Annotated in this window: 59 protein-coding genes, 3 tRNA genes and 1 pseudogene (1 of these 63 running past the window's edge); 34 read left to right on the top strand and 29 right to left on the bottom strand. The window is 36.2% G+C overall.

The features are described 5' to 3' along the window. On the bottom strand, window positions 1-309 hold the 5' portion of the coding sequence (locus tag KO464_00875; GenBank protein ID MCC7571925.1) for a KH domain-containing protein. Its footprint begins 198 nt before the window's first position; only the first 309 of its 507 coding nucleotides appear in the window; it begins with the start codon at window positions 307-309; the stop codon falls past the left edge of the window. Window positions 310-474: 165 nt separating this feature from the next. Here KO464_00875 and KO464_00870 point away from each other — a divergent pair, with 165 nt between their 5' ends. The 6 genes from KO464_00870 to KO464_00845 are packed head-to-tail and all read left to right on the top strand — an operon-like array spanning window position 475 to window position 6,593. Next, window positions 475-1,491, top strand: a complete 1,017-nt coding sequence (locus KO464_00870; protein ID MCC7571924.1) for a homoserine dehydrogenase — start codon at window positions 475-477, stop codon at window positions 1,489-1,491. Window positions 1,492-1,502: 11 nt separating this feature from the next. Next, complete coding sequence (locus KO464_00865) at window positions 1,503-2,255, top strand: fumarylacetoacetate hydrolase family protein (protein ID MCC7571923.1); 753 nt, start codon at window positions 1,503-1,505, stop codon at window positions 2,253-2,255. Between the two features lie 13 nt (window positions 2,256-2,268). Continuing rightward, window positions 2,269-3,351: an aspartate-semialdehyde dehydrogenase gene (gene asd, locus KO464_00860; protein MCC7571922.1), complete on the top strand. Its 1,083-nt coding sequence runs from the start codon at window positions 2,269-2,271 to the stop codon at window positions 3,349-3,351. Between the two features lie 8 nt (window positions 3,352-3,359). Beyond that, complete coding sequence (locus KO464_00855) at window positions 3,360-3,905, top strand: hypothetical protein (GenBank protein MCC7571921.1); 546 nt, start codon at window positions 3,360-3,362, stop codon at window positions 3,903-3,905. A 33-nt stretch (window positions 3,906-3,938) separates the two neighbouring features. Then, a complete protein-coding gene (locus KO464_00850) occupies window positions 3,939-4,730 on the top strand; it encodes an energy-coupling factor transporter transmembrane protein EcfT (protein MCC7571920.1) in 792 nt (263 codons plus the stop codon). 57 nt (window positions 4,731-4,787) lie between these two features. Next, a complete protein-coding gene (locus tag KO464_00845) occupies window positions 4,788-6,593 on the top strand; it encodes an AAA family ATPase (GenBank protein ID MCC7571919.1) in 1,806 nt (601 codons plus the stop codon). Here KO464_00845 and KO464_00840 read toward each other — a convergent pair. Next, entirely contained in the window at window positions 6,584-7,258 is a 675-nt protein-coding gene (locus KO464_00840; protein MCC7571918.1) for a metallophosphoesterase, read from the bottom strand. The two genes, KO464_00845 and KO464_00840, sit on opposite strands and share 10 nt — an antisense overlap. Before the next feature lie 60 nt (window positions 7,259-7,318). Between KO464_00840 and KO464_00835 the strand changes: the two genes are divergently transcribed. Then, window positions 7,319-10,093, top strand: coding sequence for a DEAD/DEAH box helicase (locus KO464_00835; GenBank protein MCC7571917.1), 2,775 nt, complete (start codon window positions 7,319-7,321; stop codon window positions 10,091-10,093). On the opposite strand, the gene KO464_00830 is transcribed toward KO464_00835, so the two are convergent. The 9 genes from KO464_00830 to KO464_00790 all read right to left on the bottom strand — a co-directional run bounded on the left by KO464_00830 (window position 10,079) and on the right by KO464_00790 (window position 19,601). After that, window positions 10,079-12,019: a hypothetical protein gene (locus KO464_00830; GenBank protein ID MCC7571916.1), complete on the bottom strand. Its 1,941-nt coding sequence runs from the start codon at window positions 12,017-12,019 to the stop codon at window positions 10,079-10,081. The two genes, KO464_00835 and KO464_00830, sit on opposite strands and share 15 nt — an antisense overlap. 21 nt (window positions 12,020-12,040) lie before the next feature. Then, entirely contained in the window at window positions 12,041-13,501 is a 1,461-nt protein-coding gene (locus tag KO464_00825; protein ID MCC7571915.1) for a hypothetical protein, read from the bottom strand. 25 nt (window positions 13,502-13,526) lie between these two features. Further along, complete coding sequence (locus KO464_00820) at window positions 13,527-14,606, bottom strand: MMPL family transporter (protein MCC7571914.1); 1,080 nt, start codon at window positions 14,604-14,606, stop codon at window positions 13,527-13,529. A gap of 1 nt (window position 14,607) precedes the next feature. Further along, window positions 14,608-15,690, bottom strand: coding sequence for an MMPL family transporter (locus KO464_00815; GenBank protein MCC7571913.1), 1,083 nt, complete (start codon window positions 15,688-15,690; stop codon window positions 14,608-14,610). Further along, window positions 15,687-16,034 (bottom strand): PadR family transcriptional regulator, encoded by a 348-nt coding sequence (locus KO464_00810; protein ID MCC7571912.1) that lies wholly within the window; start codon window positions 16,032-16,034, stop codon window positions 15,687-15,689. The genes KO464_00815 and KO464_00810 overlap by 4 nt, the downstream gene beginning before the upstream one ends. A gap of 74 nt (window positions 16,035-16,108) precedes the next feature. Further along, window positions 16,109-17,419, bottom strand: coding sequence for a 3-hexulose-6-phosphate synthase (gene hxlA / locus KO464_00805; GenBank protein ID MCC7571911.1), 1,311 nt, complete (start codon window positions 17,417-17,419; stop codon window positions 16,109-16,111). Further along, entirely contained in the window at window positions 17,409-18,167 is a 759-nt protein-coding gene (locus KO464_00800) for a phosphopantothenate/pantothenate synthetase (protein ID MCC7571910.1), read from the bottom strand. The genes hxlA and KO464_00800 overlap by 11 nt, the downstream gene beginning before the upstream one ends. Before the next feature lie 9 nt (window positions 18,168-18,176). After that, the gene (locus KO464_00795) at window positions 18,177-19,058 is read right to left on the bottom strand and encodes a hypothetical protein (GenBank protein ID MCC7571909.1); all 882 of its coding nucleotides are present in this window, start codon (window positions 19,056-19,058) and stop codon (window positions 18,177-18,179) included. A 9-nt stretch (window positions 19,059-19,067) separates the two neighbouring features. Continuing rightward, window positions 19,068-19,601, bottom strand: a complete 534-nt coding sequence (locus tag KO464_00790) for a flavodoxin domain-containing protein (protein ID MCC7571908.1) — start codon at window positions 19,599-19,601, stop codon at window positions 19,068-19,070. A 57-nt stretch (window positions 19,602-19,658) separates the two neighbouring features. On the opposite strand from KO464_00790, the gene coaBC reads away from it, so the two are divergent. Further along, entirely contained in the window at window positions 19,659-20,873 is a 1,215-nt protein-coding gene (gene coaBC, locus KO464_00785; GenBank protein MCC7571907.1) for a bifunctional phosphopantothenoylcysteine decarboxylase/phosphopantothenate--cysteine ligase CoaBC, read from the top strand. Between the two features lie 8 nt (window positions 20,874-20,881). Here coaBC and KO464_00780 read toward each other — a convergent pair whose 3' ends face one another. The 3 genes from KO464_00780 to KO464_00770 form a co-directional block, all read right to left on the bottom strand. After that, the gene (locus KO464_00780) at window positions 20,882-21,844 is read right to left on the bottom strand and encodes a transglutaminase-like domain-containing protein (GenBank protein MCC7571906.1); all 963 of its coding nucleotides are present in this window, start codon (window positions 21,842-21,844) and stop codon (window positions 20,882-20,884) included. Between the two features lie 54 nt (window positions 21,845-21,898). Further along, on the bottom strand, window positions 21,899-23,290 hold the full coding sequence (locus tag KO464_00775) for a radical SAM protein (protein MCC7571905.1): 1,392 nt from the start codon (window positions 23,288-23,290) through the stop codon (window positions 21,899-21,901). Window positions 23,291-23,426: 136 nt separating this feature from the next. Further along, a complete protein-coding gene (locus KO464_00770) occupies window positions 23,427-24,338 on the bottom strand; it encodes a hypothetical protein (GenBank protein MCC7571904.1) in 912 nt (303 codons plus the stop codon). Between the two features lie 124 nt (window positions 24,339-24,462). Here KO464_00770 and KO464_00765 point away from each other — a divergent pair, with 124 nt between their 5' ends. Both KO464_00765 and KO464_00760 read left to right on the top strand, forming a co-directional pair. Beyond that, window positions 24,463-24,720, top strand: a complete 258-nt coding sequence (locus KO464_00765) for a hypothetical protein (protein ID MCC7571903.1) — start codon at window positions 24,463-24,465, stop codon at window positions 24,718-24,720. Window positions 24,721-24,748: 28 nt separating this feature from the next. Beyond that, complete coding sequence (locus KO464_00760) at window positions 24,749-26,521, top strand: ribosome biogenesis/translation initiation ATPase RLI (protein MCC7571902.1); 1,773 nt, start codon at window positions 24,749-24,751, stop codon at window positions 26,519-26,521. Window positions 26,522-26,524: 3 nt separating this feature from the next. Here the strand turns inward: KO464_00760 and KO464_00755 are convergent, their stop codons facing one another. Further along, complete coding sequence (locus tag KO464_00755; protein MCC7571901.1) at window positions 26,525-26,917, bottom strand: DUF126 domain-containing protein; 393 nt, start codon at window positions 26,915-26,917, stop codon at window positions 26,525-26,527. Between the two features lie 4 nt (window positions 26,918-26,921). Beyond that, window positions 26,922-29,777, bottom strand: a complete 2,856-nt coding sequence (locus KO464_00750; protein MCC7571900.1) for a UPF0182 family protein — start codon at window positions 29,775-29,777, stop codon at window positions 26,922-26,924. Between the two features lie 105 nt (window positions 29,778-29,882). Here KO464_00750 and KO464_00745 point away from each other — a divergent pair, with 105 nt between their 5' ends. Then, complete coding sequence (locus tag KO464_00745; protein ID MCC7571899.1) at window positions 29,883-30,074, top strand: DUF2281 domain-containing protein; 192 nt, start codon at window positions 29,883-29,885, stop codon at window positions 30,072-30,074. Further along, window positions 30,059-30,396 (top strand): annotated as a pseudogene (locus KO464_00740) (type II toxin-antitoxin system PemK/MazF family toxin). Before KO464_00745 ends, KO464_00740 begins: the two are co-directional and overlap by 16 nt. A gap of 24 nt (window positions 30,397-30,420) precedes the next feature. Here the strand turns inward: KO464_00740 and KO464_00735 are convergent. The 4 genes from KO464_00735 to KO464_00720 form a co-directional block, all read right to left on the bottom strand. After that, window positions 30,421-31,368 (bottom strand): biotin--[acetyl-CoA-carboxylase] ligase, encoded by a 948-nt coding sequence (locus KO464_00735; protein ID MCC7571898.1) that lies wholly within the window; start codon window positions 31,366-31,368, stop codon window positions 30,421-30,423. Then, the gene (locus KO464_00730) at window positions 31,365-31,922 is read right to left on the bottom strand and encodes a hypothetical protein (protein ID MCC7571897.1); all 558 of its coding nucleotides are present in this window, start codon (window positions 31,920-31,922) and stop codon (window positions 31,365-31,367) included. The genes KO464_00735 and KO464_00730 overlap by 4 nt, the downstream gene beginning before the upstream one ends. Beyond that, window positions 31,915-32,721 (bottom strand): hypothetical protein, encoded by an 807-nt coding sequence (locus KO464_00725; GenBank protein ID MCC7571896.1) that lies wholly within the window; start codon window positions 32,719-32,721, stop codon window positions 31,915-31,917. The genes KO464_00730 and KO464_00725 overlap by 8 nt, the downstream gene beginning before the upstream one ends. A gap of 94 nt (window positions 32,722-32,815) precedes the next feature. After that, window positions 32,816-33,274, bottom strand: a complete 459-nt coding sequence (locus KO464_00720) for a hypothetical protein (GenBank protein ID MCC7571895.1) — start codon at window positions 33,272-33,274, stop codon at window positions 32,816-32,818. A gap of 170 nt (window positions 33,275-33,444) precedes the next feature. Here KO464_00720 and KO464_00715 point away from each other — a divergent pair, with 170 nt between their 5' ends. The 7 genes from KO464_00715 (at window position 33,445) to KO464_00685 (ending at window position 37,852) form a co-directional block, all read left to right on the top strand. Continuing rightward, window positions 33,445-33,888 carry a winged helix-turn-helix transcriptional regulator gene (locus KO464_00715; GenBank protein MCC7571894.1) on the top strand — a complete coding sequence of 148 codons (444 nt, stop codon included), beginning with the start codon at window positions 33,445-33,447 and terminating at the stop codon, window positions 33,886-33,888. Then, window positions 33,873-34,478 (top strand): hypothetical protein, encoded by a 606-nt coding sequence (locus KO464_00710; protein ID MCC7571893.1) that lies wholly within the window; start codon window positions 33,873-33,875, stop codon window positions 34,476-34,478. Before KO464_00715 ends, KO464_00710 begins: the two co-directional genes overlap by 16 nt. A gap of 8 nt (window positions 34,479-34,486) precedes the next feature. Continuing rightward, window positions 34,487-34,897 (top strand): hypothetical protein, encoded by a 411-nt coding sequence (locus KO464_00705; GenBank protein ID MCC7571892.1) that lies wholly within the window; start codon window positions 34,487-34,489, stop codon window positions 34,895-34,897. Next, window positions 34,897-35,190, top strand: coding sequence for a hypothetical protein (locus KO464_00700; protein MCC7571891.1), 294 nt, complete (start codon window positions 34,897-34,899; stop codon window positions 35,188-35,190). The genes KO464_00705 and KO464_00700 overlap by 1 nt, the downstream gene beginning before the upstream one ends. A gap of 8 nt (window positions 35,191-35,198) precedes the next feature. Continuing rightward, window positions 35,199-35,942 carry an AAA family ATPase gene (locus KO464_00695; GenBank protein ID MCC7571890.1) on the top strand — a complete coding sequence of 248 codons (744 nt, stop codon included), beginning with the start codon at window positions 35,199-35,201 and terminating at the stop codon, window positions 35,940-35,942. Between the two features lie 14 nt (window positions 35,943-35,956). Next, window positions 35,957-37,768 (top strand): PINc/VapC family ATPase, encoded by a 1,812-nt coding sequence (locus KO464_00690; protein MCC7571889.1) that lies wholly within the window; start codon window positions 35,957-35,959, stop codon window positions 37,766-37,768. Window positions 37,769-37,779: 11 nt separating this feature from the next. Further along, window positions 37,780-37,852 (top strand) — tRNA-Arg (locus KO464_00685). Between the two features lie 10 nt (window positions 37,853-37,862). Here KO464_00685 and KO464_00680 read toward each other — a convergent pair. Together KO464_00680 and KO464_00675 are read right to left on the bottom strand one after the other, a co-directional pair. Next, complete coding sequence (locus tag KO464_00680) at window positions 37,863-38,117, bottom strand: type II toxin-antitoxin system RelE/ParE family toxin (protein MCC7571888.1); 255 nt, start codon at window positions 38,115-38,117, stop codon at window positions 37,863-37,865. After that, entirely contained in the window at window positions 38,110-38,319 is a 210-nt protein-coding gene (locus KO464_00675) for a hypothetical protein (protein MCC7571887.1), read from the bottom strand. Before KO464_00675 ends, KO464_00680 begins: the two co-directional genes overlap by 8 nt. Before the next feature lie 289 nt (window positions 38,320-38,608). On the opposite strand from KO464_00675, the gene KO464_00670 reads away from it, so the two are divergent. From KO464_00670 to KO464_00660, 3 genes are read left to right on the top strand one after another with little or no spacing between them, the layout of a single operon-like run. Beyond that, window positions 38,609-39,658, top strand: a complete 1,050-nt coding sequence (locus KO464_00670) for a site-2 protease family protein (protein ID MCC7571886.1) — start codon at window positions 38,609-38,611, stop codon at window positions 39,656-39,658. After that, on the top strand, window positions 39,659-40,312 hold the full coding sequence (locus KO464_00665; protein ID MCC7571885.1) for a TraB domain-containing protein: 654 nt from the start codon (window positions 39,659-39,661) through the stop codon (window positions 40,310-40,312). Continuing rightward, on the top strand, window positions 40,305-40,889 hold the full coding sequence (locus tag KO464_00660; protein MCC7571884.1) for a site-2 protease family protein: 585 nt from the start codon (window positions 40,305-40,307) through the stop codon (window positions 40,887-40,889). The genes KO464_00665 and KO464_00660 overlap by 8 nt, the downstream gene beginning before the upstream one ends. Here the strand turns inward: KO464_00660 and KO464_00655 are convergent. The 3 genes from KO464_00655 to KO464_00645 are packed head-to-tail and all read right to left on the bottom strand — an operon-like array spanning window position 40,873 to window position 43,902. Next, a complete protein-coding gene (locus KO464_00655; protein MCC7571883.1) occupies window positions 40,873-42,075 on the bottom strand; it encodes a diaminopropionate ammonia-lyase in 1,203 nt (400 codons plus the stop codon). The genes KO464_00660 and KO464_00655 overlap by 17 nt on opposite strands. Beyond that, complete coding sequence (gene mvk, locus KO464_00650; protein ID MCC7571882.1) at window positions 42,068-43,045, bottom strand: mevalonate kinase; 978 nt, start codon at window positions 43,043-43,045, stop codon at window positions 42,068-42,070. Before mvk ends, KO464_00655 begins: the two co-directional genes overlap by 8 nt. Further along, entirely contained in the window at window positions 43,039-43,902 is an 864-nt protein-coding gene (locus KO464_00645; protein ID MCC7571881.1) for an MEMO1 family protein, read from the bottom strand. The genes mvk and KO464_00645 overlap by 7 nt, the downstream gene beginning before the upstream one ends. A 197-nt stretch (window positions 43,903-44,099) precedes the next feature. Between KO464_00645 and KO464_00640 the strand changes: the two genes are divergently transcribed. Together KO464_00640 and KO464_00635 are read left to right on the top strand one after the other, a co-directional pair. After that, window positions 44,100-44,172, top strand: a tRNA-Arg gene (locus KO464_00640). A gap of 14 nt (window positions 44,173-44,186) precedes the next feature. After that, a tRNA-Met gene (locus KO464_00635) sits at window positions 44,187-44,264 on the top strand. 19 nt (window positions 44,265-44,283) lie between these two features. Here the strand turns inward: KO464_00635 and KO464_00630 are convergent. Then, window positions 44,284-44,523: a hypothetical protein gene (locus tag KO464_00630; protein ID MCC7571880.1), complete on the bottom strand. Its 240-nt coding sequence runs from the start codon at window positions 44,521-44,523 to the stop codon at window positions 44,284-44,286. Window positions 44,524-44,776: 253 nt separating this feature from the next. Here KO464_00630 and KO464_00625 point away from each other — a divergent pair, with 253 nt between their 5' ends. The 4 genes from KO464_00625 to KO464_00610 all read left to right on the top strand — a co-directional run bounded on the left by KO464_00625 (window position 44,777) and on the right by KO464_00610 (window position 48,340). After that, window positions 44,777-46,423 (top strand): cytosine permease, encoded by a 1,647-nt coding sequence (locus KO464_00625; protein ID MCC7571879.1) that lies wholly within the window; start codon window positions 44,777-44,779, stop codon window positions 46,421-46,423. An 80-nt stretch (window positions 46,424-46,503) separates the two neighbouring features. Next, window positions 46,504-47,118: a hypothetical protein gene (locus KO464_00620; protein MCC7571878.1), complete on the top strand. Its 615-nt coding sequence runs from the start codon at window positions 46,504-46,506 to the stop codon at window positions 47,116-47,118. A 34-nt stretch (window positions 47,119-47,152) separates the two neighbouring features. Further along, window positions 47,153-47,824, top strand: coding sequence for a queuosine precursor transporter (locus KO464_00615; protein MCC7571877.1), 672 nt, complete (start codon window positions 47,153-47,155; stop codon window positions 47,822-47,824). A 183-nt stretch (window positions 47,825-48,007) separates the two neighbouring features. Next, entirely contained in the window at window positions 48,008-48,340 is a 333-nt protein-coding gene (locus tag KO464_00610; protein ID MCC7571876.1) for a LysR family transcriptional regulator, read from the top strand. Here KO464_00610 and mobB read toward each other — a convergent pair. Beyond that, the gene (gene mobB, locus KO464_00605; protein ID MCC7571875.1) at window positions 48,335-48,808 is read right to left on the bottom strand and encodes a molybdopterin-guanine dinucleotide biosynthesis protein B; all 474 of its coding nucleotides are present in this window, start codon (window positions 48,806-48,808) and stop codon (window positions 48,335-48,337) included. The genes KO464_00610 and mobB overlap by 6 nt on opposite strands. A gap of 74 nt (window positions 48,809-48,882) precedes the next feature. Between mobB and KO464_00600 the strand changes: the two genes are divergently transcribed. Continuing rightward, window positions 48,883-49,668 carry an ABC transporter ATP-binding protein gene (locus tag KO464_00600; GenBank protein ID MCC7571874.1) on the top strand — a complete coding sequence of 262 codons (786 nt, stop codon included), beginning with the start codon at window positions 48,883-48,885 and terminating at the stop codon, window positions 49,666-49,668. Here KO464_00600 and KO464_00595 read toward each other — a convergent pair. Both KO464_00595 and KO464_00590 read right to left on the bottom strand, forming a co-directional pair. Beyond that, window positions 49,640-50,428, bottom strand: coding sequence for an ABC transporter permease (locus tag KO464_00595; GenBank protein ID MCC7571873.1), 789 nt, complete (start codon window positions 50,426-50,428; stop codon window positions 49,640-49,642). The two genes, KO464_00600 and KO464_00595, sit on opposite strands and share 29 nt — an antisense overlap. Before the next feature lie 39 nt (window positions 50,429-50,467). Beyond that, window positions 50,468-51,460, bottom strand: coding sequence for an ABC transporter substrate-binding protein (locus KO464_00590; GenBank protein MCC7571872.1), 993 nt, complete (start codon window positions 51,458-51,460; stop codon window positions 50,468-50,470). 115 nt (window positions 51,461-51,575) lie between these two features. On the opposite strand from KO464_00590, the gene KO464_00585 reads away from it, so the two are divergent. The 5 genes from KO464_00585 to KO464_00565 all read left to right on the top strand — a co-directional run bounded on the left by KO464_00585 (window position 51,576) and on the right by KO464_00565 (window position 57,576). After that, window positions 51,576-52,100 (top strand): helix-turn-helix domain-containing protein, encoded by a 525-nt coding sequence (locus tag KO464_00585; GenBank protein ID MCC7571871.1) that lies wholly within the window; start codon window positions 51,576-51,578, stop codon window positions 52,098-52,100. A gap of 66 nt (window positions 52,101-52,166) precedes the next feature. Then, entirely contained in the window at window positions 52,167-53,756 is a 1,590-nt protein-coding gene (locus tag KO464_00580; protein ID MCC7571870.1) for a PKD domain-containing protein, read from the top strand. 71 nt (window positions 53,757-53,827) lie between these two features. Then, complete coding sequence (locus KO464_00575) at window positions 53,828-55,981, top strand: hypothetical protein (GenBank protein ID MCC7571869.1); 2,154 nt, start codon at window positions 53,828-53,830, stop codon at window positions 55,979-55,981. A gap of 11 nt (window positions 55,982-55,992) precedes the next feature. Continuing rightward, complete coding sequence (locus KO464_00570; protein MCC7571868.1) at window positions 55,993-56,946, top strand: UDP-N-acetylglucosamine-1-phosphate transferase; 954 nt, start codon at window positions 55,993-55,995, stop codon at window positions 56,944-56,946. Window positions 56,947-56,988: 42 nt separating this feature from the next. After that, window positions 56,989-57,576: an N-acetyltransferase gene (locus KO464_00565; protein MCC7571867.1), complete on the top strand. Its 588-nt coding sequence runs from the start codon at window positions 56,989-56,991 to the stop codon at window positions 57,574-57,576. Window positions 57,577-57,671: the final 95 nt, after the last annotated feature.

Below are 57,671 nucleotides of genomic sequence, written 5' to 3'. Positions count from 1 at the left end.
ATCTTTGCTTTCTTCAATAACTCTTATCTTTTTATTTAATTTTTTACTTAATCCCCTTATTACATTGCCACCTTTGCCAATAATACTTCCTATCTCTCCTGCTTCGATGAGAATAATTATAAGACTGCCAACCTTAATACTTCTCTTGAACTTTACATCTTTAAGTCCTTTGTTTTCTTGAGAAAGCCTGTAAAGTTCTTTGGCTATTTCAAGGTCGTTGTCATTAAGTTCGCCATCTTTAATCTTTGCAGTACAACCTGGGCAGAGCATTCCGGTCTTCAAACAGATCTCACAAAAAGGTAGCTCCAAATCTTTTTCACCCTCTATAATATAGCTTTATCTCCCTATCTTAAGCCTTTTTAAAAAGGTTTCGGTATTCTTTTTTATTTCAAAAAATAAAATAATAACTTTCCCGAAACTTTTAAATAAAGAATAAGAATAGAGTATTCACTATATTTAAGAGGATGATTCATTATGAAGAAAGTACGTTTAGGAGTCGTTGGTTTCGGTATAGTTGGTAAAGGAGTTTGCAAAGTAATTAGAGACAGAGCGGAGCAATACAAAAAGAAATACGGCGTTGACGTCAGAATAGTTTGTGTTGCTGATATGATGAATTCTATCTACGATGAAAATGGAATTGATCTTGCCAAGCTAATGGACCATAATCAAGAAAGATCACTTATGATAAATTACCCTGATTCTTCAAAAGATAAAAAATGGAACGGGGAAGCTGCTGTAGAAAATATGGAAGCAGATATTGTCGTTGAAGTTACTCCAACAAATATCAAAGATGCCCAACCGGGATTAAATCATCTCCTTAAAGCCTTTGATAGAGGAATGCATGTAGTCACTTCAAACAAGGGACCTCTAGCACTTCACTATGATAAAGTAATCAAGGCTAAAGAGAAAAGTGGAAAGGAATTAAGATTCGAGGCAACTGTTGGAGGCACAATGCCCGTTTTAAACCTTGCCCAAGAAGCACTCAAAGGAAATGAAATTATCTCTGTAAAAGGTATACTAAACGGTACTACAAATTACATTCTTTCCAATATGGCATTTGAAGGGAAAAAGTTTGGTGATGCATTAAAGGAAGCACAAGAAAAGGGTTATGCCGAAGCAAATCCTGGCCAGGACATTGAAGGATGGGACGCAGCATGTAAAGCAACAATACTTTCAAACGCTCTAATGGGGAAATCAATGACTTTAAGTGATGTTAAAGTCAAGGGAATCACTGGCATAATGATGAAAGATGTTTTAGAGGCAAAGAAGAGCGGGAACATCATAAAACTACTGGTAGAGGTTACAGAGAAAGGTGCAAAAGTTGAGCCGACACCTGTTCCTCTAAACTCGCCATTAGCTGTAACAGGGACATTGAACGTTGCCGTCTTTGAAACAGATTTATCCCAAGATATAACAGTAATGGGGAGAGGCGCAGGACAAATAGAAACAGCCGCTGCAATAATGAGTGACGTGTTTGCTATTGTTAAGTAAAAGGTGAAATAATGAAGCTTCTGAGATACAGCTACAAAGATAAGGTAGAACAAGGAATTCTTGAGGACAATGTAATAAAAAAAATAAAAGGGGATTTCTTTTCCGGATTTGAAATAACTGAAAATGAAATTGATCCAAATTCTGTCAAGTTACTCTCTCCAACGATGCCTTCAAAGATTGTGGCTGTAGGTCTAAATTATGTTGACCATGCAAAGGAGCTTAAAATGGAAATTCCCAAAAATCCAATAATATTCATTAAGCCCGCAAGCACTGTCGTTGGACCTGAAGACCCGATAATATATCCTGAAACTTCAAATCAAGTCGATTACGAAGTTGAACTCGGGATAGTCATAGGCAGGAGAGCAAAGAATGTTGAAAAAGATGAAGCTGGGGATTATATATTAGGATACACAGTATTCAACGATGTCACTGCAAGAGATTTACAGAGGAAAGATATACAATGGACACGAGCGAAATCATATGATACATTTGCCCCAATAGGACCTCTTATTGAGACCAACATAGATCCATTTGACCTCCCAATATCACTTAAACTAAATGGAACTACAAAACAAAATTCTTCCACGAAGAACATGATATTCAATTGTTATGAATTACTCGAATTTATATCTGAGATAATGCCCCTTGAACCTGGAGATGTCATTGCAACTGGCACACCACCTGGAGTTGGTCCAATGAATAGGGGGGATACCGTAGAAGCTAAAATAGAAGGAATAGGAGTATTAAAAAATTACTTAATATGATAAGATGATAATCATGGAAAAGATAAACGTAGGCGTAATTGGAGCTACTGGAATGGTAGGCCAAAATTACATAATATTATTGGATAATCATCCTTGGTTTAATGTGACATATGTCGCAGCGTCACCCAAAAGTGCGGGCAAAAGCTACGAAGAGGCGGTAATGGGAAAATGGCAGATGGTTACAGACCCTCCAGAAAAAGTAAGAAAACTTATAGTTGGAGATGCAAATGACGTAAGTCAAGCAGTTGGAAAATGTGCCTTAGTTTTTTCTGCCCTTGAAATGGAAAAGGAAAAAATCAAAGATCTTGAAGCATCATATGCTAAAGCTGGAATACCAGTTTTTTCAAACGCTTCTGCCAATAGACACGTTGACAATGTACCAATGTTAATCCCTGAAATTAACAGTAACCATATTGAAATAATCCCTGAACAGAAGAGGGTAAACGGTTGGGACAAAGGATTCATAGTTGTAAAACCAAACTGCTCATTACAAAGTTACATGACACCTGTTTATGCTTTAGTTAAAGCTGGATATGAAGTTAAGAGAATGATAATTACTACAATGCAGGCTGTTTCTGGAGCGGGGTACCCTGGCGTACCTTCTCTTGATATGATAGACAATATAGTTCCTCTTATATCTGGAGAAGAAGAAAAATCGGAAGTAGAGCCACAGAAAATTATGGGCAAGATTGTAAATGGAAAGATTGTAAACGATACAAGCATGGCAATTTCTGCTCACTGCAACAGAGTTCCAGTAATCGATGGTCACACAGCATGTGTAAGTCTAGAATTTGGCGCGAATAAACCTTCTCTTGAAGAGATCAAAAAAATATGGAAAGATTTCCGCTCTGAACCACAGGAGTTAAACTTGCCTTTTGCCCCAAAACAACCGATTATTTACAGAGAAGAACCTAACAGACCCCAGCCAAGAAAAGATAGAGACTCAGACAAAGGGATGGCTGCCACAGTTGGAAGACTCAGAGAATGTAAGGTATTCGATATCAGATTCGTCTGTCTTTCTCACAACACAGTTAGAGGGGCTGCAGGCGGGGGAATATTAAACGCTGAACTTCTAAAAGCAAAAGGATATCTTTGAGGATAAACATGGGAATTGAAGAAGACATACTAAAACGTTTGAAGTCCGTAAAGGGTATTATAGATGCCTTCATATTAAATTCAGAAGATATTGATAAAATCAGAGAATTTGAAATCCAGGCTGAAAAGAATAAGGCCGCCGGGGGCATGATGGACTTTATCAATGAAGGTGTCTGGGAAGTTTTATCGAAAGGATTAGTTTTCCTTATTTTTATCGATGATACTTTTTCAGATAGAAAACATGGGCAAAGCCTTACATTAATGAAGGACCCTTCAGGCAATGTTCTTGGAAAACTGATAAGAAAAGACGAAATACCTGAGTACCAGAAAAGAGACGACGTTGTTTTTATGGGGGAGGAGTTTGTCATATTCACCAACGTAAAGACACAGGGTAAACCTTACTTTGTGATCCCAGCTCAAAATGTAGAAGAGCTTAAGGATTTAAAAGGGATTTCTGCAAGTCTCTGCGTTCCAACAGACCTTTTCTTCAAAGAAAAGTATAATACTATGGGAGAAAACCTTGGAACAGTCATTGTCGGCATAGATAAACCCTAAACTTTTAAATCTAAATCTTTTATTTCTTTTATTATGATAAAGTATTCTATGTATGTCAAGGAATCTTCATTTTTTCATAGCCTTGACCCAAGAACAAAAATAGTGATTCTTTCATCTATATTTGGTCTTGCCCTTCTATACAAAGATCCACTTTATCTTGGCACCATAGCTGTTTCAGTTTTATTGATGATAAAATTTCTCTGCAAAATCAAAATAAGAAGACTTGCAGCATACATAAAACCAATACTCCCACTCATTTTAATGTCATTAATTTTATGGCCATTTTTCCAACCAACAGGCAAGATAATCTTTGAATATTGGAGGATAAGCGTGAGTGAAGACGGCATAAGAATGGGGCTTGCAATGACTTTTAGGATCTTTGCAATAATCACTGGCACATTTCTCCTTTTAATGACAACACTTCAGCGTGACCTTGTCCTCGGTTTAATGAAATTTAAGGTACCTTACGAATACTGTTTGACTTTGGCTATATCCTTAAGATATGTCCCTACACTGGCTGGAATCACATATACAATAATGGATGCACAGAGGTCAAGAGGACTTGAGCTAGATAAAGGCCCAATATTCAAAAGAATAAGAAACTACATCCCAATAATTACTCCATTAATAATAGGTTCAATAAGAATGGCCGAAGAGCTTGCAATAGCTATAGAGTCTAGAGGATTTGGATACGGAGAAAGGACATTTTTAAATGAGATCTCTCTTAAGAAAAGGGATTACATAACTATGGCCTTTTCTATTCTCATCCTGGGGCTTGGAACATATATCCGAGTTTTGGGATATGGCAGCATGACATTTGTCTGATATAGTCACACCAAGAATTTTGCAAACACTTTTAAAAGATTAGTTCCTATTTTGTTTGTGGAATCTTCTGATTTAAAAAAGACAGAAAAGGTTAGGGCATATCTAAAAGAAGAATATGAGTATTTTGACCTTGTCCAAGTGTTAAAGGAAAAAGGATTTTCTCAAAAAGTGCTTGAAAAGGAAGAAATTAAAGAACTCATAGCTTCTTCTCAAGAAGTAATAAACCAGATACAGCATGAGCGAGGAATGCTAAAAAATGAAATCAAGACTTTCCTTGAAGGCCGCATTAACAGACTTGAGCAGAGAATTAGAGAATTAAACGAGCCTCCGTTTCTGATTGGTATTTATGTAAGACCTCTTGACCGAGAAGGGATGCACGAGATTTTCGATTATGTAAACTATAGAATAATAGCCTACATGATTGATGACCTAGAGGTGAACAAAGGAGATAAGATAAGATACAAGTTCATTGAGGCAAAAGATGGCGGAAGATTTGTAATTCTCGAAAGACACCCTGGCAAAGTCGATACAACACTTGGTGAGATACTAAAGATTGAAGGTAGATATGCAACAATAAGATTTGATACTTATCATGAGATGATGTTGGATATTGGGGATTTTGTGGATTCTAAAAATCCTTACCTTAAAGCCGGGGCCACAGTAACCTTATTTGGAAATTCAAAAGACTGGGAAATACTTGATATAAAGATTAATGTGAAATATGGTGATGATCTTCTTCTTGAGAAGAAACCTAAGGTAAAACGAGAAGAAGTAGGTGGTCTTGACGAGGCAATTTTAGAAATTGATCAGGCCGTTGGGTCTGCTCTGAGTTATGATTTTATCAGAGAAAAAGTACAAAAATTAAAAATCGAGAGGACTAAAGGAATCATGCTTTATGGGCCACCTGGATGCGGTAAAACATTAATTGCACGTTATGCAGCCTCTATTTCTTCGAGAAATTTCATCAATGTTGACAAAGAGCTTAGAAGCAAATGGTTTGGAGAGACTCAGCAAAACATTGAGGAATTATTCAAGTATGCAGAGGAAAAGGCACCATCCGTTTTATTCTTTGATGAATTTGACAGTCTAGTGCCAGAAAGAGAAAGTGGGTCAGAGGCAGCAAGACTTGAGAACCCAATAGTAAATAAATTTTTACAACTTCTTGACGGCCTTGAGGAAATGGGAGACGTTATTATTATAATAGCCACAAACAGACCGGATATAATTGACTCTGCAATTCTAAGGCCCGGAAGAATCGATAAGCACATCAGAATTGGAAGGCCGGACACAAGAGATTCTGGAGAAAAAATCCTGGAAATATACCTAAAGCCAGACCAATTAATCCCTCATCCATCTGAAATTGAAAAATATGGATCCCTCAAGAAATTCACTGAAGTCATGAAAGAAACAATATTGGACGAGCTTTATGAGAAGAACAGAATTTGTAACATTGAAAAACTCGGGCTTATCAATGTTCCAATAAAGGAAACTATATCGGGTGCGATGATAAAAAATATTGTTATAAAAACAAAGAAGTACTATATAAATAGGCTTGATAAATACGCTAAATTAATCGATATAATAAACAATATTTACCATAGCAAGCTGTATGTTGAAAAAACATGTGAAGTGCTCTGTTCAAACATCATCAATGAATGTTACGAAGTTTCAAAAGAGCTTGGGGAAACTGCTGATAAAGTGATAAATGCAATCAAAAAAGACTTATTCATCGACATGTCTGAGAAAATTGAAGAGGGGCACCTGTTAAAGAGAATTGAAGAATACATAGACCATAACGAGGGAATGTTAATTGAAGACGCGATAAATGCCATAGATGAAGATTGTGGTAAAATTCAAAAGTAAATATCCTTCACTTTTCCCATATAAGTTCCGTCTAAGAGATAACACTCAAAATTTTTTATTTCTAATCTACCACTTTCAAAATAAGGGCCCGGGATCTCTTCATTCTTGTTTATAGAAACACCTTCGATAACTGGATTAAAAGAAGGCAAAACAATAACATTTTGGCCTCCTTCTATTTTAAGAAAGCATTTCAAACGAGTTATCTTACCGTTTGAGTCAACAAATTCAACTACAGGATGGACATGGCCCATAATCAAATTGTTGCCCCCAATAAGTATGTGGCCATGAGTTAAGATGTGATCTTCTATTTTGAAAGATTTCATGACTTCATTTTGGACTATTTCTTCTATATTTCCATCATGATTCCCCTTGATCAGTTTGACAGGTATATCAAAATGTAAGAACTTAGGTAGATTCATTTTTTCAAAATAGGAAGTAAATGGAAGATTATGCTTTATATCTCCTAAAAGTATAAGTTCATCTATATTTTTTCTTTTTATGATTTTTAATAGATCTGCCTTCATTTTTTGTCCGACATCTGGGACCTTAATCCCCTTTTTGTAATATTCGTACTCTTTACCGAGATGTAAGTCAGCTACAACAAGATATCTTTTATCAGATTCAATGATTATTGCAGGTTTATTAATCACTGGATATAGGTCCATAATTTAAACCCAATAAATTAAATATAAAAATGCTTTGGTGAGTTCTAAGTAGGTGCAGAAATGAGTTTTGAGCTTTTAGGAGATGACATTTTCAATGTTTTGAAAGAGTTTAATTTTACTTCACCTACCGATATCCAGAAAAGCTCAATTCCAGAAATATTAAAAAGAAAAAATGTATTATTGATGGCTCCAACAGGTTCAGGAAAAACTGAAGCTGCCATTCTTCCTCTTCTAAGACTTGTCAAGGATAGTAATGCCCAAGGAATAAAGATTATCTATATAGCTCCACTAAGGGCCCTCAATAGAGATCTTCTTCTGAGGCTTGAAAAAATAGGCGAAGCGATGGGGATTACAATCAAAGCAAGACATGGTGACACAGTCCAAAGTGAGAGGAGAAGGCAAAGTCTGAAGCCTCCAGATATATTGATTACTACCCCAGAAACACTTCAAGCACTCTTCACTGGTAAGAAGTTGAGAGAACATCTCAAATCTGTTTTGGCTGTCGTCGTTGATGAAATCCATGAAATTGCAGAAGATAAAAGGGGGGTTCAATTAAGTCTGGCGCTTGAGAGGCTAGAAAGGCTAAAGAGCGGCAGAATCCAGAGGATTGGACTTTCTGCAACTGTTGGCTCAAAGGAGGAAGTTGCAAGATTTTTAGTGGGCCAAGAAAGAGAAGTTCAAATAATTCAATCTCAAATAAAAAAAGAGTTTGACATTGAAGTTGAAACCCCAGAAATCTTTGAAGAAGATATAATGACTGCAGAAAATCTAAAAATATCGCCTTATGTCGCATCATCAATACGAAGGATTAAGGAGTTAATTGATGCTCACAAAAGCATTCTTCTTTTTGTTAATACTCGTCAAATGGCTGAGACTCTTTCTTCAAGATTTAACCTTATGGAAATGAATTTTATTGATGTGCACCATTCATCTCTCTCCAAAGAAACTAGAATTGATGTTGAAAGTAGATTCAAGAATGGGCAAATAAAAGGAATAGTCTGTACTTCAAGCATGGAACTTGGGATAGATGTCGGCGCCGTTGATCTAGTTATCCAGTATGGTAGCCCAAGACAAGTATCAAAGCTTTTGCAGAGAGTTGGCAGGGCAGGTCACAAAACTTATCTTGTTTCTAAAGGAGTAATACTTACAAGTGACGAAGAGATATGCGAATCTGCAGTAATAGCAAAAAATGCATTGAACTATAAGATTGAAAGCTCACAAATACCGGAAAAATCACTTGATGTTCTATCTCACCAAATAATAGGCCTTTCCATGGAAAGTAACGAAGTATCAATTGAAGAAGCTTACTCTATCTTTAAAAAATCCTATCCTTACAGAAATTTGAGTTATGATGAATTTTGGAGAGTTCTCTACTTTTTAGAAAGCATAAGGCTGATTTGGATCAATAACGGAATAACTTACAAAAGGTCCAAGCAAGGAATGTTTTATTATTTTGAAAACCTATCAATGATACCAGATACGAAACAGTATAGGGTTGTTGAAGTAGGAACTGGTTCATCTCTTGGTGTACTCGATGAGAACTTTATTGTTTCGAATATTGAAGTTGGCGGTAATTTTATAGTTCGGGGAAGAACCTGGAAGGTATTAAATATTGAAGAGGAAAAAATTGAAGTCACTGAGACTAGATCTGTTGGCGCAATTCCTTCTTGGGAAGGTGAACTCATACCAGTCCCATTGTTTGTTTCCAGAGATGTTTTTGAAATTTTTGATAATAAAACAAAAATAGATGAGTTGCCATTAAATCCAGATACAAAAGAAATTCTAAATGATTTGCTTGATGAGCAGTCAAAATATTTCCCTTATTCTAAGAATTCAATAGTCATCGAAGATATAGGTGAGTTTGTCATCCTGCATATCTTTAACGGCTCTAAAGCAAACGATACACTGGGTAGGGTCATTACCTCCCTTCTTGCACAGAGATTTGGGGAGTCAATAGGGATGAGGACAGACCCGTATCACATAATGATAAAATTCCCTCCCGGGATCAAAGATGGTGGTGGCGTAGTGAGAAATACACTTCTTGAACTAAATGAGGACCACGTGATACCTATCCTTGACATTGTCTTAAAAAATACTCCTTTATTTGAATGGAAGATGATCCAGATAGCAAAGAGATTTGGAGTTATAAGAGCAAACTCTGAGAAATATTTAATGAAGAACATACTAAAACTCTATAAGAATACCCCGCTTTATGAAGAAACATTAAATGAGCTATACCACGATAAACTCGAGATTGAACCTGTAAAGCAATTAATACGAGATCTGAAAGATGGGAAACTAAATATTATTATAAGCAAAAACGAAGAACCATCAACCTTTTCAAGATATCTTCTTGAAGGCTCATCATTTGAACTTTTGTATCCAAAAAGGCCTGATAAAGAGATTATAAAATATTTGAAGAAGAGACTACTTGAAAAAAGGGTTACACTTGCTTGCCTTCACTGCAGAAACTGGAAGACGACCCTTTCTGTAAATAACTTTGAGGATAATCCAAAATGCCCCAAATGCGGTGCACGGTATATTGGAATTTTGAGGAGAAGGGAGGACCTCGAAATAGTCCGAAAAGGCGCCAAAGGAAAAATAGATGATGAAGAAAAGAAGAGCTTGAAGGAGATTAAAGATTCTGCAGATTTAATTCTCCCCTATGGGAAAAAGGCGATTATCGTTCTAGCAGGGATTGGAATAGGTCCAAGAACAGCTAAAAGAATTCTAACAAAGGATAGAAAAAATGAGGAAGATCTCTTAAAAGATATTCTTGCCGCTGAAAGAGTATATGCTAGGACAAAGATGTTCTGGCAATCAAACAAACAATAATTTCATAAGGTCTTCCAAAGCGTTGTTAGTGGCCTCACCGTTTCTACCGCCCACGATTAAAACGCTGTTTTCATAGAAGACATTTCTTAGATATTCCCACTGGCCAAAAGACCTTGACCATACGACTTTAGAAATACCTGCGTCATACAAATCTTTTATTAAGAGATTGCTGTTTTCATTTCCAATTAAAATGAGATTCTTCATAGCCTTATCGGAGCCAGTAACATCTATGTCTCTTTTTATAAGCGAAGCAGGCTCAATTTTAACTGTAGAGTCGTAGAATAAATATAATTTTGATTTTTTCTGGCTGACCTCAAGTTCTATACCATCGCCGTCCTTCTGCTTGTAGTTTGAATCAAGTATATCTATCTTGAAATAGTTCTTTGGGCCATATACAATCTGCGGGTCACAGCATGTGAGATCTATTTTATCACACAAAATTACATCAATTGTATCGTAATTACACTTCTTAAATCTTGGATTAGCGGGATTAATATCTAGATAATCATCGCATGTTCCAAATATACCATCTTTTCCAGGATTTATATAAACTGGCGAAGGAAAGGGTAATTTGATAGAAGCGTTACATTCTTCTCCAGGAGTTTCAAATACAGGTATCTGTTGTTCTTCAGGAGATAGATTTCCATCAAGATTAATATCAACTCCAAATGCAATAATATCCTCCAAAAGATTGGAGATGCTAAGATTATAGTCGTTTGGATATGTAACAAATGGCATACAACAAGAAGTTTCTTCAATAGCCCCATAGTCCTTCAAAGAAAAAATATCAAACGCTGCAAGCAAGCTATTGTCGGCACCTTCAAAGACTTTTATTCCATCTATATAAAAAACAGGGATAGACCATATAGTTTCCTCAATCCCATCAATAACTCGTGTACCTCTATCAAAGATGAAATATGGGTCATTCTCATATTGCCTTGTTGGAACAGTTGTAAAGGAGCCGTATCCTCCTTTTGGATCGCATAGAGAAACGCAGGTGCAACACCTTGAACTATTAGCATCCATCACCATTAAGAAATCATCACTTTTCCCTGTGAAGTCAGATACTCTAAGGTAAACTTTGTACTCGCCCGAAAAGCTTCCACCACTTTTAACCTTAAACTTGTCATCTTTAGAAGTCTCTTCTGTTGTTGGGCTGTGTATGTCTAGAAGTGTTACAGTGTACCAGCCAAAGACTCTCGTGTCCCCTACTTTGAATATGGTATCTGGAGAATAAATAGGAATCCCATAAATAAAATAACTTATATTTTGATCTTTAGAGCGATATACGCCATTATTTATTATTGGATACTCTTTCTCAAATAATCTTATTTTATATGAATTATATGGTACATCATAAAGAGGGCCGCTGCAACCGGCAAATACCTGTCTTTGGAGGGGTGTACGGATAAATGATACCCTATATATTATGTCAGATATATTAAAATCAAGACAATAATCATCAGGGGACTCAATATCCGATAACTTTATGAATATCTCTTCATGCGTTTCATCATAATCGAATACTTTATCTCCGTCACCATAGGGATAGAGAAATGATGAATATTTATATCCGTCATCCCACCATAGCGATTTTAATCCATCGGCCACCTTAATTGAATTTATTGTGGTGTTACCAGGATCGATTCTTATTATATCGCTAGCATTCACATTCTTTAAAGAAACTTTGTACTCTTCATATATAGTATTCTCAATTCTTTCAGTGTGGTGATTGGCAATGAGAAATGCAAGCTTTGAAGCAGAGATGACATCTGATGATGTTGCTGTTTCTCCAACAACTATCATAGACTTCACAGCATCTTCATCAAAAAAGAAAGCATCTTCTGGGACTGAAGAAGAGGCCACATCAAATGGAAAAAGTATAGAGATTAAAATAATTGAAAGTAGTATTAGGCCTCTTCTCATATTTCCACCGATATCGATTCATTATTTTTTCTTTATATAATTGTTGTATGCGTAGTATCCTCCTATTAACAATACAACTACAAGCCCGATAATTGCAAAGATTCTTATATTACTTACTGATTTCGTTACCGGTATTTCAATGTTCTTTTGGAATAAGTAGACGTTTAAATCCTGCTTTTCCTTGTCGCCAATTGCTCTAATCCTTAGATTTAGTTGATAGGTTTTCTCTTCTGCAGTTGATTTGACATTTGTGGCTAACACTACTTCTGCTTTCTGTCCTGGTTCAAGGACTCCAATGTAATCATTTTTTGATGTGAAGTCAAAAGGCTGTTCTGACCTTTCAATCGCCTCAACTATTATTGATTCGGCTTTCTCTTCTCCTTTGTTTTGTATGGTCAGATTAATCTTTGCGCTTCCTCCAGCCCTCACTGTTTCAGGAGAAAGACGGTATTCAATGATTTCTAGGTCAGGTTTTCCTTTTATATCCAAATTCAATTGAAACTCTTCCTTAATTAGATTGTTTGAAGAGTCCCTGTATTCAACAAACATTGGCACCGCATATGTCATTTTTTTTGCATCCTTACCAACGTTAATGAGAAATTCCGCATCCTTCGACTGCCCGCCAGAAAGTGTTCCAAGATTGAAAGAGCTCTCATAAGATTTTGATAATGAAAAAGGCTCATTTAGATCAAGATAAGCCTTCACATACTTTGCACTTTCAGTACCTTGATTTGCAAGATTTACTTTTATCTTAATATTTTCGTTTCCTGCCCTTACATTTTCTGGGGTAGATGAAAAATTAACTACCATTATCTCTGTTCTCCCCGAGACTCGAAGCCCAAATTGAATTGTATAAGGTCTTGGGTATGGCATTGAGCCATCATAAAAGTTTAGCACAAGTGTCATCGGATAATTTCCTGCTGTTATTTTTTCATTTGCTCTCAAATTAAATGAAAGTAATTTATCTTTTTTTGCTTCAAGGTCCCCAATATAAATAGAATCTGAAGTATTCTCTGGCATGAAAGGAATTACAGTGCCACTAGGAGGGACATTCAAACTTGCTTTTACAGTGTATGCTTTCATTGATCCCTCATTTGAAAGCAAGATTTCAAGATCAAAGGCTTCTCCAGGCTCTACATTCAAAGGATTCGTTTTTACTTCCTTAATGACAAACTCATATTGACTTCTTCCAATTTTGTATCCGACAGGCCCTTTGATTATTACATTTACGCCCACGTTTGAAACATCGATTAGAGTAATCGTGATATCATTTACTTTGAGTGTCTCACCTTCTGAGATATAGGCCCCCAAAGGCCCAACAGGTGCAGTACCTTCCAAAACCATAAACGACGCCATCGTGTTTTTATAGTCAGTAAGTGCTAAAGCATATGGTCCAACAAAGACAAATTCGCTATCATAAAGGTACCCTGAATAAATCACCGTATCTGTGCTTCCATAAGCGCTTGGCGCTAAAACACTCATTAAAAAAACTCCTATTAAAAACATACTAATTTTCTTCATTATACGCCTCCATTTTCTTCTTAATTAATTTTTTTGTATCTTCAAATATTTTTTCTTGAACTACTAAAAACGATGGGAGAAATATAAGCGTTACCCCCATGCAGCTAAATACACCTATGAAAAGCATCTTTCCCATCGTATCAAGTATGGATAAAGACCCCGCAAGCATTGCAATGAATCCAAATCCTGCAACAATAGACGAAACAACTATAGGCTCAACAACACCTTCTAAAGTCCTGACTATTTTCTCTAAAATTATAGGAGTACGCTCTTGATTATATCTATTTATAGTCTGTATTGCGAAATCAATTCCAATTCCGGTCATCATTGAAATAACTCCTACTAACTCAGAACTTAAAGAAATTCCTGCAAATCCCGATATTCCCATCATCCATACTATTCCCACACCAACACATATCAAAGGCATTATGCCAAATCTTATTGATCTGAATGTCAGTATAACACAAAGTAAGACTCCTATAATCCCAAATGTAGATATCTTTGACATCTCAGGTAAGATTATGTCTGTAAGTTCTTTAACCATTGCTATGCCGCCTCCCGGCTGAACATTCAATGTAGTTTTTGAGATTATTTCTTTCACGTCGTCATATACCTTCATATTATCGACGCCCTTAATGACATTAAGTCTTATCAGCATGTATCCAAGATTATCTGAAACTTCAACCCTGTTCTTTAGCTCTTCTTTTGGCAGATATATCTCATCTAGTTTAAGAGTAAAAGAAGAGCTTTCTATCCCATAGACATTCATAAGTTCTTGATTCAATAAATAAGCTTCCTTCAAGATGTCTGGGGAGCCTATATTTTCTGAGTTGATTACAACAATAATGGAGTTATATCTTTCAAACTTGTCCTCCATCTTCATGAACACCTGAATCTCCTCAATATTATTGGGCAACTGGCTCATATCATCTCCTTGTTCTATCTTGATGAGGGAGATCCCAGATCCTAAAATTATTGTTATAATAAATGACAGTATTAGAAGCCTCTTGGAATTTTTTCCATGAATATCTGAAAAATCTCTTATTAGTTTATCGTAACGGGACATATTACCACTCCCTCAAAGCCATAATTGAAGGTAAAAAAACTAAAGCTCCTATAAGACAACTTATTATTCCCAAAGATAAAGCAGTTCCAAGATGGACCATCATAGGCATTGAAGAAAGCGCTAGAGCCATAAAGCCAGCAACTGTTGTTACACTTGATCCTATTGTACCACGGCCAACACCTGCAACCATAGCCACAACTCTTTCTTCATTTGGCTTATCTTTTTTTGCCTCCTCGTTGTAACGTAATACCATAAATATCCCGTATTCAGCACCGAGACCTATGACAATGGCTCCAATGCTAGTTGTCACGAGACTTATTGGGATACCAATATAAGATAGAATTCCTCCTGTCCAGACTACTCCGCAAATAAGTGGAATTATAACAAAGAATGATTTGAATCTTAATATTAAACTCAGTAATATAAATACAATTATTGCAGATATGGCCATAGTTTTCATTGAATCTTCTCTCAGAACTTTAAGAATAGTTTTACTTAACACAGGGGATCCAGTTATGGTATAATTCAATCCATACAACTGTACTTTTTCAGTTTCTTCTTCTACTATGTCAATTGCAGCTTGAATTTCCTCTTCGCTCCTTACTCCACTCATCCTGACCATGACTATGGCTGACGTATAATCTTTTGATATTAATCCTGGTATAGTCTTTGCCACATCCCTCAATGCCACGTCATCTGAAGGAATTCCCCTAAAGATTGAATAATAGACCGTCCCAGGACCAATTACATCAATTATCTCGGGTCTGGATTTTAATCTTTTCTCAAGTTGATATATACTTTCAAGGCTTTGTTTATTCCTTATGTCATCTACAACATCAAAATCAGTTTCCAATAGAATTATAATACCTTCTTCTTCGCCAAATTCACTGTTAATGAGATTTTGAGTCTTTACAACGTCAAAGTTTTGGGGAAGTTCTTTCATGAAATCCGATTCAAACTTTAAGTTTAATACACCAAATGATAAAAAAATAGTTATCAGTAACATTGAGGCCACTATAATCTTACTGTACTTGTATTCAATAAGTCCAAGTTTTCCAAATAGAGTGTCTCTTAGCTCTTTCATTTATCCACCTCAAAAACTTCCCCCAGAAAATCCTCATAATCTAGGAGATCTCTTTTTAGATTGCCCATATTCTCATTTAGTTTTATATTACCCTTTGGAGTAATTTTATAATATTTTTTACCCCTCGTTCCTTTGTTTGTTTCTTCAATTAATCCTTCTGATATCCATATTAATATTTTAGGATAAATTAATGCCGGAGAAGGTTTCCAAGTACCTTTCGACCTAATTTCAAACTCTTTTATTATGTCGTAACCGCATAGCTCTTTCTTGCTGAATAACCAAAGGCCGAATGTATCCAAAATGTGGAAATAATGAAACCTATTGTGAATTTGTCTAAATGTCATATAGGCACCGATATATCATATAATGATATGTCATAAAGAAATATATTATTTATAAATATTTCGTCAGATAAAAATTATCCTACAATTTTTTCCCATTTTTTAAGTTTTAGAACTTTTGATAGAGTGGACCCTCTCTTTATCTCTTCCCTTATTCTGTTCTCCTTTTCTTTAACATCAAGGCTTCTGTTTATTATCTCTTGCGCATCTTCTTGAGGGATTACAACAACTCCACTGTCATCTCCTATTATATAGTCTCCTTTGTTTACTTTAAGGCCACCACATATAACTTCACACCCTATCTCTCCAAATCCTTTTGGGTCTCCTGCATCAGGAACTTCATATCTTGCAAACACTGGAAAACGAATTTCTTTTAGGTCATCAATATCCCTAACTGCACCATCTACAACAATCCCTCCAAGTCCTCTCGTAACAGAACTCCAAGTTGCAAGCTCTCCCCAAACAGCTATATTACCACAATTTGTATCTATCACTAGAATGTCTCCTTTCTCTGCCAAATCTATCGCTTCAACGACCTTTGCCCAGTCTCCGTTCATAGTCTTAACAGTTAATGCTTTTCCTGCCATCTTAAGTCCAGGCACAACTGTATGTATGCCTTTCATCGCGCCACCCCTATGCATGGCGTCTGAGACGTTTGAAGATGAGACTTTTTTTAAGGCATCAATAAGCTCTTCTCTTTTGTATTTTCTAAATTCTATACTTTCAATAGGTTTTGCAAGGTCAATACTCTTTCTGATTCTTTTTGTAGCCTCGAGAAGGTCAGAAGCTTTTGTAATGGCGCCACCAACAATAACTATATCGGCCCCTGCAGAAACTACATCAGGGATGTTCTCAGAATTCAATCCACCTGCAGTTGCAATAGTAATATTCACCGCCTCTTTTACATCTTTTATATCCTGCAATGGATTTTCTCCCTTCATCTGCTGGTCAATTCCAACGTGAATACAGACATATTTTGCACCCATTTTCTGAACTTCAGCCGCCCTATCCACTTTGTTTTTGACATTGATCAAGTCAATCATAATTTCAGAATTATACTTCTTAGCGGCTTTAATTGCTTCTTTTATTGTGCTGTCATCCGAAGCCCCCAAGATTGAGACTATGTCGGCGCCGGCTTTTGATGCCATCTCAGTTTCAAAATCACCTGTGTCCATAGTCTTCATATCTGCAATTATCTTCTTATCTGGAAAAATATGCTTTAGTTCTCTTAGGGCTTCCATCCCTTCACTTTTTATCAGAGGCGTCCCGGCTTCAATCCAGTCAACTCCTCCGCCAATGGCTTCTTTTGTCATAGAAATAGCCCTATCAAGATTCAATATATCTAGTGCAAGTTGAAGGATTATTTTACTAATAGAATCACCTTTCATTAATTTTTTCTTCCCAACTATGAAGATTATTTCTCATTATTTGAATTGATTTCTTAGTATTCTCATTATTGTCAAATACCAGATCTTCTTTAATATCTTTATCTTTAAATTTCTTTATCTCTTGAATAAGTCTGGGCATTGCCCTAACAACATTATCAACTATTGTTATATCGGAGCATAAGGAAGTCCTTGATAGCGGATTTAGATCAATTGCTATAATCTTTTTCCCCATTTTTTTAAGTGCCAAAGCCCGGTCTCCGTCTTCTAAAGGTACAAGTAATACGTCAGAAGTGAAGATGCCCTCTTTAGAAACTTTACCCCTTGGCGAATCAAGACCTGGTATAGTCTCAGTTGCGTTATTCCCAACACCCAGAATATCTATAGCACCGTATTTTTCAAGTCTTTCTTTAATCTTAATCTCTCTTTCAAGTGTCCTGTAAAACAGATTGATTTCTATCTTCAAAGGTAAAATCTTTGATAGCTCTACAACTTCATTTGGAACGAGGCATGCAATGTTTCCATTGACAGATACAACTGGTTTTTTTGCTCTACACAACATAATAGCGGCCGCTTTTATTGACTTCTCAGCTGCCAAGGTAGTTTTTTCTCCTAAAAAGTAGTCAAAAGCCTCTCCTCTACCATGTGCCGCTATACCAACTTCTGAAAGAACTCCATCCTTAAGGCAGTCTTTTACCTTCTCTCTCAATATAAGAGACTCATAACGTGGATGATTTTCGGATATATCCATCTGTAGCACCTATAATAATCCTAATGCTATTGGGGAGACAATAAAGTCTCCTTTAATGTCTATTAAACTTTCCAATACTTTTTTTTCATCTTCTTCATTAATAAATGTGAATACTCCTTCTCCGATCATAATGCCTGAAGCATTGAAACTATTAATCTCACTAACTATTTCGATTAAATCCAGAATTTCTTTGGGCATAATCCCAGTTGAATATGTGAATTTCTTTGAGCACTCCATCATCCTTTCAACAGTGGGCTCACTGATAAGTTTCTTTAATAATTTAGCTCCACATTTTTCAATTATCTTGACCTTTTCAGGATTTTTTAAGACACTTTCCGTCTTTTTCATACCAAGGCTTATTGCAATTACTTTTAGACCGTTTGAAGGTATATTTTCGATTTCTCCATCTACACCCGGGGATTTCCTTATCTCAATACCCCCCTTTACCTCGGCCACTACATCTCCAAGACCACCTAGTGTATTAACTTCAGTTTCATGTGCAATTTTTATACATTCTTCAGGAGACATTTTTATCATATCTTTAATTGAAAAACATATTCCAAGGGCAGCTGAGGCAGATGCCCCAAATCCAGATTCAACCGGAACATCACTTTCATGCTGTATCAATATATCTTTATTGGTAAAATATTTGAGATATTTTTTTTTAACTAAATTTATACAGTTCAATGACACCGGTGCACTATTCTTCTTAGTGCCATTTAGATAGATGTCAACTGAGCCTCTACCTTCCATCACATTAATTTTAGTATTGACGCCCAAAGAAAGCGATACCCCTGTACCAGTTGAGCCTGTTTTCAAACAGTCATCACTAAAGAAGGGGACAAAAAAGCCAGTTATATGTGAAGGAACATAGCATTCTGAACTGTACATAAAACGCCTTTATACTGCCTTAAGCTTACTGATAAACTGTTTGCATTTGTCTTTATCAAGTTTATTCAACACTGGCATGAAAACTAGATCTTCTTTCCTAATTGGCTTGCCAATTTCTTTAAAGAAGTTCACTATTCTTTCCTGATCTTGCTCGTCAAGGATTTTAGGATTGAATACTCCACCCAATACTTCCTCTAAGATGATATTTTCCTTTGGAAGTTCCCTTTTCAGTATCTCAAGATTGAACTTGCCGCCTATTTGTTTACCTTGATATTCATTTTCCTCGATATCATTACACACGACAAAAATTGCTATCTTCTTTTGCTTTAGTTCCTTATTGAATTTTTCTATAAATTCACTTATACTTTTCAGAGGCTTATCATCGTAATCGGGCGAACCTATAATTATCAATGGGTACTCGTCAATAGAACTTACTTCTGACGGTTTTTTAACGACAATATTTTTTATTTCCTCAGATATCCATCTCGCTATTACCTCAGTTGATCCATATTTTGTGTCATATACTAAGAGATTATTAGTCATTTACTCACCTATTTAATCTGCATAATAACAATTTTTATAAAGATTTAGGCTATTTCTATGATGATGCATAGAAAGTCGATAAAGGGGAGTAAGTCAAGTAAGTTGGCTGGAAAAGGGATTGTGTTGGGCATTACTGGGAGTATTGCCGCAGTTGAATCAGTTAAACTATCTAGAGAGCTCATGAGGCATGGGGCAGAGGTATACGTCGTCATGAGTCAAGATGCAAAAAAGATAATCCACCCATACGCGCTTGAGTTTGGCACTGGAAATCCAGTTGTTGATGAAATAACTGGCAAGATAGAGCATGTTTCTTATGCTGGAGAACACGATAAGAGATGTGATTTAATTCTTATAGCACCCTCAACAGCAAACACAATTTCAAAGATAGTATCCGGAATCGATGATACACCCGTCACAACAGTTGTATCCACGGGATTAGGCAAAATTCCGATTATCATAGTTCCCGCTATGCATAGCTCAATGTATAGGAATCCTATCATTCTTGAAAATATTGAAAAGCTAAAAAAATATGGCATTGAATTTCTCACCCCGAAATTCGAAGAAAACAAGGCAAAGCTTCCTGAAATCGATGACATTGTAACAGCAGTGATAAAAAAATTATATGTCAAAGATTTTCATGGCAAAAAAGTTTTGGTAACAGCAGGCCCTACAATTGAGAAGATTGATGATGTTAGATTTATCACAAATAAAAGTAGTGGATTAATGGGAATAAAATTGGCTGAAGAGTTTGATATGAGGGGGGCCGAAGTAACTTTAATTTTAGGGCCTACTCAATTGAGTTCCTGTGTAAAAACTCATCAAGTTGAAACTTATGAAGAGATGTTAAATGCCGTCATCTCAAATAAAGAAGTGGACCTAGCCCTTTTTGCAGCCGCAACATCTGATTTCCACGTTGATAATTGTGCATCTGGAAAGATTTCTTCAAATCAACCTTTTAATATTACGCTCTCCCCAAACAGAAAAATAATAGAAGAGTTTTCAAAAGTTTCAAAGTCCTTTATAGTTGGATTTAAAGCAGAATATTCCGTTTCAGAAGATCAGCTTATACGAAAGGCATATGACAGGCTCCAAAGCTCTAATATGGATTTAATCGTTGCAAATGATGTTGGAAAAGAAATGAGGGGATTTGAGTCTAAAACAAATGAAGTCTTTATCATAGACAAAACAAAAAAGGTGTTCCACTTACCTCTAGATGATAAAGAAAAACTCGCCGAAAAAATTGTTGATATAATAAAGAAATATTTAAATTAAAAAAGATTTTAGTTGTTGATTTCACTTTCTAAAACTGTTCCCTGCTCTAGAATCTCTATCATGAAAGGTTTACAACCTTTTCCTTCTAAATCGCTTCTATAACAAGCAAAATCATTATTGAGTTCTAGTAGGTCTACAGTCTTGTCTAATGTCAAGTAGTATCTTGATAAAGTGCCTATCTGCTGCCTATAGGGATCAACAGGTACCCATCTCCCGTTAAAGTATAGTTCATTCCAAGAGTATGGTTTCCATATACCTCCCTCTTCCAAGTCATAGTAAAGTCCGTATACTACTTTTGTTGGGACCATCATAGACCTCATTAGTGAAGCATATAGTGTCGTGTAAGGGCCAAAACCCAATGCTTTACTTGTAGATAGAGTTTCAGTAGCACCTTGCATCCACCAGTACTCATAACCCATATTTAAATATGGACTTTCATCAACTCTAATTCTGTCTCTTTGGTCTTTCATTATTAAGAAGGCGGTTCCATATAAGTTATAATCTGCGTCTTCTTTTGCATATCTCAATGCAATATTGTTACGCATATGTTCAGTCCAGTGGACCGTTCCAGTTCCCCATATCCCTTCATCTAATTCCATTCCTATAACATAGGGTAAAACGTCATCTGGGAAGCTATTGAGAACTTTTACTGCATCTTCTTCTGTTTCTACAATAGGTATCCTGACAGTATCGTCAAATGGATAGGTTTCACCATACAATGTGACTATTGCTTCAAGTCTAATACCACTGTCCCTAATTATGACGACTTTTTGTCGTGATGAATTTAAATCTGAAAGATCATATGGCTGTGAAATATTAATTCTAGCCTTAAGATAGGATACTGTTTTGCCAGTTTGCACCGGCGTCGTATTAACATCTGTACCATTTTCTTCTTTCTGTGAAATACACCCTGAGAATGTAGCAACTGAAATTAAAAATATCAGGGCGAATACAATACTTGCTTTTTTCATATACTCACCAATCTTGAAGATTCAAGGGCCTAATAAATATCTTTCGGTGAAATACTATTCGTCAATTGGCGTAGTTAGCCGTTTCTCGATAGTTTCCCTATGAATCGAATTGTAACTGCAAAAAGGGATAAATGTGCCGTCAGGCAGGGCGTAGTGTATTGCACACCTTTTTACCCTATCTAAATCAAAGTTAAAGGGGTCCATAAAGTGCATAGTCCCAATAAATAGTGACTTATGGTGAAGTTTTGCAAGGTATTCCTTACCTCCGCCATTTAAAATGCCCTTTGTAATTTCTAAAAGATTGAAATCTTTTGGCATTTTTTCATTATCAATAAAAGATCTCATATCCTTTAAGATTTTAGATATCTCAATACTTTTTCTTATTCTTCCCGCACAGTTTATACTTTGATTTCTCTCTTTAAGGTACTCAAAGAACCCTTCAACATCCACAAATCGAGTAATTGGTATTATCTTTCCATCTTTTACAAACACGTATGTTGCAACACCACATTGCGGGTGTGTTGAAAAATGAGGCATATCTGCCCCTTTCAAAGATTCAACAAACTTGGATACAGGAACTACAAATGGAATTGGGTAAAAGTCTTCTTTTCCGATTTCTCCATCTGTTTGATCTTCTATAAGTCTTACTAGATCTGTTATCGTTATCCTGGAATTTTTCATTTCTTCCTTTCTTGCGCGGCCAGAAAAGGAAAGAGGTTGAAAGTTAATCCCTCTAATAACATCAAAATTGTCTCGCCCAAAATATATTATGTCACCAAGTTCTTGATCATTTACGCCTTTTGAAACAGTGGGAACAAGAACAAGACTAGTTTCCCCAAAACTTCTTAGATTTTCTATAGCTTTTTTCTTTTCCGGAAAAGTGTCATATCCACGGAATTTGATATATGAAGCAGGGTTTAATCCGTCAAATTGAAGATAGTAAGTGTTTATACCGGCATCAATGACTTTTTTTAAGTACTCGGGGTCTTTAGAAAATCTCTTTCCATTTGTTGCAACTTGAATCTGTGAGATTCCTAAAGTTTTTGCAGTTTGAATTAATTCTGGCAGGTCATTTCTTAATGTCGGTTCGCCACCTGAAAATTGTATTGCAAATGGAGGATTTGGTTTTATTGAAGTCATGCTTTCAAGTATTTTTCTAATTTCTTCAAAGGAAGGCTCGTACAATTTTTTAGTTGCACCTGCACTTGCAAAGCACACTGGACAACTCATATTGCACCTATTTGTCAAATCAATATTAACAAAAATCGATGGGGTCAAATGATCCTCACACAAGCCGCAATCATAAGGGCATCCTTTATTTTTGTTTTTTGTTTTCATAACAGAATTTTCTGCAACTTGGTCAAGTCGATCTAATCTTTTGTAATATTCAGGGTCATCTGAAAGAGCGTCTGAGAAAAAACCATGGTCAGGGCATTCCTTTTCCATTAGGATTTGTCCTTGAACTTCTTTGATATCTGCTTTAATTCTTTTTTGGCATATCGGACATATTGAGTCAGTAGTACGTATAAGTTCATAGGACAATAAAGCACCTTTATGAAAAAGGATAGGATTATTTAAAAAATTATCTCTTAAACAGGAGCATTAAAAAGATAATTACTAAAACAACTGCAAAAATTGACAAAAGCAGGAAAAAATAGAATATCCCGGAAGGGGGCGTCTTGGCTTCGTTTGTTATCTCCTTAACTTCAGATGCATTTGATTCTTCTATCTTTTCTTTCTCAATTACATTTATAGAAATGTTCTGGTATAACACCCCTTCTCTGCCTTCGGGGTCTTGGAATCTTATCACAACAAGAGGATTAAAGGATGTTTTAGAATTATTTTCATCAATTGAGACAAACAGTCTACCAGAAGCCGCTCTTTGAGGATTAATTGCAGAAATATTGACAGTATTATCCGATAATATATCCCCTTTAATTTCCGCTTTGATATTTTTGATCTGGAGCCCCCCAACATTTTCTAAGGTGAAGGGTATTTCCAAAGTTTCGCCCCTATACGATGTGAACTCATTAACATCTAATTTTAGGACAACTTCTGCCCTTTTTTTATTAAGCTTAACAGTTACATTCTTCTCCAAGTAAAAGGGCTTGCAACCACCTCTACATGGGCCTTTACCACATTTCAATAAAATGTTAAAACTTGCTTCATTTAATGGAAAGTCTTTACTAAATGTCAAAACAAACGTTTCTTTGAAACTCTTGCCAGGCCCAACAGTTGAGAATCTGAAAGGATTAGCCTGATAGTCTCTCTCAGATTGGATGTCTGATTTGTATTTATCCATAAGTGAATCTTCAATACTTATCCTCCCGTCCCAGAGCATCTCATTTGATTGGTTTATTATTTCAAAAGTAATTTGTATTTCTTCACCCTTATCTACATTTTCAGGGTAAGAAAGTATAAGGTCGACATAATCACCTCTCACAGGCTGAAGAGCAAAAGCTAACAAAAGGAGCACTACAAGTAATCTTTTCATTAAATCATGATAACACTATTTCAATATAAATTTTACGAATTCTCTAAAACTATAAGAAACTGGCCCGGATGATAATAAACTTTTTAAATGTAACACTTCTCATCTCTTTAAATGGTGAGTTTTTATGGATGACAATCATAAAATAGGGCTTGTTTTTGCTGTAACTGGGCTCATAGCAGGCGTAATATCTGGGGTCGCATCCCTACCTAATCTTGTTACTGTTCCTTTAGCATTTGTTATATTCTATGTTTCACAGTATCTTGTCAAGATTGTAGGTGTTGATATGGCAAAATACTCAAACAGAGGCAGCATTTTAAAATCAGGGGTCTTCTCATTTATTGGGAGCTGGCTAATGTTTTGGATAATTATATTTAACTCATAAATATATTATTTTTTTTTCAGGTGATCTTTTGAGAATTGCTGTAATAGATTACGATAAATGTCAACCAAAAAAGTGTAATCTATTGTGTCTTAACTATTGTCCCGGGCCCAGGATGAATGAAGAGACTATAATAATAGACGAAGTAACAAAAAAACCTATTATCTCTGAGGTCTTGTGCACTGGGTGCGGTATATGCATTCATAAGTGCCCCTACAAAGCGATTTCTATAGTCAATTTGCCCGAAGAACTTTCTCAGCCAATACATCAGTATGGGCCAAATACGTTTAGGCTATATCGATTGCCGATACCAAAAGAAGGAAAGGTACTGGGTCTCATAGGTCAAAATGGTGTTGGAAAAACAACAGCAATTAGAATTCTTTCTGGAGAGCTTTACCCCAATATGGGAGATTATGCCTCAAAAGAGATGAAAAATCTCACTTCTTATTTTAGAGGAACTGAGCTTCAAGGGTATTTTGAAAAGATTGAAGCCAAAAATATAAAGAGTTCCTTAAAGCCTCAATATGTGGATAAACTTTCTCAAGTCGTGAAAGGGAATACTTCAGATCTCCTTGACAAGGTCGATGAAAGAGGAGTTGCAAAAGAGCTTATTGGTGAACTTGATTTACAAGATGCTCTTGATAAGGATATTTCTGTTTTAAGTGGGGGAGAATTACAGAGAGTTGCCATGATTGCTTCAATATCTAAAGACGCCGACATTTATTTTTTGGACGAGCCTACATCATATCTTGACATAAAGCAGAGATTAAACGTCGCAAAGGTAATACGAAATCTTGCAGAGCAAAAGACTGTTGTCGTGATCGAGCATGACCTTGCAATTCTTGATTATTTGAGCGATCATATCCATATTCTTTATGGGCAGCCAGGAGTATACGGGATAGTCTCAACGCCTCTTGGTGTTAGAGTTGGGATTAATATGTATCTCGATGGCTACATAAAGGAAGATAATGTTAGATTTAGGGAAGAATCAATTAAATTTTATCAAAAGGAAGACAAATCCTCAAAATTAAGAAAGGTTCTTTTAGAGTACCCATCTTTTGAAAAGAGCTATGACAGCTTTTCACTCAAAACTGATGGTGGCTCCCTACATAAAGGCGAAGTCATTGGAATTGTTGGGCCAAATGCTACCGGTAAGAGTACTTTTATTAAAATACTTGCTGGAGTCTTAGAACCTGACAATGGAAACAAATTTGAGACTGAGTTGAAAGTATCCTACAAGCCACAGTATATCCAAAGAGATTATGAAGGAACTGTAAGAAACCTTTTAGCAGAGGTTGCAAAGGAGAAATTTTTCACAAATATTTACAAGGCAGAAATACTAAGACCTTTAGAAATAGACCCAATAATTGATAATACAGTTTCAGAGCTTTCTGGCGGAGAATTGCAGAGGGTGGCAATTGCCGCATGTCTTTCCCAAGACGCAGACCTATACCTATTTGATGAGCCTTCAGCATATCTTGACATTGAGCAGAGACTTAACTTTTCAAAGGTATTGAGGCGATTTATTGGAGACAAGAAGCTCATGGCAATTATAGTTGAGCACGACTTAGTTTCCTTAGACTACACTTCAGATAAGGCTATAGTATTCTCTGGAAGACCTAGTGTATCTGGGATAGCTTCCCCCCCGTTATCGCTTCGTGATGGAATGAATAGATTCTTAAAAGAGATCGGAATAACATTTAGAAGAGAGCCCGAGTCTGGAAGACCAAGATCAAATAAGATTGATTCACAAAAAGACCGGGAGCAGAAGTCATCAGGCGAATATTACTACTTTAAAGCATAAAAATCAAAAAACTAATTCTACTGTTCCTTTGTCACCATTGACCTTCACTTTTTTTCCTTCTTCGATATTGTCAATTTCTATCTTGTCAATCATCGGTATGTCTGAAATTATAGCGCCAACTGAAACTATTGTTTCTGCTTCTTTATTTATTATTGCAAGAGGGGCCGCACCATTCTTCTTCAACTGGTAAATAACATAGGATCCAACAGTTGAGCCTTTACCCATTGGAAAGACAAAAATTTTATCTTTTATACTCTTTCCACACGCATTGGAATTTTTGTCCGTTATTATTCCTGTTTTAGGGTCAACCCCTCCAAGAAAAGAAATTGGCGAGGTACTTTTCAATACCTCACCTTCTGCTATACCCTTGGATATCTTTCTTCCGCTCAAGATCATTTTATTATCCTTCTAGGGATTCAAGTTGTTTAAGGAGCGAAACAATCTCTTCAGTAAGTCTCCTGTACTCAGCAGAGCCCGGTTGTAAAGATTCTCTTTGGATATATATCTTAATTAAAGAAGCAACTAGGTCTTCTTTATCGCCTGTCGGTGTGGGTCCGACAACAGGCCCTCCGTCTGTGGGTGTTGTAGGTGTTACAGGAGCAACAGTTATCTTTGAAAAGAGATTTATTAAAGCATCATCAACAGTCTGGCCTCTACCAAATGTCATTGACCTTGGATCTATCGCGACTATGTCCCATAGATTTACAGATTCCGCCCTTTGTACGTAAACTGAGAGGAGATATAACGGTACCGTCCTCTCCTTGTATGTAAATGGGTAGAGAATCATATTTCCCTGTCTTTTAGTTTCTGCCAAAAGTCTAAACTCTTCCTGATATTGACTGTTCAAGAATTCCTGTGTAATTCTCTTACCTGTGATTTTTTCTGCTGAGATGTCAATGGCATAGAACTTTGCCTCTGAGTTTTCATCATCAAGGTAACCATACATTAAGGCTGTAAGTTCTCTTGATTCAGCCCTCCTTAAGATCATCTGTAAAAATGCCGCATATTCATAACTCTCAGTTTTTGGATTTTTGGCAATGATGTTGTATATGAAATCAGTGTATCTTCCGACACTATCCCCAAGATCAAACTCATAGAAGTTTGTCGCCTCGATATACTCTTTTGGATCTGTTATGTGGTAAGTTGTATAGGCATCAGATACATAGTGGAAATAATCATCAGGCGCCCTTAACTGGGATCTGACTTCAGCAGGTATTTCACTACCATCTTTAATCCATGGATATATCTCTAGATATATATCTTTAAAGATGTCATCAGGGCCAACATAATAGACCAAAACTTCTCCAGTTTCCATGTTTGTAAGGACTCTTGCAACGTTTCTCTTGTAATCGAGATTTACATAGGGCATATAAGTTCCCGCATCAAGCCTTAAATTGTAATCTGTTAAGAAGTAAGGCTCGTTATCGTATAATACTATATAACTATCGAGGTCTCTTTCAAACTCTGCCGGCAGGTAAATAGAATTCCTCTCATCTACCGATCTATATGGAACATAATCCAGTGATGCGTACTCTGACCAGACACCGTAACCTTCAAGCCTAAACAAAATTAATCCGCTAATGTTTATTGTATCGACATTTAGAGTTTGAAGATTGTCCCCAAGATTTGTGCTCCTGTCCTCTGCTAGGTACATATTTGTTGCGTATGAATTTGTGGCCACAGATTCTACCTCAAGACCATTTGAATAGACATAATCAAGCTGCCCTTCTCCAAAGTATATTTTGGATGGTATATTTGTAATTTGCCTAGTGTTTGAGTCCATGATAATTATATCGTCTGTTCCAACATAGAACAAGTTCCTGTTGTAAAAATTGTCTGTGACAGGTGTTTCTGGTTTTATAGTTTTATAGGTGGCCCAATAAATTCTCTTTTCTTCCGGATCCAGGAATAGGTCAGTATCTGATATAAGGTAATATCTAGGGCCAAGTTGCGGTCTTGCAAGAACATATGCTGTAACATAATCCCAGACTCTGGCCCTGTCTATTAGATAACGATTTTCGTCTAAGAAGTCCTGCACCACCATATTCTTAATTTCTGTCTGAGGTAATATGTCTACACTTATCCTCTCAACATTCTCAACATAGGAAACCCATCTGTTTGAGTCTATTTCTCTTTGAATGTAAGGGGTGTTTAGCAGAGGATTTCCAGCAACACTTCTCTCAAGTAAAAATCCCTTTACACCGGCAGCAGCTGTTGGTGAAACTATCAAAAGTATTACCAAAAGTGCGATAATTCCACGTTTGCTAAAGAACCTTTTCTTGTAATCTTCAACGTTTGCTTCAGTAAATTTCATATCTACAATGCTTTTCAGAGTTGGCATAAAGACTAGTGCCACCACAAGTAACGCTGCCTTGACAATACCTGGCATGAACAACGCTATCAAAGATATGCCACCCATTATTCCAAGTTCTGTTCTGTCTCTTGAAACGACAATGTTCATGGCTCCAATACCTATAAGGATTAAGGATTCTATAACCCAACCAATTTGTAAGAAGCTTAGTATCCCAAACTTGACATAATCCGGATTATTAATATAGAATGTGAATACGTTACCGAAGAACAGAAATATTGAGAAGACCAGTAGAGCCAGGAATAAAATCACTGCTGTTATAGTACTATGTGTTTTTTCTAGAACAATTTCCTTCGGCTCTTCTCTTACTATCCCATCTTCAAAAACTCTGCCAAGTCTCCTAGCCCTTTCTAATAATAGATTAGCTATGTAAGGCAATGCGACCACCAAGGTCAAAATGAAAAGAATACCTTTCCCGATATTGATCAGATTAAGATAAAGGTAGCTTTGATAGAAGCTTTCTGTGTTGTATATGAAATCCATAATAAGGGGCCTTGTTATTTCAGGAAGCTGCTGCAAATAAAGGGCATATCTTAGATAAAGCATCGGCACTGGCATGAAAATGAAGATCAAAAAGAATAACAGCAGATAGATAAGCTTTCCTGCAATATTCTTTCCGACCTCCTGCTTTATTATGTTTCTTAGTGGTGTCACAAAGAACATTATTAAAAATATGATAAGTGCCAGGATCAAACTCCATACCACACCGATCATGTAAAGAGATAGCTTTACAATAAACTGCTCATAGAACAATGTGTAGAGAACTTTCAAATTAAAGTAGATAGGAATCCCAAAGAAGTATCCGATTATTAGAGCAAAAACAATAAAATATAACAATCCTTTTGGGTCAAACCCCTTCCCATTTTTTTTAGATTCTTTCTTCATATTCTCTAATAAGTTCTAACCCTTTAAATAATTTACCCGGTAAAACGTAAAATATTTAACCAAAGTTATTAATACTACATTAACTATCTCTTGCTTGGGGATTAAATGAACATTAAAGATTTAGTTATAAAAGAAATAGAAAAAACTCCAGAACCAATACTCGAAGAAGTATTTGATTTTATAGTTTTTTTAAAAAACAAATCAAATATTATCTCAGAAACTGCAATTCTTAGTGAGTCTTCATTGAAAAAAGATTGGCTAAAACCTGAGGAGGATGAAGCTTGGGCATATTTGTGAAAGGCGATGTTGTAGTAGTACCTTTTCCATTCTCTGATTTGACACAATAAAAAGGAGACCTGCTTTAGTTTTGGCATCACCTCCAGGAGATGATATTATTTTATGTCAGATTACTAGCCAAAAAGTAAAGGATAATTATGCTATTTTGTTATCTTCTAGTGATTTTAAAGATGGCGAAATAAATCAAGAGAGTAATATAAGGCCAAATAGAATATTCACAGCCGATGAAAAAATCGTCGTTTATAGAGTGGGAAAGATAAAAAGTGAAAAAATTAACGAAGTAATAAAGATAATAATAGAATTATTATCAGCGAATGAATAATTTTTTCAATCAATTTTTGTAAATTTATCTTAAAGACACATCCCCCGAGTAGACCTTGATTTCTTTGTTATCACTCCGTAATATCAATGCACCGTTCTCATCAATATCTTTTGCTATACCTTCGTAAGTTTCATTTATGCCTATTATCCTGACATTTTTACCAAGCGTATCAGAATTATCTTTCCATCTTCTAATTATTTCGCCAATTTCGCCATTTACATATTCTTGGTAAATTGAATCATAATGCTCTAAAAAGTTCTTTAAGAATAGTTTAATGGATACCTCTTCTCTCATTTCTATTTTTAACGAGGTCCCGTTTTCTGGGAGAATTTCTTTCTCTGTATTTAGATTTATTCCAACCCCAACAACTATGTAATTTATCTTCTCCATATCGGCGGAAAGCTCTGTCAGTATGCCAGATATTTTTTTTCCAGATATTAATACATCATTGGGCCACTTGATTTTTGCATCAAGATTGCCATTAATTGAATTCAACGTTTCAACAAGAGCTAACGAAGAAACTAGAGTCAATTGAGATGCTTTTTCAGGTGAAACAGTCGGTTTTAGTATAAAAGTTACATAAATTCCGCCTTTAGGTGAATACCACCCTCTCCCCCTTCTACCACGACCAGATGTCTGCATCTCCGATATTACAACTGTTCCTTCTTTTTCTTCTAATGCAATTTGTTTTGCCTTGTTGTTTGTTGAATCTATTTCTTCAAAGAATAGTATCTTTTTTCCAATAATTTTTGTGTCAAGCATTCTTTCTAGCTCAAATTCTATCTGCTTTTCAGGGGATTTGACAAGCTTATACCCCTCATTTGTTTTTGAATCTATTTCATAGCCCAATTCCCTAAGTTTTTTGATATGCTTCCAGACAGCCGCTCTTGAAACTCCAATTTCTTTTGAGATTTCTTCTCCAGAAACATAGCTGCCTTTCTTCTCAAGGATTTCAAGTATCTTTGATTTCATTCTTTCACCGAAGAAAAATTAAAGTATATTTCTGAACCTGTATCCAAGACTATCCTTAATCTGTAATCTCCCATCTCATTGTATTTAATTTCTTTCTGGATAATCTTTTTTTCATCTTTTTTTATAGATTCATTTCCTTCAAGAACTTTATTTTCGCCAATATAGATATCATAATTATAATTCTTATCAATACCTTCGATATTTTCAATAGTAAAATCGAAATAGATTAATCCATTTGTTTTCTTAGTATAGTTATAGAGAAGTATTGAACTATTGTCAATCATATTAATGGTGTATCCTTTCCCGCTGGCAAAAAAAGTATCGCCAGGGTAATAGTAATCTTTATTGTTAAGTGACAGTCCGCCATCTTTTATTATAAGTTCTACCCCGTCTAAGTTTGATGTATTGCTATCCTTTTCTAGTATTGTAGTATTGAAATAAAGTCGTGTGAAATGCTCTTCAGGAATCTTTACTTCGCTAAAGGATAAAAGAACAAATGCAGAAACAAAGATGAAAGAGAAGGCTAATGCGTAGAGGACATACCTATCATTCAATTATCTCAAACCCGTCTTCCTTTGTTTTTATTCGGCCTTCGTCCATTAAGTCTTTTATAGATAGCTCAACATCAAGCTCATCGATACTCAAAACATTTGATATTTCTGATTTTGATATCCTGGGGTCGGTCTTTAGAAGGTTATATATACTTTCCTTTATCTCTTCTTCATCGATATCTTCGTAAAACGACATATCGCCTTTGTCTTCTGTCATGTCTTTAGTAAGAGTTTCCTCAGAAACTTCTTCCATCAGAGATTCTATTTCTGTTTCTTGCAAGGCTTCTTCTACCTCAGAGATATGCACCTCTTCAGTGACTTCTTCATATGTTTCTTCTTTTTGAGGGATTTCCGGTGCAGCTGGTGTATAGGAATCTATTTTATCTTCTTTGTACTCAAATGACAATCCTCTCTCCATTAGCTCTTTTATTCTTTTTGAGAGCTCTAGTTCTCTATAGATCCAGTAGTTTGGCGTGACAGGGATTATTATGTCTGGAACGATGTATATTTCGTCCTGAAATTCTCCAACTCGTCCGATTATATCGACAATTTCCCCAACTTTGAATTTGTCAAGAAGCTCAATTTTTTCTTGCCATGCTTTTAATCTTGTCGTTGCAGTTCCATCGTCAATTGTTACAGAGCCATAGGTATTTTCATTGTTTCTATATGAATCTATTATAGTGCCAAGTATTCTTGCTTCCTTGGATTCGCCAAAGGGTGTAGAAAGGATAACTCCTCCCATATCGTCATTTTTTAACTTACCATTGACAAGGTCAATAATCCTCATCTTGTAGGCTATCATTCAATGCTTTTTAATTATAAAGATATATAAGAGTTTCTTTAAGTTTGATTAGAAAAAGAAGAAAAGAAAAAATATTCAAAAAATAAAATATTTTTTAAGAAGCTGTGTAAGTGTGGACTAAAACACCTGTACTAGTTGAAGAATTAAAGTCTACAGTGAAGGTATCTGTTTTACCACTTGGAATTGGCGCTGAGGGTACAAATAAAACTGTAGCAGTCTGATTAGGCAGTAGTCTTACAGGCATGCCGGCTTGATCATCTACAGTCTTATTAGCATCTGTACCTCTTTTAATAGCCTTAACATCAAGAGTCGCCGATGAAGAATTTCTAAGAGATACATAGTAGTATGCAGAGTCATTAGCAAAGCTTACCACTTGCAATCCTGTTCCAAGTGCTCCACTAGCTTGCTGCTGAACTGAACCTTGAGTTTGCGTCTGGAAAGATCTAAACCATATGAAGTATGCTCCAACGGCTGCAACAGCTACTGCGACCAATAACATGACCGCAATAACTGGTGAAACAGCCTTTCTGTGTTTTCTAAAAAATTTCATCATTTAATCATCCTCCATTTTTATATGGACAATAACAAATAGATTGGGATTGTTTTTAAGTGTTTCGGTAATCTACGTTAAATTCGCAATAATCAAAATTACCAATAATTAAATTCCAATAACAACAAATTAAATTGCGATAAATTTAAATAGTAACAGAAATAATACTTTTCATGAAAGATATAGATCAAAAGATTATAGATGTCATGAAGGAAAATGCGAGAATCTCAATAACTGACATCTCAAAACTCACGAACATCCCAGACACTACAATTCACTTCCGATTAAAAAAACTGAGAAATGTCCTAAATTACAGATTAACCCTAAATCACAAAAAGCTTGGCGAAACTTACTATATCATTGAAATAATTCCTGAAACTTATGCAATCGACTCAATCACTATAAAAAAGGCAGAGGATTTATTTGAAAGATTGAGAAAAATGGAAGGGATATTGATGGCTGTCAAAGTCAGGGATTCTTTCATGCAGATCGGAAAGTTCTGTGCAATATATGCTGGTAAAGATAAACCAAAGATTGACCTTCCCGGCATAAAAGTTGCAACGATAAATGAAATAGACAAAATTTGGGGTGAGATCGCCCTATGCTCAAAGAGTTAGAACAGAACAACATACTTCTTCTAGGAGAGCCAGAAACTGGAAAAGAGTATTTTGGCAAAGAATTAATCAAGGGCGATTTAATATATGTGGGCATAGACAAAAGCCCACTAGAGATAAGAGAGCTCTTCAAGCCCAAATTCATAATTGACTGTTATACCGAAAGGCTTGGGATCAAAAGCTCTGAGAAATACCACATCTCTTATGCATACGATTTAGATGAAATCATAAGAAATATCTTCATGGCAAGGGAAGAAACAGGAAAAGATACGACAGTAATTATAGACTCTATTTCTTCCTTATTAGTAACGCTAGGCCTTGTTCCAGTTTACCGGTTTCTCCAGAGGCTATTTGCAATGGGGAGGGAAAAAAATGCCCGGATAATAATCTTTTTACACAAGGGCATGCACAAAGATGAAGTTGAAGTATCAATAAGGCATTTGGCCGAAGCTACGCTCTTCTTGGAAAGGGCCGTTGAAATGGGGGAAGAGGTTTTTTATGTTGATTTTGGCAAGCTTTATAGCGGAAACTATAAAAGAATAAAGTATCGTATAAATAATAATAATGTAATATTTGATAGATTCAGAATATAAGGGATTCCATGGCAGATGTACTATTTTTAGGGATTGGAACAGCCATTCTCCTATTTTTCACAGTAGAACTTATCACATTCATTTTGTATAACACCACAAACGACTACAAATCAAAGACGATGTACTTCATCATGGGGGAAACTTTTAGCATCATGGGGTACCTCTTATTGTTCATATTTATCTTGAGTTCTTCAGATATTTTAAATGCTCTATTGAAGTTTTCTCCTGCGTCATACCCTGAGATTGCGAGGTCATCAAGTATATTAATCTCAATTTTCCTCTACACAGTTCATATCATTTTACAGTTTAAATATAATCTTGAAGAAAATGACCATAAGAATCATTACATCATTTACCTGATAATAGGGGTTTTAGGTTACATCTTCTACCTTTACGGCCTTATAGTGGGGGTGAGGTAATGAACGAAACATCCCAAAGCATACTTCATGCATCCATAATAATGTTTGCAGCATCATTATTTTTAGCACAGTATGCGCTCATATCAAATTATGTGTACAAAGAATCGTTATCTGTTTTCTTATTAATATCAAGCATACTCTTCATGGGATCATTTATTACCGCATTTAAATCTTCAAAACTAAAAGAGGAAAATATAAGAAAGGAAGCATTTATTAACACATCGTTTAGTGTATTTATATTAGGACTTATCATAATGATACTTTCATTTTTCCTAGTTACGTTAAGAATATAGGTGAGAATATGGATGAAAGAGTAAAGACAGGAATTAAAGGGCTCGATGAGCTAATTGGAGGGGGGTTACCTCAAAGCTCGTCAATATTATTGTCTGGTGAGGCAGGAACAGGAAAAACTATATTTTCCCTGCAGTATATCTACTCTGGTGCCAAGGATTTTGGAGAGGCAGGCATCTATGTAACGTTTGAAGAAAAACCTGAAGAGCTAAGAAGAGAAGCTCTCCAGTTCGGATGGGATTTTAAAAAATACGAAGATCAGAAAAAAATTGTCATCCTCGACGCTGCATCTTTAAGGGTAGGTGTTCCCACAGATGAAAACTTTTACGTCAAAAGCGATGTCGACATAAAATCCCTTCTTTCAAAATTATATGAGATAGCTATGGATATTAATGCAAAAAGAATTGTCATAGATTCCCTCCCAGCATTTTTCTTCTCTGAAGAACCTGAAAACATGCGAGACGATATCTATATGATGGGAAGGGTCTTAACTGAGACAAAGGCAACTTCAATTCTGATAACTGAGATTATTAATGGCCACGGTTATTCCCGATTTGGATATGAAGAGTTCATAACTAGGGGAGTTATCACAATGCACCTTGTCGAAGGGGAAAAGGCCATGCCCAGGATGGCAGAGTACAAGAGGAGCATATTCATCAGGAAGATGAGGGAGACAAATCATAAGATAAAGCAGTATCCGTTTTCCATCTCTAAAGAGGGCATAGTGGTATATCCACAGGGAGAAATTTACTAGCCCTTGTGATTCATATGATTGCTGTACCGGACACATCCGTTGTAGTTGACGGTAGATTCAAGGCTCTTTTGCGCGATGCTGATTTTGTAAAGGATTTAGAAAGAATTGTCATAGCTGAAGCCACAGTTGCAGAGGTTGAGCATCTAGCAAACGAGGGGAAATCCTCTGGAATATCTGGCATCGCAGAGTTAAAGGCAATATTCAATATTTCAAAGGAGATATTCGTACCTTTGGAATACTACGGCAAGAGGCCAACAAGGTATGAGATTGCAGGTGCTAAAAAAGGCGATATTGACGCCATCATCAGGGAGGCCGCAATGGATTTAGGCGGCACCCTAATAACAGGCGACCTAATCCAAAAAGATATTGCCGAGGCCAAAGGGGTGCAGTCAATTTTTCTAAAGCCATATAAAAAGGTAAAACTAAAGATTGAGGATTTCTTTGATTTAGAAACCTTATCTGTTCACCTAAAAGATGGCATCATGCCAGCAAGAAAGAAAGGAAAGCCCGGCTCAATAGTCTTAGAAAAGTATGATAGGATTTACAGCGAAGATGAGCTAAAGGAAATCTCTCTTGATATCTTAGAGAGAGCAAAAACTACAAGGGATAGCTTTATCGAACTTGATGAAAAAGGAGCGAGTGTTGTCCAGTTGCAAGAATACAGGATAGTAATTACTTCACCGCCATTTTCAGATAGATTTGAAATAACTGCTGTGAGACCTGTTAAAAAACTTAGCTTGGAAGATTATAATCTGCCTGAGCAGCTCATGAAGAGGCTTGAAACTGCAGAAGGAATTCTTATCGCAGGTGCACCAGGTATGGGTAAGTCCACATTTGCCCAGGCCATAGCAGAGTACTACGCATCTTTAGAAAAGATAGTAAAGACAATGGAAAAGCCAAGGGACCTAAATGTCCAGCCTGAGATAACTCAGTATACTGCACTAGAAGGTGATATGGCAAAGACCGGCGATATACTACTTTTAGTAAGGCCAGATTTTACAATCTTTGATGAAATGAGGGTCACAAATGATTTCAAGATATATGCTGATATGAGGCTTGCAGGTGTGGGCATGGTTGGCGTTGTCCATGCGACAAAACCTGTCGATGCAATTCAGCGTTTCATAGGAAGGATTGAGCTAGGTATTATACCGCAGCTCATTGACACTATTATCTTCATAAAAAACGGAGAATTGAATCAGGTCTTAGAATTAGAATTTTTGGTAAAAGTTCCTCACGGCATGAGTGAAGCTGACCTTGCAAGACCGATAGTTGAGATAAAGGATTTCTACTCAAAGACTCCGCTTTATGAGATTTACACATATGGGGAGCAGGTCGTCGTGATGCCCCTTAAAGCCCGGAGAAAAGAAACATCTCCTATGAAGAAATTAGCTCTATCAAAGCTAAAGGAAAAGTTAAACGCTGAACTTGGGATACAATTTGATCTAGAAGCAGTATCAGATTCTAGGATTGCTCTTTATGTTAAAAATGATGATATTCCCTCAATAATAGGTAAGGAAGGAAAAAACATAAGGGCACTTGAGAATGCAATAGGATTTTCAATTGATGTAAGACCAATGGAAAAGACTCAGGAGAAGGGTAAAAAGGGCAGAATCCCAGTGGATGTTGACTTCAGGGAAAAGTATGTTCTCATAAATGTTGAAAAAAGATTTGCACGAAAAAGTGTCAAAATATTCCTAGAGGATGATTACCTTGAAGAGATTAATGTTCCAAAGTCTGGAAAAATCAAGATATCAAACAAAAATCCAATCGCTGAGCAAATCGAAGACGGCATTATGAATGGTAAAAACTTATATATAATGTTATAAAATCCGATTTGGGACCAGTGGCCTAGTGGATATGGCGATAGCCTCCTAAGCTATAGGTCGGGGGTTCAAATCCCCCCTGGTCCGTTGTTTTTTATTATATATTTTTATAAATATTCTTTCTATGGCCTATTCTCAAAACTACTAAATTATCCCCATCAATATCAAAAATGACTCTGTACTTACCAATTCTAAATCTATAATCTCCAATCCTAGTATCACTTAATCTAGTTGAATATCTAAAAGGATTCGAGGAATATTCTTTTATTTTTAAAAGGATTATCTTCTGAGTTTTTTTATCAATTTTCTCTAAATCCTTGGAGGCTCTGTCGGGGATAACGACATTATACATTTAGTATATCCTCTAGATTTTTAAATTTCCCTTCTTTGTAATCTTTCCTCGACTCTTCAATTGAATCAATATAATCCTGACTTGAAAGAGCCAACATGTCCTCCTTCAAATCTTCCATTACTTCTTTTAGAGTATCCGATAAGAGCAGACGGAACTCTTCAATGGTTAAATCTTTTATCTTTGATTCCATGATATCAATCATATTACAGTATTGAGATATTTAAATATATCATTAAGAAACTTCTTTTACATATTATATCAAGCATTTATATGCCGATTCTTTAAGGCATTACCTATTTCTTCAATTTTTTGTTAATTGTAACATAAATCTCTAATTAGAATTAGTATTCAATTCAAATCAACCAAAATTATATAAATGTACCCAATTTCTTTAGTCTGGGAGCCAATGCAGTATAATTTCTCAGAGGGTACAAATTTTTTGGCTCCCCCAAAAACTAAAACTTATAAGTGTTGTTGCTTAAAGATGATTTATGCCTTGGAGTTTAAAGTTTGGAAGTATATTCGGTATACAGATAGAGCTTCACATTACATTCTTACTGCTTCTTTTGATTTTCGCAATATTTGGCTTCATTCCGTTACTGGTCATTTTATTATTATTTGCGTCAGTTTTAGTGCATGAGTTGGCACATTCTCTTGTTGGAAGGCGTTATGGCGCCAAGATTAAAAAGATTACTCTTCTCCCAATAGGAGGAGTTTCTCAGATGGAGGCTATACCAAAGGGGCATGAGTTTGCAATAGCTGTGATTGGCCCAATTACAAGCATAGCCATAGGTGCACTATTATTTTTATTCGGAACTCTTTTCGGGCTTAGTATGTACTTTGACTTCAACTGGATCCAATTAGACTCCATTACAGATATAGTTAGGATTGTGATGTCTCTTAATTTCATATTGGGACTGTTTAACATAATCCCGGCATTTCCCATGGACGGAGGCAGGGTACTTAGGGCATTTCTTTCTTCAAGGATGGAATATCTCAAGGCAACAGAAATATCTGTTAGGATAGGACAAGGGCTTGCAATTATTTTTGCATTTGTTGGTGTTTTTTATAATCCTTGGCTTATTATTATCGCCTTTTTTATTTACATGGGAGGCATGGGGGAATACCAGTCAACTCAGATGTCCTCAGCGTTGAAAGGGATTAAGGTAAAGGACCTCATGGTAAAAAACATTGCGACGGTCTCACCTTATGATACCATGGAGGATTTTGAAAAACTCTTGATAGAAAAAAGACACAAAGGATACCCCGTTGTTTTTGATGACAAAGTTCTTGGCATTATAACTACGAATGAGCTTCTGTCAGTCCCAAGGATTAAATGGATCGATACCAAAGTTGAAGATGTCATGGTAAAAGACATCATCATAGCATCTCCTGATATGGAAGTATTTGATCTGCATACAAAACTTACAGAAAAAAATCTTGGGAGGGCACCAGTTCTTGAAAATGGTAAACTTGTCGGATTCATCTCAAAAACAGATATACTTAGATTTTCTGAAATACTGATGCTAAAGAGGGTGTAAATGAAGGAGTACCTAAAGCTTGGTGAGACCACCTATATAATCCTTGGCACAGCCCACGTCTATGAGAAGAGCGTTATTGAAGTCCGGGAAGCCATAAGAGAGGAAAAACCAGATATAGTTGCCCTTGAGCTTGATCCTGCAAGACTTGATGCTCTCTTACACAATGACGATAGAAAGCCAACGCTTAGAGAAATGAAAGAGTTCGGGTTTAAAAATGCTTTTTTGTTATTATTTATGTCTTATCTTCAGAAGAAGATATCAACTGACACGGGAATTGTGGCTGGTAGAGAAATGATCGAAGCTGCCATTGAGGCTAGGTCTCAAGGAATACCAGTCGCATTGATTGATAGGGATCTTAGGATAACAATACAGAAGCTTTTAGAGAAAGTAGGATTCAAAGAAAAGGTCATGATTTTAAAAGACGCAGTTCTTCCAGACAAAGAGTATACAATTGATTATGTTTACGAAAATTCAGGTGAGCTAATTGATGAAATAAAGCATAGATATCCTTACATATATGAAGTGCTTGTCGATGAGCGGGATAGATTCATGGCAGAAAACTTAAAAAGAATACAGAAAGAAAAGGTTTTAGCTATCGTGGGAGCAGGTCATGTTTCTGGGATAAAACGATACTTAGGTGAAATAGATGTATAATTTTAATAAAAAAGAAGTTATTGAGCTTTTAGTTGCGTGGTCAGTATTATCTCTTGCATTTGGATTCGCCTTCAGTGGTGGTGCATTTGCATTGGGCAGTGTCAACAGAATAATATTTTTTATATCAACACTCCCAAAATATTTTGTGATAGTTGGGGCAGCATTTTTGATTCATGAACTCTCACACAAATTCACTGCAATTAGATACGGATATCCTGCACAGTTTCATGTTTGGCAGACTGGGCTTTTACTTGCTCTGGGGATGTCATTTGCCCTTGGAATAGTATTTGCGGCACCTGGTGCAGTCTACATTTATGGATTGACAGATGAAAAGAAAGATGCGAAGATATCTCTTTCAGGACCTCTTGCAAATATTATAGTCGCAGTTTCCACTCTTGCATTGTTTAGATTTACATTTATCCCTCTATTGGCGCAGATTGCATATGTCAGTGCATTTATTGGTGTATTCAACCTTTTACCATTTGGGCCACTTGACGGGACAAAAATATTTCGTCATGAAAAAATATGGTGGATTGCATTGATGGCAATTGGAGCCATTATCATCTTGACTCTGTAGGAAGTCTCGAGGGGAGTTTCCCTCCCCACACAACATCATGATATCCTTTGGGGTCTGTATCACCTTCAGTGCTGATTAATAGAATTTCTGAATCATTTCCAATTTCTAAATCTTTTTTGATGTGCATTAGGACCCCCAGCCCAATTGCACCACTTTCTCCTGAAATGACCTTTTTGTCACCTTTCAAAGGATTTCCCAAGACTCTCATCGAAAGGGCAGAAAGTTCATCTCTAGAAGAAACAAAAATATCTGAATAGTCGAGGTGAATGTTCCACGCTATTGGATTAGGTACCCCACAAGATAATCCTGCCATTATGGTCGAAAGATCCCCCTTTGCTCTGTGAGGTTTTCCGTCATTAATCTGAATCGACTCATAAAAACATGCCGCATTATCTGGCTCAACGATAATTGAGATAGGTCTTTTCTTTCCATATATGGAGTTAAAGTAACCAATACCTGAAGCAGAAAATGAACCGACGCCTGCTTGGAGGATTACATGAGTTGGCATATCTCCACCTTTTTCTTTTATTTCTTCCATCGCTTCATCAAATAAGACGGTATAGCCCTGCATAATCCAGGCAGGTATATCTTGATAGCCTTCCCATGCAGTGTCTGACATTACTTGCCAACCTTCCTTTTCACCATCTCTTGCCATCTTCTCTACGGCATCGTCATAGTTCCCATCTATCACGACTGCTTTAGCCCCAGTCTTTCTTATGGCTTCAATTCTTTGTGAAGCTGTGCCCGTTGGGAGATATATTATAGCTTTTTGTCCAAGCTTCATTGAAGCCCATGCAACTCCAAGGCCATGATTTCCATCTGTCGCAGCTGAAAATGTCAATTCACCAACAGTTTCCTTAAACGAAGGTGAAAATATCTCTGAGATTGAGATACTCCTAGGGGCCATCTCTTCCAATGTCTTGTAAATCGCATAGACGCCTCCAAGAGACTTAAACGAATTAAGGCCAAATCTATAGGATTCATCCTTCACCCAAATTTTTCCAACACCTATCCTTTTAGAGAGATTGTCTAATGATACCAAAGGAGTTCTTTGATATTCAGGCATAGCAGAGTAAATTGACCTAACCTTTTTTGCAACATTATTTGAAACAAAATCCGTTGAAGTTTTACTAAGAGAATAGTTCCTTGCCCGTTCATTAATAATATAGGATAAATATTCACCCATGCTCTATTCTTACTCCTTCATCCGTTGTTTTAGTTTTAATGGGTATACCACCAGAAATCTTTATCGCAGTTTCAACTTCCCTCTGTTTATTCGGTGCTAAAGCGTACATGCATCCTCCACCACCGGCACCAGTTATCTTTGCACCGAGAGCACCAGAAATCCTTGATGCGAAAACAAGCTCAGATAGCTCTTTTGTCGAAACGCCAATTGCTTCGAGAAGACCGTTATTGATGTTCATCAAAGCACCCAGTTCTTTTAGGTCCCCATTTTCGCTCAATATTTTTTTCCCTCTATTTGCTATCTCTCCCATAGCATCCATGATATTGTCAACTATATCTGGGTAGTCTTCCTTCATTGTCTTTACTTTTTCAAGAAGAATCTTAGTGCTTCCCTTCTCTCCAGTGTATCCAACTATCAGTGGAAGATTTGGGGCAGAAAATCTCTCGATTTTTCCTTTCTTAAAATAAAGTCCGCCACCAAGTGCTGAAACTGCAGGATCAATTCCGCTTGAACTACCCTGGACTTCAATTTCAACTTCTTTTCCCATCCTTGCTATCTTCTCATTTGAAAGCTTCATTTCAAGAAGCTCTGAAAGAAGCTTTAAAGTTGGGACAACAACTGCCGCAGAAGATCCAAGCCCTGCACCAACGGGGATATCAGATCTTATTGAAATCTCAAAACCCTTTCTTGAACCGTATTCAGTGAATATCCTTTCAATTGCAGATTTTACATATGACACGACAAAGCCAGCCTTGCCGTAATCTGTTCCTAAAAAGACCTCTTCCTCAGAAAATGATATGCTAAGGCCCGGTATTTTAAGGTCATTTGCGTGGATCTTGATTATTTTTTCATTTAGGAGTTTCCCATCAGTATATGTACGTAAATCAATTGCTGAAGCTATTGCTCCTTTTCCATAAACAACTGAATGCTCTCCAAATAGGATTATTTTTCCTGGTGCAGATACTAACATTTGACCCCCACCGAACCGTAGCCTACAACTGTGCTGTAATCCCCTGAAGTTTCATATGAATTTGAATAATCTAAAATTCTTGCTTTTCTTCCACCTAATTCTCTCATACATGAAAGCATTGCTGAAAGTGGACCATAGCCACATGTAGTATAGTCTTTGCTATCTATGAAATTATATAATCCTTCAATATCAAAATGCTCAGCCATTTTTAGTATTTCCATATCGTTGCTCTTTATCCATGAAAGAGTTTCTTCTTTGTTACCTCTAACAGGATTATATCCGAAACGACTACCATAATGCACGAGATCACTTGAAGCAATTACACCTAAAGGTTCTTTACTTGATTTTGCTATTGCCTTTCCTATTCCAATTGCTGTTTCTCTGTCTTGGATCCCCATACATATTGGGACAAAAGTTGCATCCTTTTTTATGTACTGTAAAAATGGTAACTGAACTTCTATGGAATGCTCGTATTTATGGGCAGCTGAATCAATGCCTATAGATCCAGAGTTTTCAACTATTTTTGATGCAAGCTCTTCATTGATCTTTATTTCTCCAAAAGGTGTTTCCCACGAGCCTTTGTCCATCAGTGCAACAGGGAGGCCCAAACCAGTGTGATTTGGCCCAAGAATTACAAAAGTTTCGGGTGGTGAATTCGATAAATAATAATATGAATATGCCTGAGTTTTGCCGGAAAAAACGTATCCTGCATGAGGGCAGAGCACGCCTGCAAATCTTCCTTCGTCAATAAAATCAATATTTGTCTTTGCCGCATCCATAAACTTTTCAATCATTTTTTGAAGAGATGATTTATCTGCCGGATAAAAACTCCCGGCAACATAAGCAGGCCGATACATATCTATCTTTTTAACCTTGAAATTTATATGCCTTTCTTATAAATTTATTTTTATAATATTCAATATTATTCTGTTAAAATTTCTATAAATGATAAAAAAATGAGTATTATCTTTAATCTTCATTAATTTTAAACTTTATTTTTGAGAGAAACATTTATAAGTAGCCAACAAAGATTACACTATAATCTAAGGCACCGGGACCCGTAGCCCAGCGGATAAGGCGACGGCCTTCTAAGCCGTAGATCGAGGGTTCGAATCCCTCCGGGTCCGCTTATGTTTATTCTAGCGGGGTAGGGCAGCTAGGAGTGCCCGGCGGGCTCATAACCCGCAGGCCAGTGGTTCAAATCCACTCCCCGCTACCAAATTTTTTCTAAAAATTTTTTATCTATTCATTAATCCATAGATAATTGCAATGTATCCTATGATGTTGATTATCAGATCTATTTCACTCCTTCCATAAAACAAAATTCTAAATACACTCATGAGAGAAGGAATTGAAAAAAGTGCAAAACCTATTGCAAAGTATTTGTAAATGTCTTTCTTTGCTCTTAGATATTTTAAGTAAGCCATTACAGATATTATTACAGTAAAAATCAAATTAATTAATATTGTCGATGCCACAATTTATTGTATATTCCTAGTTTTATAAATTTTTCTAGATTTCAACAATAGTCTAAGTAATCTTATCCTGATATATTTCATTGAAATTACATTTTCAACATAATTTGAAAGGTTTTTCGATTATTGGCTATTTTATTACACACTTATCCAATTATATTTCATTTAAACTAATAATCTACCAAAACATTTTTAAATATCGGAATACTTAATAATACGTCGACAATAAGTTCGGCAAAAAAATGGAGGTAAAAAGATGGCAAAGTCTATTGTTAGAGAAATGGACGGTAGATTCGAACTTACTGAAGCAATGCCTGATTCTCAGTTTTACAACAAAGACTTAGCACCAGTTCCCTTTGCAAAAAGAACGTGGGGATACTACGAGTACATTGCTATATGGGTAGGAATGTCAGTATGTGTTCCAACATGGATGCTAGGTGCAAGTATGGTTGACGCTGGATTCAACTGGGCAGTCGTAGTTGGTACTATCGCTCTAGGTCAAATTATAGTATTGATTCCAATGGTTCTTAACTCCTTCGCCGGAGCAAAGTACGGCATACCGTTTCCTGTTTTCTTGAGAAGTGCATTTGGTATTTATGGAGCCAATATTCCAGCTTTGCTAAGGGCTATCGTTGCTATAGGATGGTTTGGAATCCAGACAATGATTATGGCATTTGCAATTGATGGTATATTAGTCGAATTGAGCCCTCTAGGATACGGTGGAATGGCAGGAACTGTTCCCTTTTTCGGGCTAAATACGCACACAGTCATATCCTTTATGATCTCATGGATAATGACAGTTGCAATTTGTTACTACTCTTCGCCCGGTAAATCTGCACCAGGTGTAAAATGGTTAAACGATCTTGCAGCACCTGTATTACTACTCATCGGACTAGGTTTACTCTGGTGGGGGTATTCGAACGCAGGTGGTTGGGGGCCGATTTTAAGCCAGCCAACAACAGCATCCTTTGCAATATGGCCAGCATTCTTAACAGCAATGGTGGCATACTGGGCAACTTTGGCTATTAACATATCGGACTTGACAAGGTTCGCTAAGAATCAGAAGGTTCAGTATATCGGTCAATCAGTTGGAATGCCAACAACAATGACCTTATACTCATTTATCGGAGTAGCAGTTACATCAGCAACCGTCGTTATATACGGCACCGCAATCTGGGATCCTGTAGCCTTGATGATTAAAACTGGAAGCGTATTTTTCATCTACGTTGGATTGATATTCGTCATATTAGCAACACTTACAACAAATATTGCAGCAAACATGGTCGCTCCAATTAACGACGTAATGCACGTATATCCAAAGAAACTAAACTGGGAAGTTACAACTATTATCATAAGCTTGGTAGGTATACTAATGCAGCCTTGGAGATTCTTGGCAGATCCAAATGCATACATTTGGACATGGTTATTAGGATACGGAGCATTCCTTGGACCAGTAGCAGGTGTAGTAGTGGCTGATTTCTGGCTTGTGAGAAAGCAAACAATTAAGCTAGACGACATATACAAGAAAGACGGATACTACGATTTCAAGAAGACTGCAAATCCAATAATGACTGTAATCTTAGCAATCTGTGCAGCTTTGATCATATACTTCTCAACTAAGGGATTAATCCTCGGAACAGGATGGCCCTCGTGGATTACAACAGCAGTCTTATTACTTGGTGTCTTAGGTTCGATGTACCTTGGGTACGCAAAGATTCATGGAGTTAACATGGTCGGTGCTGTTTCAATGTTCGTTGGAATAGTAGTTTCCATGGGATTACCTCTTTTAATACCTGCAGCTGGAATGTGGACATGGTTCATAGGACTATTTGTATCCTTGATACTATACTACTTCTTGTATGAAGCATGGTACACCAAGTTCTTTGGCGCAATACCAAAATAAAATATTAATTTTTAATTTTTTTCTTTAATTTTCTAAGCAAACCTTTTTAATTTAATTGAATTAACTTTAAATGTGATTTTATGATTGAATATGTACTAGTTTTATTTGTTTTCATGATTTTTAGCATATGGCATTCTGCCACTGCAAAAGACTTTTTTAAGAAAGCATTAACCTCAAAATTTAATTTAAGTCTTTCCTCATACACCTTGATAAGAATACCCGTCTCACTCCTATTTTTGGGCCTTACTTTGTATCTTGTATTTTTATACAGAAAAATAACACCTGAACTGTTTACCCCCATAAAAGGTCTTATCGGAATAGTCCCGCCTCTGATAGCTATGTGGTTATCTTTTTATGTAACACTTCAAATATCAAAAGCTGATAGACTACCTCAATATTTTGGTATATTGGATACTCCAAAGGTATTCTTCTATGATGGGGCATACTCTATTTGTAGACACCCTCTGTATTTTTCATGGCTATTGGCTGTGTGGGGATTCATCATTGCAAGCCCTTACTTATTATATTTTGAATTTGCCCTGTTAATCACAATCTTTGTTATTTACATGTCTAAAGAAGAAGAAAAGGCGATGATAGCTTTATTCGGGGAGCGATACCTAGATTATACAACGAGAGTACCTTTCTTGATTCCTTATGGATTTTTAAATAAAACTGACAACGTGAAAAATCTTTAAATCAACTAATATAAAAAAAATAGAAGGCTCGCTTATGATTGAAATTATAGTCTGGATGCTTTTGACACTTGTGATTGGATCTTTCTCGGCAGTTATTGCAAAGAGATATGGCGTAGAATACATTATCGGAATGTTTGCAAGCTTTACAGTTGTCGCTAATATAATTGCGTCCAAAATAGTCGTTTTTGGGCCATTTACAGTCCCTGCTGCAGTCTTAGTTTACTCTACGACATTTTTACTGACTGACTTTCTTTCTGAACTTTATTCTGAAAAAGAGGCGATCAAAGCAGTCTTGATAGGATTTATCTCAAACATCGTTTTAGTTCTTTCAATCTGGGTAGCAGTGCAATGGCAACCAGCACCGTTTTGGCAGGGGCAGGCCGCATTTGAGTCAATATTTGGGATAGTACCAAGAATCGTTCTTGGGTCAATGATTGCATATATAGTTTCTCAAAATCTTGATGTAAAAATCTTCATTTTCTTCAAAAATAAATATCCAAAGTACCTCTGGCTTAGGAATAATGCGGGAACTATGATAAGTCAGCTCGTAGACACAGTGATATTTATCACAATAGCATTTTATGGTACAGCTCCCACAAACATTCTAATTTCATTAATTATAGGTCAGTACATAGTAAAATGGATAATCGCTGTTGTCGATACACCATTTTTATACATTGTAAAATCTATTTATAACAAATACTAATCCAATTAACTAAACCATTTAAGTTATATACTTTTAATTTCAAATAAAAATGGTAATTATTATGGAAGAAGAAATAAATAGGGACATTGATGGAGTGCCAAAAGCAAAACTAAGCCAAAGGGACAGCATAATTCTTGCAATAATACTAATAGCATTTATGATTATAGCCTATGTGATATTTTTTTGATTGATACTATGGAACATATACCTAAATTTAAAATGTGGCTTGAAGACAAGGAAAAGAGATATATTTTGGGAAAAGGCACTGCAGATCTTTTGCTTAAAATAAAAGAGTTAAAATCTATCTCAGAAGCTGCAAACTATTACAATATTTCATATGCACATGCTTGGAGAAAAATAAGAGCAATTGAAAGAAGCTCTGGCCAGGAAATTATCTCTAAAACAAGAGGGGGAAAAGGTGGCGGGCATTCAGAGTTAACACCTTTTGGAGAAAAGATTCTATCCGAATACCTTAAAACAAAAGAGACTCTTGAAAAATGCATTGAGAAGTTATAGATTCTCAATTATTTCTATTATTTTTTCAACTTGTTCATAGTTAATTACTGGCATCCCCTTGTATTCGGATATCTCATTTGAGATTATGCCAGATATACAAAAAACTTCATCCCTTAAATCATTAATAATGTCTTCTTCATCTCTAGCACAGAGGATTTTTGGGCATTTATACTCCCTAAACCCTTCAAGAATAAGGTAGTCTGATTCAAAATTATTTAGAATTTCTTCATCATCTTGATCATAATATAGTATTGCCTTGCCTTTTGGATAAACTAAGCCGACCCTATCTGCACCGGAAGCATGATGTTTGAATGTGTCTGTTCCTTCCCTTTCTAGAGAGAAATCCTCTATATGGATGCTTTTTGCTGAGGAAACGGAGTAACCTTTTTTTACTAGGGCATTGATAATTGAAGTTACAACTGTTGTTTTTCCAGACTTCTTAAAACCATAAACCCCAACTATTTTCATAGATATCTGGATGTATTTTTATTTATAAATTAAATCATGGGAAAATTTAAAAGTAGTATTATATGAAAATGATTATGGAAAAGGTTAAGGTTGAGGTAAATAATATTTCAAAGAGCTTTTCTAAGTCTGAAGATGGAAAACCTCTGCCTGTAGTTGACAACATTAGCTTTAAAGTTAATGACGGAGAGTTTCTTTGCATAGTTGGGTCTTCAGGATGTGGCAAAACTACTATTTTAAGGATTATAGCCGGTCTGCAGTATGCAGATAAAGGTGAAGTATTACTAGATGGGAAAAAAGTTGAATCTACATCTTCAAAGAAAGGAATGGTCTTTCAGGAATTTGCATTGTTTCCTTGGAGGACTGTTCAGAAAAATGTTGAATTTGGACTAGAGTATAAGGGTCTGCCTCCTGAAGAGAGAGAAAAATTATCAAAAAAATTCATTTCAATGGTTGGATTAAGTGGATATGAGAATAGCTATCCCCATCAGCTATCAGGAGGAATGAAGCAAAGAGTTGCGATAGCAAGAGCTCTAGTAAACGACCCTGATGTTTTGTTGATGGACGAACCATTTGGGGCATTAGATGCGCAAACAAGAAATATCCTTCAAGATGAATTATTAAGAATATGGACAGAAACAAAAAAGACAATTATCTTTATTACACATAATGTTGACGAAGCTGTTTATCTTGGAGACAGAGTACTAGTTTTGACCAAAAGGCCTGCAAAGATTAAAAAAGAATTTAAGGTCCCACTTTCCAGAAGAAGAAAAAGAACTAATATAGAATTCGTAATGCTTAGGAAAGAGATTTTGGATGAATTAATGGAAGAAATTAATATACAGTCCCTTCCATCCACTTGAGAAGCTTCTTCTCCACTATATATCTAAATGCCCAGTTAATTCCAAGCCCAATTAATCCCAAAGCTATCATATACGAAAGCACATTGTCCATTCTGTGAAGATAGTAATACCACCAGATCTTATACCCAAGGCCTTCTTTGCTGACTCCAAAAAGTTCAGCTGCAACAAGACACATCCAACCTATTCCCATAGCAACTCTAAGACCTACTGCGATATCTGGAAACGATGAAGGCAGACCAACGGATTTCAATAAATCCTTGTTTTTTGTACATCCCAAAACCATGGCAGCTTCAACAAGAGTTTTTGGCACGCTGCTAAATCCAGAATATGTATTTGTCAGTATTGGGAAAAAAGTTCCAACAAATACAATAAATCCTGCAGACTGATGTGTAAGCCCAAACCAGACTATTGCAAAAGGTATCCACGCAAGAGGGGGTATTGGCCTTACTAATTCGATTAGAGGATCCATAAAATTGTCAACTTTTTTGAACCACCCCATTAGCATTCCAAGGGGTATGCCAAGCACAATACCAAAAAACATGCCTATGGCAAAGTGATAGAGACTTATTACTAAGTCAGTAAATATCTCCATGCTGGCAATTAAATTATACAAGGAGGTAACAGTTTGACTGAAACTTGGTAATAAAAATGGATTATTAACTATAAAAACAGCTATAAACTCCCACAATGCAAATGCTACACCTAAAGAAATTACTGTATAAAGTTTGTACTTTTCTAGAATATAGTTGTACCCTTTCATTTGAATAAAAAATAAAAAATTAATTTAAATATTTATCCTTTATTTTTTAGTGACTTCATCGTATAGCTTTGTGTCAATAAGATCTTTTACAGTAAGGAGTTTTTTTGTGTATCCGAGGCCATAGTGTTCTTTTGCATATGCTTCCATATAGACCATAATATCGTTTGGATTATGACTGTATGTTGTATCCGAGTTTTCTATAGAGTATAGGATAGTTTCTTTGCTTAGTCCAAGTTTTCGTGAAGCAATTTCAGCAGACTCTTCTGGATTTTCTGCTATATATTCGGTAGCTTTGATGTGAATGTTTATTATCTCTTTTACAAGCTCTGGGTTTTCTCTGATTAGTTTCCCGCTTACTAAAAGTACACAGCATGCATGACCTGGCCACATTTCTCCAGATTTCACTACGCTTTTTCCATTACCTTCAATCTCTAGTACTGCTGGAGAAGGATGGGGTAAGAAAACTGCATCAACTTGTTTTGCAGTTAATGCAATAGAGGCATCTCCGGGACCCATGGCTTTTATGTCAACTTTAGATATATCTACTCCATTGTCTTGTAACCATTTCTTTAGTACCATATCTTGTATTGAGCCAGGAGGAAATGTGCCTATCTTTTTTCCAATTAAAAATGATGGCCCTGCATAGTTGCTTTCTGGCCATACTACGATATCTGAACCTTGAGTTTGCGCAGCAGCAACTATTTTGGCATCTAAACCTTGATCAATTGCAGGTATTGGTGGTGTAGCACCAACATATGCAATATCAATCTGTCCGCCTAGCATGGCTTGCATCTCAGGGGGGCCAGATGGGAATTCATAATCTGTTACCTTCTCAATTCCGTACTTCTTGAGGTCATTTTGCCACCAACCCTTTTCCATTGCAACCATTTCTGCAATCTGATGCGTGCTTGGCTGGTATCCTATTCTAAGTTCAGTTATTTTTTTATCATCATTTGTTCCTTGCCCAACACATCCTAAGAATAATGTTGAAGCAATCAATATAGAAGCAATTATAGCAAATATTTTTTTCATTTAATTCACCTGTATGATAATTAATATTTTACTTTATAAATATTTCTATTATAGTATAAAAATTTTACCCAAAAGTATAAATATTAGAACTAATAATATACATTAAGGTGATAAGATGGGGTATAAAGAAGTAGAAAGATTGAAAGAAATTATATTTTTTCCTAACGATAGATTTAAAGTTGAGTTGGAGGCTCTTTTAGTCAAGAGTTTTGGTAGTATCAAAAATTTTTCTGAAATTTCAGATATTCCTCTTCCAACTCTATATAAAATCTTTTCTGGGGATAGAGAACCAAATCTCAAAACACTAAGGAAGATTCATGAGGTTTTAAAAGGGAAAGAGGAACAACGCACTAAATTCATTGCCCTAATTGCTTCACGACCAGTTCTTAACATGCTTGACGAAAGCTATGTTTCAGACAATGAAAATAAATTCTCAATAAAAGAATATTCTGCTACCAGCATCGAGGAAGTTTTCATTCAGTCTATAAGGGCAGAAAGGGACGGCGCAAGCGCTTTAGTATGTGCGCCTATAGTAAGTTCAATTGTAGAAAAAGTTGTATCAATTCCAGTAGTTACAATAATGCCGCAAAAAAGTATTTTATTGGCTCTAAAGACTGCAGCTAAGAAATTAAAATCATAATTTAATCTATAATAAGATTTAAATATCTCCTTTTTCTAGTATTATGGGGACAATATAGGTGAAATTATGAAAAACAAAACAAAAATTTTTTCTTTAATCTTAGCAACAACTTTGTTTCTAGGATTATTAAGTACATCAACTAGTGCACCTTTTATTATAGAGCCTATTCCTTTAATTCCTCTTCTATTTCATCAACCTGATGCTTCACTTAGTCGAAGTATGACAAGTACAGGAATCCTTTATCCGAGTGGAACACACACGGCAGGAGATCAAGTAGCAAATCTTCAAATTAAGTGCTTTTTGAGCTTTGATATATCTAGCATACCTGCTGGTGCTACTATCACTTCAGCAACACTTGGCTTGACTGATAATACCATAACTTTAGGCAATCCATTCGCCACTCTTGGGAACTTAAGAGTATACTACGTGGATTATGGAACTAGTTTGACTGTGTCAGATTATAATGGGCCAAGATTAGCAACTGTATGGTCTGGTAGCTCAGCACCATCTGATGTGATGGACGTTAAAGCAGAACTGGCGAATGCAGTCGCTTCTGGGAAGAAAAATTTACAGTTTAGAATAGAGTATACAACTCCAACTGATAACGATGGTGCTGTTGACAGGATTACATTCAATAATCCCACTCTTCTTTACTTCTACTCTAGTCCGTCTAATAAACCCGACTTGAGAGTCACAAATATTGCGAAAGGCGCTTCCGATATAGTCGTTGTAACCCTTGCAAATAGTGGGGCAGGAGATTTCAGTGGGGAAGTCGGGTTAAAGATATGGTTTGATGGAGTTACTAAATTTGATGGTTCTGGAACAGTAAATATGCCCGCCGGTTCAACAGCCACAGTTAATTTTCCAACCTTAATACTTCCAGAAGGTTCTACAACTGTAAAAGCAACTATAGATCCAGCCAACACAATCTCTGAAGAAAATGAAGCAAACAATGAGCGTACTCAAACATTGACTGTTGCAGCATCTCCCACACCAACACCTTCAAATAATCCTCCCCAGGCAAATGCAGGTACAAACAAAACTGCTAAAGTTGGGCAGTCTGTCAGTTTTAATGGATCTAGTTCTACCGATTCAGACGGAACTATAATAAGTTACGCTTGGGACTTTGGAGATGGAAGAAGCTCTGCTGGGTCAATTGTAAGTCATGTCTACTCTTCTCCTGGCACATATACTGTATCTTTAACTGTTACTGATAACAGTGGAGCCACAAGTACCGATACTGCAATTGCTATAATCACAGAAGACTCAACTACGCCAACACCTCCAGCCACAACAAACAAACCACCAAAGGCAGACGCTGGAAGCGATATAAAAGTGAAAGTTGGCGAAGCTGTTCATTTTGACGCTTCAAAATCAACAGACTCCGATGGAACAATAACTCAATATTCTTGGGATTTCGGAGACAGTAGGGATTCAAATGAGAAAGAGCCACTTCACTCTTACGCAACACCAGGGATTTACAAAGTAACTTTAGTTGTTACAGACAATAATGGGGCAACAGACCAAGATGTGATATATGTTACAGTTGAACAAGAATCCACCTCTCCGATCAAAGGAGTTCCTGGATTTGAAGTGCCCGGAGTCTTAGGTGCTGCCGCTTTAGTCTACTACTACTTCAGAAGAAGGAAAAATTAATTTTTATTTTTATATTTTTTTTTCAGTTAATTATTTAAATTATTTTTCTAACCATAGATAGGGAGATAATCATGGTGAAGGGAAAAGGAAAAAAGGCTAAAAAAACGATTAATAAAGAAAATTTTTCGTTTAAAGGAATCACTAATTTTGATAATTATATTGTAATCATTGGTCTTATTCTATCTGCAGTTATTGGATATTATCTAAGATCGTGGCCTCTAAGATTTAATAGATTATTGGGATATGATCCTTATTTTTTCCTAAGAGAAGCTTCTTACTACCTGTTGGGTGGGCTACCTGAAATAGACCCCATGGCTCCAACAGTTATCAGATACTTCGTTAGGGAAGACCTTCAAGGATTGCCCATACTGACTTCTACCATATCAAGGCTTACAGGTATTAATCTCCTGACTATCCATATGTATCTCCCGATATTTATTGGCGTCATAGGTGCAATACTGATATACTTTGTCGCATTTAAGGCATGGGGAAATAGATACGTAGCGTTGATTTCATCATTCTTCCTTGCAATAATGCCTGCATTCATATACAGAACCTCTGGAGGGGGGATGTGGAAGGACACAGCTGGATCTTTGTTCTTTATACTCTTCATGCTGATGGCCATCTTAATACTAAAAGAGAAAGAAAGGAATAAAATTATCATCTATGGAGCAATATCTCTTGTAGTTTTAATTTTATATGCAAACACATATGGGAATTTCTTCTTTATTCCATTAATAGTTGCAGTATATGTTCTCTTTAAGCCGTTCATCAAAGAAACTACTAAAGTCAAGAATATTACGCTCATGGGAAAAATCCTAAAGGATATTGACATGTGGGTGCTTGTTGGAGTATCTCTTATCGCTCTACTTTATGCTTATTTATTAATACCCACTTATAAACTTGAATCATTAAGAATTTATCTCGCCTTGCTTGGATTAGGGTTCGCATCAATCATAAACTTCTCCAGTTATTTTGCAAAAGATAGAAGATACTACATTGCTTTCATGGCTGTTCTTTCCGCCGTTTTACTTGCAGTAGCTGAATTTGGCCTAAACTACAATGTACTAGGCTATGTCTTCAGAAGCATTGATATTAGCGGAATATCTGGCCAAGGGCAGGCAAGCACTTTCTCTGACTTTTTGGATAAATTCTATTTGTTCCCCATAATGGCGATTATAGGCCTTGCATACGGTATTTATCAAGTAATACATCATAAAAATGTCAAATCTACCCTCTTTATTTTATCTGCATTTTTATTTAATACATTCATGTCTTACCAGATGCTAAGAAACTCATTTTTTGGAGGAATAACCTTTGCAATTATGGCTGCTTTTGGCTTTCTGGGAATTTATGAATTCTTAACAAATAAATTTTCAAAAGATAAAGCGCTTTCAATTACAGTAATAGCACTATTAGTATTCAGCGGTCTTTCACTTTACAATCCTCTGGATGACAGATACGGTGGCTCAATTCCTTATAGAACTGCTCAATCTCCTCATCTTGAAGACAGATGGCTTTCTGCCCTTATATGGCTAAGCGAGAATACTCCACAGGAAGAAGTGGTATGTAACTGGTGGGATTATGGATACTGGATACAGACAGTTGGTAGAAGAAGGACAATATCAGATGGCATGAGAAGTGGAATGGGCCCTTGGATAAGCGGATTTGGGGAGTTCCTTGGAGCTACAGATTCTACAGGGATACAGAAGATTGTAGCAATGGAGCAGGAAGCATATAGGACAACAGGAAATAATTTTAGAATGAACTATGTTCTGGTGGATCAGAGTCTTCTAGTCAAGACTAGTGTGCTTAACAGCGTGATAGGTAGGGACACCTTTAGAACAGCTTATTTCTACTTCCGAGGTACTACTACTTTGAATAATGCGACTACATATGTATATGAAAGTGGGACAACTAGGCTTTTTGTTGTACCAAGCGATACAAATGCATACGCTTACATAGAGCAGAATAACCAACGTTACGGAGTTTCAAACTTTGTAATAGAAAATCAAAATGGTCAAAACTTCGTATATGAGAATGTTCAATACAGTTACCCATCTATAACTCAGATTATGTACATTACTCCTCAAAATGCGATAATGATGCCCGATACTATAAAAGATACCCTATTTGCAAGGCTGATTGTTTATGAAAGCGGCCTTCAAAATTATAATCTTGTGTATGACAATGGGTATGTAAAAATATATAAGATACTTAGATAAAGGCGTCAACTATGCAACCATACCTTACTTTTTTTATTTCCATACTTGTCAGTTTTTTAATCACTTTTTTTCTAATACCAAGATTCATCCAGAAACTAATCGAGGAGGGGCATGTTGTAAAAGATTATTATAAAATCAATAAACCGATTGTTCCATCTATGGGAGGCCTTCCAATCTTAATGGGTGTTCTATCCTCTTTGATTATTCTTCAGATTATCTTTCCCCAAGTTGAGGAACTTTTGATATTCTACTTTGTTATCTTTATTTACGCAATTTTTGGTTTGGTGGACGATCTTGTCGATGTGGGTAGAAAAATAAAACTTATTGCTCCTTTCTTTTTAGCATTCCCAATAGCGCTCTTAAATCTTGATACGAGCCTATCTCTTATATTCATTGAAATTGAACTGGGGATACTATTCTCTTACATTATAGCTCCTCTTTATGTTATGGTCGTTTCAAACTTGGTAAATATGCACTCAGGATTTAATGGAGTTTCAGGAGGAGTTACAACAATACTTTTGGCATTTTCGGCGATTGGGTCTTTCATAAAATATGATTATAATGGACTTATTTATGTCGCTCCAATACTTGGCGCCATGATAGCTTTCATGTATTTCAATAAATATCCTTCCAAGATTTTTTTGGGAAATATTGGGACGCTTATGATAGGGGCTTCGCTTGGTGGATTTATTATATTCCAAAACATGGAGATTTTTGGTGTAATAATACTAATACCGCACATAATCAACTTCCTAATGTTTGTCTATTGGAAAATTAGAAGGTACCCGCACATTAAATTTGGAGAAATAGATGAGAAAGGGACACTCCACGTTCCAAACAATCTGACCGTTAAATGGTTCTTCCCTTACTATTTCCCTATGACAGAAAAAAAAGCTATAATATTGTGTTATCTGTTCTCTATCCTTTCGGGCATAGCTGGAGTATTGTATGTTTTACCAAGGTAGTCTTCAGATAATTTTAAATTCTTTTTAACATACTATTTTTCTATGTCTGATTACTTTGTTCACGAAACTGCTGAAATCTCAAAAGATGCAATTATTGGTAAAAATACCAAGATTTGGCATCAGTCGCAGATAAGAGAAGGCGCAAAAATAGGTGAGAATTGCATCATAAGCAAGTGTGTTTACATCGATTTTGACGTGAAGATTGGAAACAATGTTAAGATTCAAAACGGTGTTTCTGTTTACCACGGCGTCGAAGTTGAGGATGATGTTTTTTTGGGTCCACACATGACATTTACTAATGATTTGTACCCCCGAGCTTTCAACAGTAACTGGGAGCTTGTCAAGACCCTTGTTAAGAAAGGCGCTTCTATTGGTGCCAATGCCACTATAATATGTGGAACTATTATAGGCGAATATGCTATGGTAGGATCGGGTTCAGTAGTTACAAAAAATGTTCCGCCATATGGGCTCGTATTTGGAAACCCTGCAAAGCTCAATGGATTTGTATGCAAGTGTGGCAGAAAAGCAGTTAAAGTTGGTGAAGAAAAAGATAAAGTTATAATGGAATGCACAGTATGCAAGACTACCTTCTATTTGAATAAAGAAGACTACGGAATTCTGGGGCGATAATCTGATACCAATTGCAAAACCATCTATTGCTGAAGAAGAAATTGAAGCTGTCAAATCAGTATTAATGACCGGGAACATAGCCCAATCAATAAAAG

The sequence above is a fragment of the Methanofastidiosum sp. genome, assembly GCA_020854815.1.
Lineage (GTDB): Archaea > Methanobacteriota_B > Thermococci > Methanofastidiosales > Methanofastidiosaceae > Methanofastidiosum.
This window is presented reverse-complemented; position numbering and strand designations above follow the sequence as displayed.

What these genes read in the sequence shown, in the direction of transcription:
- KO464_00580 (MCC7571870.1), top strand. Translation starts at nt 52,167, where the DNA reads ATGAAAAACAAAACAAAAATTTTTTCTTTAATCTTAGCAACAACTTTG.
- coaBC (MCC7571907.1), top strand. Translation starts at nt 19,659, where the DNA reads ATGATGATGCATAGAAAGTCGATAAAGGGGAGTAAGTCAAGTAAGTTG.
- mobB (MCC7571875.1), bottom strand. Translation starts at nt 48,808, where the DNA reads ATGAAAATAGTTGGGGTTTATGGTTTTAAGAAGTCTGGAAAAACAACA.
- KO464_00625 (MCC7571879.1), top strand. Translation starts at nt 44,777, where the DNA reads ATGGCAAAGTCTATTGTTAGAGAAATGGACGGTAGATTCGAACTTACT.
- KO464_00790 (MCC7571908.1), bottom strand. Translation starts at nt 19,601, where the DNA reads ATGACTAATAATCTCTTAGTATATGACACAAAATATGGATCAACTGAG.
- KO464_00590 (MCC7571872.1), bottom strand. Translation starts at nt 51,460, where the DNA reads ATGAAAAAAATATTTGCTATAATTGCTTCTATATTGATTGCTTCAACA.
- KO464_00565 (MCC7571867.1), top strand. Translation starts at nt 56,989, where the DNA reads ATGTCTGATTACTTTGTTCACGAAACTGCTGAAATCTCAAAAGATGCA.
- KO464_00615 (MCC7571877.1), top strand. Translation starts at nt 47,153, where the DNA reads ATGATTGAAATTATAGTCTGGATGCTTTTGACACTTGTGATTGGATCT.
- KO464_00585 (MCC7571871.1), top strand. Translation starts at nt 51,576, where the DNA reads ATGGGGTATAAAGAAGTAGAAAGATTGAAAGAAATTATATTTTTTCCT.
- KO464_00870 (MCC7571924.1), top strand. Translation starts at nt 475, where the DNA reads ATGAAGAAAGTACGTTTAGGAGTCGTTGGTTTCGGTATAGTTGGTAAA.
- KO464_00745 (MCC7571899.1), top strand. Translation starts at nt 29,883, where the DNA reads ATGAACATTAAAGATTTAGTTATAAAAGAAATAGAAAAAACTCCAGAA.
- KO464_00715 (MCC7571894.1), top strand. Translation starts at nt 33,445, where the DNA reads ATGAAAGATATAGATCAAAAGATTATAGATGTCATGAAGGAAAATGCG.
- KO464_00620 (MCC7571878.1), top strand. Translation starts at nt 46,504, where the DNA reads ATGATTGAATATGTACTAGTTTTATTTGTTTTCATGATTTTTAGCATA.
- mvk (MCC7571882.1), bottom strand. Translation starts at nt 43,045, where the DNA reads ATGTTAGTATCTGCACCAGGAAAAATAATCCTATTTGGAGAGCATTCA.
- KO464_00835 (MCC7571917.1), top strand. Translation starts at nt 7,319, where the DNA reads ATGAGTTTTGAGCTTTTAGGAGATGACATTTTCAATGTTTTGAAAGAG.
- KO464_00675 (MCC7571887.1), bottom strand. Translation starts at nt 38,319, where the DNA reads ATGATTGATATCATGGAATCAAAGATAAAAGATTTAACCATTGAAGAG.
- KO464_00600 (MCC7571874.1), top strand. Translation starts at nt 48,883, where the DNA reads ATGGAAAAGGTTAAGGTTGAGGTAAATAATATTTCAAAGAGCTTTTCT.
- KO464_00695 (MCC7571890.1), top strand. Translation starts at nt 35,199, where the DNA reads ATGGATGAAAGAGTAAAGACAGGAATTAAAGGGCTCGATGAGCTAATT.
- KO464_00645 (MCC7571881.1), bottom strand. Translation starts at nt 43,902, where the DNA reads ATGTATCGGCCTGCTTATGTTGCCGGGAGTTTTTATCCGGCAGATAAA.
- KO464_00575 (MCC7571869.1), top strand. Translation starts at nt 53,828, where the DNA reads ATGGTGAAGGGAAAAGGAAAAAAGGCTAAAAAAACGATTAATAAAGAA.
- KO464_00775 (MCC7571905.1), bottom strand. Translation starts at nt 23,290, where the DNA reads ATGGAAAAGGAATGCCCTGACCATGGTTTTTTCTCAGACGCTCTTTCA.
- KO464_00570 (MCC7571868.1), top strand. Translation starts at nt 55,993, where the DNA reads ATGCAACCATACCTTACTTTTTTTATTTCCATACTTGTCAGTTTTTTA.
- asd (MCC7571922.1), top strand. Translation starts at nt 2,269, where the DNA reads ATGGAAAAGATAAACGTAGGCGTAATTGGAGCTACTGGAATGGTAGGC.
- KO464_00660 (MCC7571884.1), top strand. Translation starts at nt 40,305, where the DNA reads ATGTATAATTTTAATAAAAAAGAAGTTATTGAGCTTTTAGTTGCGTGG.
- KO464_00850 (MCC7571920.1), top strand. Translation starts at nt 3,939, where the DNA reads ATGATAAAGTATTCTATGTATGTCAAGGAATCTTCATTTTTTCATAGC.
- KO464_00825 (MCC7571915.1), bottom strand. Translation starts at nt 13,501, where the DNA reads ATGAGTGTTTTAGCGCCAAGCGCTTATGGAAGCACAGATACGGTGATT.
- KO464_00755 (MCC7571901.1), bottom strand. Translation starts at nt 26,917, where the DNA reads ATGATCTTGAGCGGAAGAAAGATATCCAAGGGTATAGCAGAAGGTGAG.
- KO464_00680 (MCC7571888.1), bottom strand. Translation starts at nt 38,117, where the DNA reads ATGTATAATGTCGTTATCCCCGACAGAGCCTCCAAGGATTTAGAGAAA.
- KO464_00735 (MCC7571898.1), bottom strand. Translation starts at nt 31,368, where the DNA reads ATGAAATCAAAGATACTTGAAATCCTTGAGAAGAAAGGCAGCTATGTT.
- KO464_00770 (MCC7571904.1), bottom strand. Translation starts at nt 24,338, where the DNA reads ATGAAAAGATTACTTGTAGTGCTCCTTTTGTTAGCTTTTGCTCTTCAG.
- KO464_00780 (MCC7571906.1), bottom strand. Translation starts at nt 21,844, where the DNA reads ATGAAAAAAGCAAGTATTGTATTCGCCCTGATATTTTTAATTTCAGTT.
- KO464_00670 (MCC7571886.1), top strand. Translation starts at nt 38,609, where the DNA reads ATGCCTTGGAGTTTAAAGTTTGGAAGTATATTCGGTATACAGATAGAG.
- KO464_00720 (MCC7571895.1), bottom strand. Translation starts at nt 33,274, where the DNA reads ATGATGAAATTTTTTAGAAAACACAGAAAGGCTGTTTCACCAGTTATT.
- KO464_00830 (MCC7571916.1), bottom strand. Translation starts at nt 12,019, where the DNA reads ATGAGAAGAGGCCTAATACTACTTTCAATTATTTTAATCTCTATACTT.
- KO464_00840 (MCC7571918.1), bottom strand. Translation starts at nt 7,258, where the DNA reads ATGGACCTATATCCAGTGATTAATAAACCTGCAATAATCATTGAATCT.
- KO464_00865 (MCC7571923.1), top strand. Translation starts at nt 1,503, where the DNA reads ATGAAGCTTCTGAGATACAGCTACAAAGATAAGGTAGAACAAGGAATT.
- KO464_00700 (MCC7571891.1), top strand. Translation starts at nt 34,897, where the DNA reads ATGAACGAAACATCCCAAAGCATACTTCATGCATCCATAATAATGTTT.
- KO464_00800 (MCC7571910.1), bottom strand. Translation starts at nt 18,167, where the DNA reads ATGGATATATCCGAAAATCATCCACGTTATGAGTCTCTTATATTGAGA.
- KO464_00795 (MCC7571909.1), bottom strand. Translation starts at nt 19,058, where the DNA reads ATGTACAGTTCAGAATGCTATGTTCCTTCACATATAACTGGCTTTTTT.
- KO464_00665 (MCC7571885.1), top strand. Translation starts at nt 39,659, where the DNA reads ATGAAGGAGTACCTAAAGCTTGGTGAGACCACCTATATAATCCTTGGC.
- KO464_00725 (MCC7571896.1), bottom strand. Translation starts at nt 32,721, where the DNA reads ATGATAGCCTACAAGATGAGGATTATTGACCTTGTCAATGGTAAGTTA.
- KO464_00820 (MCC7571914.1), bottom strand. Translation starts at nt 14,606, where the DNA reads ATGTCCCGTTACGATAAACTAATAAGAGATTTTTCAGATATTCATGGA.
- KO464_00765 (MCC7571903.1), top strand. Translation starts at nt 24,463, where the DNA reads ATGGATGACAATCATAAAATAGGGCTTGTTTTTGCTGTAACTGGGCTC.
- KO464_00810 (MCC7571912.1), bottom strand. Translation starts at nt 16,034, where the DNA reads ATGACATTTAGACAAATTCACAATAGGTTTCATTATTTCCACATTTTG.
- hxlA (MCC7571911.1), bottom strand. Translation starts at nt 17,419, where the DNA reads ATGAAAGGTGATTCTATTAGTAAAATAATCCTTCAACTTGCACTAGAT.
- KO464_00815 (MCC7571913.1), bottom strand. Translation starts at nt 15,690, where the DNA reads ATGAAAGAGCTAAGAGACACTCTATTTGGAAAACTTGGACTTATTGAA.
- KO464_00710 (MCC7571893.1), top strand. Translation starts at nt 33,873, where the DNA reads ATGCTCAAAGAGTTAGAACAGAACAACATACTTCTTCTAGGAGAGCCA.
- KO464_00855 (MCC7571921.1), top strand. Translation starts at nt 3,360, where the DNA reads ATGGGAATTGAAGAAGACATACTAAAACGTTTGAAGTCCGTAAAGGGT.
- KO464_00750 (MCC7571900.1), bottom strand. Translation starts at nt 29,777, where the DNA reads ATGAAGAAAGAATCTAAAAAAAATGGGAAGGGGTTTGACCCAAAAGGA.
- KO464_00690 (MCC7571889.1), top strand. Translation starts at nt 35,957, where the DNA reads ATGATTGCTGTACCGGACACATCCGTTGTAGTTGACGGTAGATTCAAG.
- KO464_00705 (MCC7571892.1), top strand. Translation starts at nt 34,487, where the DNA reads ATGGCAGATGTACTATTTTTAGGGATTGGAACAGCCATTCTCCTATTT.
- KO464_00655 (MCC7571883.1), bottom strand. Translation starts at nt 42,075, where the DNA reads ATGGGTGAATATTTATCCTATATTATTAATGAACGGGCAAGGAACTAT.
- KO464_00595 (MCC7571873.1), bottom strand. Translation starts at nt 50,428, where the DNA reads ATGAAAGGGTACAACTATATTCTAGAAAAGTACAAACTTTATACAGTA.